Source organism: Chryseobacterium sp. CBSDS_008, assembly GCF_049959325.1.
Lineage (GTDB): Bacteria > Bacteroidota > Bacteroidia > Flavobacteriales > Weeksellaceae > Chryseobacterium.
This window is the reverse complement of record NZ_CP188202.1, coordinates 1,153,430-1,211,100: the sequence shown is the minus strand read 5'-3', so window position 1 is coordinate 1,211,100 and position 57,671 is coordinate 1,153,430. Positions and strand designations below refer to the sequence as shown.

The window sequence follows — 57,671 nt, the reverse complement described above, 5'->3', positions numbered from 1 at the left end:
AACAACCTTCACTCCATTGGAATTTCGCTCCTGATTTGAATTTCGCAAATTTTAGATTGATTCGAGCAAATACTTCAGCCTGAAAATGTCCCAACTTTGTCTCATCAAAATAATCAAAATACAATGAACACAAAAACAAATATCGCGCTGGTAACCGGAGGAAGCCGTGGGTTGGGGAAAAACTCAGCCCTTAAAATTGCTCAAAAAGGATTAGATGTTATTATTACGTACAGGAGTAACAAAGAAGAAGCAGATGCCGTTGTAAGGGAGATACAATCTATGGGAAGGAATGCAATAGCGTTTCAGCTGGATACAAAAAACATAAAAAGTTTTGACACCTTTGTAAAAGATGTTACAGATCATCTGCAGGAAAATACAGGAAGTACTCATATTGATTACCTTGTCAATAATGCGGGAACAGCTTTATATTCGCCAATTATGGAAGTTACGGAAGAACAGCTGGATGATGTGGTAGATATTCACTTTAAAGGGGTGTTTTTCCTGACGCAAAAATTATTGCCGTTTATAAATGATGGGGGAGGAATTATCAATGTGTCATCAGGATTGGCAAGATTTGCAACGCCGGGTTCCTCTATTTACGGATCAATAAAAGCTGGAGTAGAGATGCTGACGAAATACATGGCTAAAGAATTAGGACCAAGAAAAATTAAAGCCAATGTTGTGGCTCCGGGAGCTATTGAAACAGATTTCGGAGGAGGAAGAGTGCGGGATAATGAAGAGATCAATGCAATGGTAGCGGGTGCTACAGCTCTGGGAAGAGTAGGACTTCCCGATGATATTGGTGGAGTGGTGGCATTTCTGTGTACAGAAGATGCAAGATGGATCAACGGACAAAGAATTGAAGTTTCGGGAGGCGTATTTTTATAATATGAATTGCCTGAACAAACCGTCATCATTACATAAATCGGCTGTCTCAAAAAATGGGACAGCCGATTGTCATTAGATCTTTGATAAATTTTCAAGAGCCTTTTCCAGCGTTTCCTGTTTTTTGGCAAAACATAATCTGATCACATTTTCATCCAGCTTATTTTTATAAAAAGAAGAAAAAGGAACACTGGCTACCTTATGATTGATGGTAAGCTCAGAGGCGAAGTCAAAATCATTTTTATCCGAGATCTTATCATATTTTACAGCCTGAAAATAGGTTCCCTCACAATCCAGCAGATCAAAAGAAGTTCCTGCCAACCCTTTTCTCAGAAAATCTCTTTTTTCCTGGAAAAATTGGTTCAGGTGAGTATAATGGTCGTCATTTTTCATGTATTCCGCCAGTGCAAGCTGAATTGGAGTATTTACACAGAATACATTGAATTGGTGAACCTTTCTGAATTCGTCTGTTAAACTTTTAGGTGCGGCACAATAGCCTACTTTCCAGCCGGTAACGTGGAAAAGCTTCCCAAATGAGGCAATAAGAAGACTTCTTTCTTTCAGTTCCGGATACCTGCAGATACTTAAATGCTCCTTACCGTCAAAAACAATATTTTCGTACACCTCATCACTCAAAATAAGAATTGAAGTTCCTTTTACGAGCTCAATAAGTTCTTGTATATCATTTTCTTTCAGGATTTTTCCTGAAGGATTGTTGGGATTATTAAGAATGATCATTCTGGTTTTTTCGCTAACGAGGGCTTTTACAGCTGTCCAGTTGATTTCATAGTCAGGAGCTTTCATTTTAAAACGTTTTACAACGCCTCCGAAAAGCTCTACAGTTGGCTCATAACAATCGTAGGCAGGTTCAAAAATAATCACTTCATCATCCTTTTTAATAAAAGATGCAATAGCGGTGAAAATGGCTTGGGTACCACCAGCAGTAACTGTTATTTCAGAATCCGGATGGTAGACCGCCTGGTGGCTGTTTTCAATTTTCCGTGCAATTTCTTCCTTTAAGCCAATCATTCCGCCAAGAGGAGCATATTGGTTAAAGCCCTTTTTAATAAAGTGATCTACATGGTTTAATAATTCCTGATCAGGCATAAAATCAGGGAAACCCTGAGACAGATTGATGGCTTCGTTCTCATTGGCCAGCTGAGTCATTTGACTGAAAATGGTGGTGCCTACATTGGAAAGTTTTGACAAAGGAAGTTGTATCATAAAAGCAGTTTTATTGACCGAATTTAATGAAATATTTAAAACAGTTTGATCTTATGGAAATAAAAATTAGAAAACGAAGAGTTTAAAGTAAATTCCCTCACCATATCCACTACTGTGAAGTTTCATAACTGGCTGGGCGTATTGTATTTTCTGCCCGTTCGTCCTTTCCATAAGTTGATTGTACCTGCTATGTTGAAAAATATGTTGAGCCAGCTGGAAAGCAAAACATAAAATGTTTCTCCAAAAATGCAAAAGTAAGAGTTCCGTGGTTTTAAATATATTAATGAAAATTTTCAGCGTTACATAAATTTTGCTTGCTTTTGTATGCCAACAAATTTAAAGGGCTTAAAACTGTGTGACTACTCTTCTGACTGAACAATAAAAGTTAGGAAAAAATGATTTTTAAAATTCGGATAATTTTGGACAATTTCGTACTTTTGTATGTTTGCTGAAATCATATATGTCACAAGAAATACATCCTACCTACTCCGAAGATAATATCAGAACCCTTGACTGGCAGGAACACATCCGTCTGCGCCCCGGTATGTACATCGGGAAACTCGGTGATGGTTCTTCTGCTGATGATGGTATTTATATCCTGTTAAAAGAAATCCTTGACAACTCTATTGATGAGTTCAGGATGAGAGCGGGAAAAAGAATTGAAATAAAGCTGGACGACGGCAAAGTTACGATCCGTGACTTTGGGCGTGGAATCCCATTGGGGAAGGTCGTAGATGCTGTTTCAAAAATGAATACCGGTGGTAAGTACGACAGTAAGGCGTTTAAAAAATCTGTAGGGTTAAACGGGGTTGGTACCAAAGCGGTAAATGCCCTTTCAGATTACTTCAGGGTTCGCTCTTTCCGTGATGGAAAAATGAAGGCTGCTGAGTTCTCCCGGGGTATGATCAAAGAAAATTTTGATGAGAAAGATACTTCGGACAGAAACGGTACCGAAATTTCCTTTATTCCTGATGGAGAAATCTTCCTGCACTTCAAATACAGAAAAGAGTATATCGAAAGAATGCTCCGCAATTATGCTTACCTGAACCCGGGGCTTAAAATTTTTTTCAACGGAGAAACCTATTATTCTGAAAATGGCCTTAAAGATCTGCTGGAAGAAGAACTGGAAAGCGAGATCCTTTACCCGATTGTGCATTTGAAGGATGAGGATATTGAGCTGGCCATTACCCATTCTGACAAATCACAGACAGAAACCTATTTCTCATTCGTTAACGGGCAGAATACCACGCAGGGTGGAACCCACCTTAACGCGTTCCGTGAAGCATATGTGAAAACAATTCGTGAATTTTTCAATAAAAGTTTTGATGCTTCTGATATCAGGAAATCTATTATTGCAGCGATCTCCATCAATGTAGAAGAGCCGGTTTTCGAATCCCAGACCAAAACAAAATTAGGATCTAATGATATGGGACCAAACGGCCCTACTGTAAGAACATTTATCATAGATTTCCTTAAGAGCAAACTGGACAACTTCTTACATAAGAATCCGGAAATAGCAGAAGCCATCCAGAGAAAAATATTAATTTCTGAAAGAGAAAGAAAAGAGCTTTCCGGAATCCAGAAACTGGCAAGAGAAAGAGCTAAGAAAGTTTCTCTCCACAATAAAAAACTTCGTGACTGCAGACAGCATTATAACGATCAGAAGGCCGAAAGAAAAGGTGATACCCAGATCTTCATTACCGAAGGGGATTCTGCATCAGGATCTATCACAAAATCCAGAGATGTAGAAACACAGGCGGTATTTTCACTGAAGGGTAAACCGCTGAACTGTTATGGACTAACCAAGAAAGTAGTGTACGAAAATGAGGAATTTAACCTTCTTCAGGCAGCGTTAAATATTGAGGAAAGCCTGGAAGACCTGAGATACAATCAGGTTATTATTGCTACCGATGCCGATGTTGATGGAATGCACATCCGTTTGCTGATGATTACCTTCTTCCTGCAATTCTTCCCGGATCTGATTAAAAACGGGCACCTTTATATCCTTCAGACCCCGTTATTTAGAGTAAGAAATAAAAAAGAAACAAGATATTGTTATACAGAAGCCGAAAGAGTAAAAGCATTAAACGAACTGGGGAAAAATCCAGAGATCACACGATTTAAAGGATTGGGAGAAATTTCTCCGGACGAATTCAAACACTTCATTGGTAAAGATATCCGTTTAGAGCCTGTAGTTATAGGAAAAGACCAGACGATTGATCAACTTCTGGAATTCTATATGGGGAAAAATACTCCGGACAGACAGACTTTCATCCTTGAAAACCTTGTGGTAGAAGATGATACGGATATTGATAAAAAAGAACTGCTGGATGAAGCAGAAAATTAAAAAAAACTTATAATTTAAAAAACTGGTTGTACAAGCCATTGCAGACTGAAAAAAGCACAAACTTTGGATGAAGTAGGAAATTATAAAACTTACACAGCCAATAAAATCAAATGAGACTAAGTAACCGTAATAAAGCATCAATCTATAACTCTTTGAGCTCACTGCTCTTGATGGTAACAGTGTTTGGTGTAATTGTATTCGCCGCTAATGAATACAGATTTAATGCAATAGGTAATGAAAGTTATTTATTGATAATTGTTCCTGTTTTACTGCTGATTATCTTTTATTTCAGCGGAAGACAGATTTTTGAGTATGACAGTGATGGGGAAGCTTTGAACTTTAAAAACAGGAATGTAATTCCTTTTTTAGACAAGCCTCTTCATGACGAATTTCCAAAATACAAGCTCATAAAATATGATGTGGTCAGTATTCTCTTTTTCAAAAGATTATACATTACCGTTTCCAGTAAGAATAATGGTTCTACCATACTTAAGTATCAGATTTCTTATTTGACTAGAAAAGAAGTAAACGATTTAAAACTCTCTCTGAACAAAGTAGTGAAAGCTAATAAAGAGAAAAAAGATAAAACAGATGACGACAGAAGAATATTCGCATGAGGGTGACAGCTTGAAGAAAGTTTCCGGTCTTTACAAAGACTGGTTTCTTGATTATGCTTCCTATGTAATTCTGGATAGAGCTATCCCTTCGATATATGACGGTTTAAAACCCGTTCAGCGAAGAATCATGCACTCTATGCGGGAACTGGAGGATGGCCGCTACAATAAAGTGGCGAATATCGTGGGAAATACCATGAAATATCACCCGCACGGTGATGCTTCCATTACAGATGCCATGGTTCAGATCGGGCAAAAAGAGCTGTTAATAGATACGCAGGGAAACTGGGGAAATATTTATACAGGAGATTCTGCAGCGGCAGCAAGATATATTGAAGCAAGATTAACTCCTTTTGCCCTGGAAGTAGTCTTTAATCCTAAAACTACGGAATGGACAAAGTCTTATGACGGAAGAAATAATGAACCCATTGATTTACCGGTAAAATTTCCTTTGCTTCTTGCACAGGGAGTAGAAGGTATTGGGGTAGGACTTTCCACAAAAATACTTCCTCATAACTTCAATGAGCTTATCAATGCTTCCGTAGCCTACTTAAAAGGTAAGAAATTTGAACTGTATCCGGACTTTTTAACAGCCGGTTACCTGGATGTCTCCGAATATAACGACGGCCACAGGGGAGGAAAAGTAAGGGCAAGAGCAAGAATTACCCAAACGGATAAGCATACACTGGTTATTTCCGAACTTCCTTACTCCAAAACAACAACCGATCTTATTGACTCTATCTTAAAAGCCAATGAGAAAGGAAAGATCAAAATCAAAAAAATTGAGGACAATACTTCAGATAAAGTAGAAATCCTGATTCATATCCATAATGATGTTTCGCCGGATAAGACCATTGATGCCCTGTATGCATTTACAGACTGCCAGGTCACAATTTCGCCGAATGCCTGTGTGATTGTAGGAGATAAGCCTATGTTCATGAATGTATCCGATATTCTTAAAATGAATACAGATCATACCGTGTCATTGCTGAAGAAGGAACTGGAAATTGAACTTCATGAGCTTCAGGAAAGCTGGCATTTCTCTTCATTGGAAAGGATTTTCATTGAAAACAGGATCTACCACGATATCGAAGAGGTGAAAACCTGGGAAGATGTATTAAAGACTATTGATGCCGGATTAAAGCCTCATACCAAACATCTGTTAAGAGCTGTTACAGAAGAGGATATCTTAAAATTAACAGAGATCAGAATCAAGAGAATCTCAAGATTCGATTTAGATAAGTTTAAAGAAAATATTGCGTCGCTGGAAGGTAAAATAGAACAGGTGAAACACCACCTGGCTAACCTGATTGCGTATGCTATTGATTATTATTTAAATATTCAGAAAAAATACGGTAAAGACAAACAAAGAAAGACTGAACTTAGGATATTTGATACCATTGATGCTACAAAAGTAGCAGTAGCCAATGAAAAATTCTACGCGAATTTCGAGGAAGGCTTCATCGGAACATCGCTGAAGAAAGACCAGTATTTGTTTGACTGCTCTGATATTGATGACATCATCACATTCAGAAAAGACGGCAGCATGAAGGTCGTAAAAGTGGAAGCAAAAACCTTCATTGGAAAAGATATTCTTCACGTTGCCATATGGAAGAAAAACGATAAAAGAACAGTCTATAATATGATCTACCGTGAAGGAAGGGAAGGTCCATATTATATGAAACGTTTCTCGGTAACAGGAGTAACCAGAAATACAGATTATCCGCTAGCTTCAGATAAAAAAGGTTCGGAAACACTCTATTTCTCTGCCAATCCTAATGGAGAAGCAGAAACGGTAACCGTGCTTTTAAAGCCCAATCCCAGAATCAGAAAGAACAAAATGGAGATCAGTTTCTCCGATCTTGCCATTAAAGGGCGTGATTCCAAAGGAAATCTGGTGACCAAATATGCGGTAAAGAAAGTAGATATGAAAGAAGAAGGAGTCTCTACCCTGGCTCCCAGAAAGATCTGGTTTGACGATACAGTAAGAAGACTGAATGCTGATGCAAGAGGAACATTACTAGGAAGTTTCAAAGGTGATGACAAGATTCTGACAATCAATACAAACGGTGAAGTAAAGCTTGTTTCCTTTGATCTGGGCAACCGTTTTGATGATGAATATCTGGTGCTGGAAAAATGGAGACCTGCACAGCCGATTACCTGCATCTATTATGATGGTGAAAAAGATATTTACTTCATTAAGAGATTCCTGCTCGAAAATACAATGAATGTACAGACTTTTATGCCGTCTGAACATCCGAAATCATTCATCGAAAATGTAATTGTAGCCAACGACGTAACCGCAGAAATCATTTTTGCAAAAGATAAAGGAAAAGAACGTGATCCGGAAACAATAAATATTGATGAATTCATAGCCATAAAAGGAATAAAAGCAATTGGAAACCAGTTTACGAAGTTCAAAGTAAAGGCAATCAATATTACCATTCCCGAACCTGTAGAAGAGGAACCCGAAGTATATGAAGATCCGGAACCCTCCGGAGATATGGATGAAGAAGGAGGAATGATTGGTGATCTTTTCCAGGAAGATGGGAATAATGAGAATGAATAGCCTGTCCAGGCCTGTTCAGCTATAATATAAAAAGAATAAGATGGATATAGTTGTCATAATTATCATTGCAGCCACCTGTATTTTTAGTTACATGGGGTTCAATAATACAGTATTATTTGAAAAATATAAATTCAATGTCGGAGCAATTGCGAATCGTAAAGAATATGTAAGGCTTATCAGCTCTGCGTTTTTGCATGCAGACTTTATGCACTTATTTTTTAATATGCTTTCCCTGTATTTTTTCCAGGGAGTAGTCATTAGTTTCTTTGGTGAAACAGGGTTTTTGATTCTTTATTTCGGATCAATGATTCTTGGAAATTTATTCAGTTTACAGATCTATAAAAATCAGCCGTGGTATTCTGCGATCGGAGCATCAGGTGCCGTTTCAGGAATTATTTTTGCTTCCATAGCCATGGCCCCGAATGAAATCAGCGTTAACTTCTTACCGGGCTGGTTATTTGGAACCCTGTATTTCGGATACTCAGTGTATATGATGCTGAACCCTAAGCAATGGGACAATCTGGGACATGCGGCTCACCTTGGAGGAGCTTTCTTCGGGCTTGTTTATTCTATTGTAATGCATCCGCAGCTGGCTATGAGCAACATTCTCTTTTTAGGAATCATGTCACTTCCGCTGATTTATTTAGGATATGAAATTTTTATAAGGAAGCGAATAGGATAAAAGACTATTTTAATCAAAATATCAAAACCAATGAACACATCAGAGTTACAGTTTCATCGTGAAACTTATCTATGGTTCATTGGTTTTGCTTTTTCTGCTGAAGCTTTACTTCCTGTAGCCTGTTAATAACCGGCTTTTATCAAATTATCTTGTAATATGCTGGTTTACATTTTTATTGGAAATAACGCAGGCTTTGCTGCAATTATTTGAACTTGAAATATTGATCTGTATCAGTGCGGGCATTGATCTGTATTCTTCGGTATTGTAAGGAGCCTCAGTTCCATTGCTTCCACCACTTTTAAATCATATTGTATTTGGGCAACTCCGGTAAACCCGTTTGCAGGTTTAAAGAAAGCCGCATTGGTTAACGGATAACATAAAGTTGGGAAAATAGTATATATTTTTCAGTTTATTAAAGAAGAAGCTGAAAAAAATTATTGAGAAAGCTTTTCTAATGCATCTTCCAGTAAAGTTACAAAATTGACCTGTTTTGACCTGTTACTTTCAAAAATAAAATCTTTCATGCTTTTGCTTTCATATTTGCTGAAATCGCCTACAATAGCCAATCCTATACGGTAATTTGAAAATTTCTGAAGGATTTCTCCTGCCATTTTGGTCTTTAAATCAAAGAATTCAGGGGCAATGTTTTTTTCATGAAGAATGACTTTATCAAAACCCTGATAATAGATATTTCCCAAAAGGTCAAGTCCATCCTGCGCAGATTGAATAATTAAGGTATCGGAAACAGCTTCTGCTATTTTTATATTGTTGATTTCGTGTGATTTGATTAGCATGGTGTTCAGTAATTTTTTATTTTATTCCGTACACAAACCTGTCATTTTCGGATAAATCTTTTACTAATTGTACGTTGGAAAAATAGGGATATAATTCCAGGGTTTCCGGACCCAATTTCTGGTTGATTTCTAAAAACAGCAATCCGCCATCTCGCAGGTACTTTCTGGCATCTTCCGCGATCTTCCTGTAAAAGATCAGGGCATCAGCAGCAGGAGAGAAAAGGGCCATTTTAGGTTCAAATTCTTTTACTGAGTCAGCAATTTCAATCTCCTCTTCAATTCCAATATAGGGTGGATTGGAAATCATAATATCATAGCTTTCAGCCAGCTCAAGATTGAGATAATCGGCGTAAATGAAATTAATATCCAATTGGTGATATTCTGCGTTCCTTTTTGCTGTTTCCAGTGCTTTTTCAGAAAAATCGATGGATGAAACCTGAGCTTCCGGAAAATATTTCCTTAAAACCAAAGGAATAATTCCGCTTCCGGTTCCTATATCTAAAATCTTTACATCCTGAACTTTCAATTTTGAGCCCTTAATCTCTCTGATTGCCATCTCCAGCAGTTCTTCCGTTTCAGGCCGGGGAATCAGGACGTGCTCATCTACAAAGAACCTCATTCCGTAAAACTCTGTTTCACCCAATATCTGCTGATAGGGTCTTCCTGTTTTAAGCTCTGAAACGAGATGGTGAAGCTTTTCCTCATCATCAGTCAAGAGTTCCTGTTCAGAGAGTCTTCTTTGCTGGAATTGATCAAAACCTGTAATCTGATGAATGAATAATGATGATAAAAACATACTTTCCGATTCAGTATAAAGATCGGAAAGCTCTATTTTGAAATATTTTTTAAATGCTGAAATTGTCATTTATCTTGTAAAAACCAGTTTTGTATCTGTAGACTTCTCCTCATCAATTCTGTAGCCTTCATAGTTGAATGCTTTGACATCTTCCAAAGTTTTGGCATTGGTTTCTGCACAAAATCTAACTACAAGACCTCTTGCATGCTTGGTATACACTACAATGGTTTTCAGTTTTCCGTCTCTTAATTCATAAAAATCAAAATCAATTACTTTGTGGTTCAGCTTTTTTCGGTCAATTACTTTTCCATATTCATTACTGGCGAGATGAAGCAGTAGTTCCCCTTTTTTCATTTCAGAATTCAGCTGTTCCGTGATTTTTTCTCTCCAGAATTCATACAGGTTTTTGTAGTGTTCAAATTCGAAAGGACGGCCCATTTCAAGCCTGTAAAGCATCACTTTATCAGATGGCTTCAGTAAACCGTAAAGTCCGGAAAGCATTCTGTAGTTTTTCTGCAGGTAATCTACGGCATTTTTATCCAGTGTTTTGGCATCCAAACCTCTATAAACCTCTCCTGTAAAGGCAAACATGGCAGGAGCAGAGTCTTTTGCTGTAGGTTTGGATTTCCATTTTTGGTTTCTTTCCCAGTTTTCATCAGCAAGCTTAGGCGATATTTCCATAAGCTCGGAAAGATATTTTGGTGATTTTTCTTTTAAATAAGACTGTATCAATGCTGCTTCTTCAATAAATTTCGGAGTAGTGGTTTTCAACAGATCCGTTGAATTTTCTACGTTCATTAATTTTGCAGGAGATGTTATAATTTTCATAATGTTAAAATACAGATAAGTGTTATATCCATAAAATTCATCATCATCATTGTTATAAAATCAATCATAAAATGACAGATGACCAGAATTTTAATATTTGAATTGTGTTATACCAGGGCAAAAACAATTCCAATAAAGAAAGGTCAGAGAACCTGCCTATGGTATCGTAAGTGCTGAGATAGGGTATTCAGGATTTTCCGTTGATTATCCATAGCGGGAAGAATAGAGCACTGCTAAATTCCTACAGAATATTTCCCGGTAAGTCTCATCATTCGGTATCCTAAACCTTGAACTTTAAATTTGAATTAAATAATCCCTTTTCCCTGACGGATAATTTCCGGTTCTCCCGACGTAAGGTCTACAATAGTGGAAGCTATGTTATCTCCATATCCTGAATCAATAACAATATCTACCAAATGATCGTATTTTTCCGCAATAAGTTCAGGATCGGTAGAATATTCAATGATTTCATCATCATCTCTGATGGAAGTAGAGGCAATGGGATGGCCCAGTTTTTCAACAATAAGCTGCGGGATCGGATGATCGGGAACACGGATACCTATTGTTTTATGACCTTTATAGGCTAAAGGTAAACTTTTATTTGCTTCAAGAATAAACGTAAACGGTCCCGGAAGGTGGCTTTTCAGAAATCTGAAAACAGAAGTGTCAATAGGTCTTGTAAAATCGGAAAGATGGCTGAGGTCATTACATATAATTGAGAATTTAGACTTCTCAAGTTTTATTTTTTTGAGCTGCGCAAGCTTTTCCATAGCTTTTATATCAAAAATATTACAGCCTAAAGCATAAATGGTATCAGAAGGATAGATAATCAGCCCGCCATTATTTAATGTTTTAATAACCTCATTCACAAGATTTTCCTGTGGGTTGTCCGGATAAATTCTTAATATCTTTGCCATAAGACAAAGATACAAATAATACGATAGTTTTCATAAAAGTCCTTTATTTAAAAGAAAAATTAGGATTTATAAAAAATATTCGTACCTTTGCAATCCAATATCGCGGGATGGAGCAGTAGGTAGCTCGTCGGGCTCATAACCCGAAGGTCATCGGTTCGAGTCCGGTTCCCGCTACTAAGCAAGTGCTTTCGGTAAGCACTCTAAAGATACACCGCGGGATGGAGCAGTAGGTAGCTCGTCGGGCTCATAACCCGAAGGTCATCGGTTCGAGTCCGGTTCCCGCTACTAAACAAGTGCTTTCGGTAAGCACTCTAAAGATACACCGCGGGATGGAGCAGTAGGTAGCTCGTCGGGCTCATAACCCGAAGGTCATCGGTTCGAGTCCGGTTCCCGCTACTAAGCAAGTGCTTTCGGTAAGCACTCTAAAAATACACCGCGGGATGGAGCAGTAGGTAGCTCGTCGGGCTCATAACCCGAAGGTCATCGGTTCGAGTCCGGTTCCCGCTACTAAGCAAGTGCTTTCGGTAAGCACTCTAAAAATACACCGCGGGATGGAGCAGTAGGTAGCTCGTCGGGCTCATAACCCGAAGGTCATCGGTTCGAGTCCGGTTCCCGCTACTAAACTACAAGTCGGTATAACTATTGTTGTACCGACTTTTTTTATATTATTTACAGGGGTGCGAAAATTAATTTTTTCATAGTTGAATTTCCTAATCTAGAAAAGTATTTATACTTTTTAAACGGTCTGTCATAATTTTAGTTTTATCATTACCATAAGCATCTACAATTTTCAAATTACCATTATATATTGATGGATTTTCATGAAAGTTTTTCCTTGCCTCTAAAAACTGTTGCTTATTTTTTGCTTTAACTTCATTATAATATTTTAAAGGCTCTATAATATCTTCTGACTTTTTTATATCAGTTGCATACATTTCTATTGTTTTATTTTTATTATAAACTTCTAATATCATCCCTGAAAGCCCTTTGAATCTGAAGGGACCGTCTTGAATTGGAATATCTTTTGCAAACCAGGCGAAAACTGTATCTCCTGTATCAGTGATAGCTTTGGCTAACTGACAGTTAAATCCTTTTATTTTTTTTGTATCACCAAGAATTTCCCATTTTAATTGGGGCTCCTCAAAAGTGAAAATGTATTTTCCTACTGGAAGTGAAGCTGTAATAACATCATTGTTTTTGTAAATACTTTCTACTGCTTTAGGATATTTTGGAATATTACCATAATCTGTACTTATAGTTTGTGTTGAATTTCCTTTATAATATGCCTTGGCTTCTGCGCTACAATAAACTGATTCGGTATTATTACACAATAAAACTGATGAGTAAACTTTTACTTTTTCCCTATTTAAACTATCGGAGATCAACCTGGTTTCATAGTTAATTTCCATAACAGCCTTATTCTGTGCTGAAATATACAGAACGCTGGAAACAAACAATCCAACAAATAATATCTTCATCATACTTAATAATGATTAATATTTCACAATAATATAAATTTGATTTTAACCATATTATAAAAACCTATAATTTCTCCACTTTTTATAAGCTTCCCTCATGCAATGTCCGCAGGGACGATAATTATTTTGTAGCGCTTCTTTTTCGTTGATGAAGAAAATCCTGTTTTCTTTCCTCATTCTTTTTCCTGACCGGCAGCTGAGTAATCCATAGATTTTCAGTTTTTTATTTCCTCCAAAGCGAATTTCTCTCCTGTGGATTTTACTTCTTAAACTTTCGGGTGATAGTTGAGAATGTTGAATCATGGTTTATATATTTACGGACAGTTAATAATTAGTTGGTTGCATCATGAAAAATAATTCCTAAAGCATAGCGGTTTCCTTCCCCCACTTCACTTATTCCATGCTTCATATTAACCCTGTAATATCCCTTGATTCCTTTTTCCGGTTTAAACTGAGTGGTGAAAATAAGTACATCTCCTTTTTTAGGTTTTAAAACAATAGCTTTTGACTGTGCCCTCGGAATCTGTTGGGTAAGTACAAATTCACCGCCTGTAAAATCCTTATCAGGCTCACTGAGCATTATTACGATTTGAATGGGAAAATACATTTCTCCATACAGATCCTGATGCAGCGTATTAAATCCGCCTTTTCCATATTTCAGAATTAAAACAGTAGCTTTCTGCTGTCCGTTAGCATGACACTGGTGTAAAAATTCCTGATGATCTACAGGAAATTGAGGATCAATATGTAAGGCTTTAAACCATGAATTGGCAATAGGGGCAAGATATGAATACATGGTTGTTCTTATGGTTTGAATAATTTCTGGTAAAGGATAGTTAAAATACTTATATTCACCGAGACCGAAGCGATGTCTGGCCATTACAACCGTTTTTCTATAAAGAGAAGATTGATCATAGCTGGATTTCAATATTTCACATTCATCTTCGGATAGCAGATCAGGAATGATGGCGTATCCGTTTTGATGCATTTTTTCTGTAAGGTTCTGCCAGTCTGCACTTTTGATTTTTTGAACGAGATCTTTCATTGGTTTGATTTTATTCTGCAAAATTCCGAAGTTGTTCAGGATAAGAAAATCCGAAACATGCGGTATTATCTTTAGTCTGAATTTTCTGGACTATCGGTATAATATTTTTCTGGATGATATTACCGGTCGTGCTTAAGATTACTTTTGCCATGTAATAAAAATATTTATAACGATGAATTACATTATTAAAAAGGCAAGTCTTGAGGATCTTGATGAAACGGCTGAATTGTTCAATCTTTACCGTGTTTTTTACAGACAGGTGACAGATGTTGAAAAAGGGAAGGCTTTTCTCAAAGAACGTTTCTTAAACAGTGAATCTGACATATTTCTGGTTATAGCAGACGGAAAGGCAGTAGGCTTTGTACAGCTTTACAAATTATTTCATTATACCAGATTACAGAAGCAATGGCTTTTAAGCGATTTGTTTGTTCACCCGGATTACAGGGGAAAAGGACTTTCGGTAGCGCTCATTGACCGTAGTAAACAGTGGTGTGAAGAAACAGGTGCTTGTGGACTGATGCTGGAAACAGAAAAAACAAATGACATAGGAAATACCTTGTACCCGCGATGTGGATTTGAGTATGATGGGTTGCACAATTACTACCATTGGTGGAAATAGATAACAACATATTTTAACAGTAAATAATAAGACACCTGAAAACAGGTGTCTTATTATTTACAAAAAAAGTAGTATTATTTCTACAATTCTGAACATTTAATTCTACAGGTATTCTTCCGCCGGTAGAGGCCTTAGTCCTATTTTTGTATTACTCTTTCAGATCATGGGTAGGACGGTTGATCTGTAGAGTATATGCAAAAAAATCTCTGCCTGATTTTCTACTTTTTCCCCAAGGGTTTTATGATTAGTACCACAAAACTGCTTTTTCCGGCGGAGATTTTTTGCTTTTGACTAAAAAAAGAACCACACAATTGCAGTTCTCTCTGTATTTTTCAATATGATTGGCTATTATTGAGCCAGTTGCGCGTAAGGCGTAAGCTTGTTGTCATCAGACATGGTCTGTCCCAAAAATTCTCTTTTCTGATCCGCTTTCATTCTTCCTGCAGCATCATTGGCATTGAAGTAAGCTTCACTCAATTTTGTAGCGATATCGGCAGGCTTGAAATCAAATTTTGTATCACCTTCCACTCCCAGATATCCGTTCTTTCTTGTAAGGTTGGTAATATAATTGTTGTAATTGATCATGGTGCCTCTCAACATATTATTGTGATATTCCATACACTTTTTAGCCTTCTTGGAAGAATTATTCAAAATACAGTTTTTCATATTGTTTCTGTATAAAAACCATTCTGATTCCAGAATACCATATTCTTTACCTAAAGCAATCTTCCCGTTATTTACAATATTATTGTCTCCTTCTTTTGTAGAAATCGTCTGAAGATGCTGAATAACCAATGGAACGGTAGCTTCGATTTTTGATTTTGTATCTTTTAGTACGCTAAGATCAGCAGCAGGAGAACCCTTCTTTTGTGCTGCAGTAACATTAAAAATAAGCAGTAATAGTACAATCAGTAAATTATATCTTTTCATGAGAAATTTTTAAAGCACTAAAATAAATATAATTTCCCGGTTAAAACAAATTCATTTTAATTTTATTTAATAAAATTTAACAAGTTTTAAGAATTTATACATGAAATGCTTCTTTTTCTGTGGATTAAGCAGGTCATATTTTCACTCCGTTAAAAAATTAATATATTTTAATGGTTTTTATTTCATTGATTTTCAATAAATTATAATTTTATTTAGCTTTATCACTAAAAAAATAGTTGTTTGATTCATTTTTATTTCTACATTTGTATAACTAATTTCTTAGTGATATAGAATCAGGTGATTTTAAATCATTATAATTGATAAATGAACAGGATATGAAAATTCAGACTTTAACAAAAGCAGAAGAACAGGTAATGCAGTATGTATGGAAAATAGAAAAAGGATTTCTAAAGGATGTTCTTGATCTTTTTCCGGAACCGAAGCCGCATACCAATACAGTTTCTACCATTTTAAAAGTATTGAAGGACAAAGAATTTGTAGACTATCGTGTACATGGAAGACAGCATGAATATTTTCCGCTTGTTTCAAAAGAACAGTACTCCGGGAAGACCATGAAAAGCCTCGTGAAAAATTATTTTAAAGGCTCCTACAAAAGTGCCGTTTCGTTTCTGGTAGAAAAAAACGAAATGACGGTGGAAGACCTTGAGATGTTATTGGATGAACTCAAAAAGAAAGACTAATACCTATGGAAGCAATACTTTTATACTTTGGGAAAATTATTTTATGTTCGGGTGTAACGTTTTTGTATTATCAATTGTCTTTAAAAGACAAGACATTCCATCATTATAACAGATTTTATCTGTTGGCAGCTATCCTCATATCGTTGCTGCTGCCGCTCATCAAAGTAGATGATTTTACAATAGAGGTGAATAATGATATGTATATGCTTCTTGACAGGATTCAGAATTTTAACACAGAAAAAAATATAGACCATGGTAACCTTTATTTTAACATTATTTTTTCAGCTCTGGGATTGGTTTCTCTCTATTTTCTAGGGAAACTCATCTATGGGATTTTTAAAATCCAGCAGTTTAAGAAACAGTTTCAGAAAGAAAGTTTTGACGGGATCAACTTTTACCGTACAGACCTTAACGAAGCCCCCTTTTCCTACTTTAAAAACCTTTTCTGGAAGAATGCTATTACCTTACATTCTGATATCGGAAAACAGATTTTAAAGCATGAGATGGTACATATTGAACAGAAACATTCCTTTGATAAAATTTTTATTGAGATTATAACCTCTGTTTTCTGGTTCAATCCGTTTTTTCATATCATCAAAAAAGAAATTAATCTAATCCATGAATATCTGGCTGATAAAAAAGCCGTAAAACAATCGGACACCAAAGCATTTGCGCAGATGCTTTTAGCAAGCCACTTTTCCGGAACACAGTTGCCTGCTGCCAGTCCGTTTCTAAGTTCAAACCTTAAAAAAAGACTTAACATGTTACAAAAACCAAAAACCAAGTTCGGATATGCGCGAAGAATTCTTGCATTACCGGTTTTATTTACTGTAGCTTTTGCTTATCTGGTAAATGCAAAGAATAAAGAAATTGAAGAAACGAACCTTTCCATTAAAAAAGTAGTTTCAGAAATCAAGAAGGATACTGTAAGACCTGAAAAATCTGGACAGGAAAAAACTGCAGAATTGAAGCCAGTATCACCGGAAGATGATAAAAAAATGGCTGAGCTTGAGAAAAAACTAAAAGAAAAGGAGAAAGAGCTGAAAGGATTGGATCCGGAAAGTGATGCCTTCAGTGATAAAATAGAAGAAATAAGTAACCTTGCATCAGAAATAGGAGAGGTGGCTTCACATATTGAAGTTGATGAATATTTCAATTCTGCTGAATGGAAAAATCAGATGAAGGAACTTGAAAATATGGATCCTCTTGATAAAAAAGAACTTCGTAAAATAGAAAGAGAAGCCAAAAAAGCGGGAAGAGAAGCTGCAAGGATAGGAAAGCTTCCAGCTCCTCCCACGCCACCCAATGCACCAGATGAGCCCAAAGCCCCAAAATCTCCAAAAGTAGTTTATTTTAAAAATAATAACTCAGTCTACTATAAGGATCTAAGGCCTAAAGAAAAGGAAGAAATCCGTAAGGCGATGAAAGAAGCCAGAAAAGCAATGAAAGAAGGAGCGAAAGCCAGAATTGAAGGTGAGAAAGCCAGAATTGAAAGTGAGAAAGCCAGGATAGAAGGTGAAAAAGCCCGGTTAGAGGGAGACAGGGCGAGAGCGGAAGGAGAAAGAGCCCGGATAGAAGGTGACCGAATAAGAAAAGAAAACGAAAAAATACGTATTGAAGCCAGAAAAATAGCCCAGAACTTCAGAGAAAGTAGCTTTGCCATGGCCACTTCTTCTCCTAACATTATCGTAATGAACGCTGATTTTATTAAAAAAGACGGTAACGGAAACATTGCAATGAATGGAGTAAAAAATTTCAGAATAAACGGTAATGATGACGTGAAATACAAGTATTATATTGACGGGCGGGAGGTTTCTAAAGATGATGTGAATTCATTAGACACCGGGCATATATCGAAAGTTAATGTCAACACTCAGAAAAAAGGAGATTTTAAGCAGGGGGAAGTGAGAATTGAGACAAAGAAATAAAGTTCCATCAGGCTTTGTCGGTTGTAGATTGACAAAGCCTTTTTAATCATACATTATGAAAAGTAAAGTTCTGTTTTTTATGTTTCTGGGAGTGCTGGCCAGTGCTCAGGTCAACAGATTTTTTTATGAATATAAGTTTATCCCGGATTCCAGTAATAAGCAAGATGTGAAGACAGAGATGATGATGCTTGATATTGATAAAAATGGATCCAGCTATTACAGCCGTGATAAATTTGTAGCAGATTCCATCGGAAAAGCAGAGCTGGAAAAACAGCTTAAAGCCGGTGGCGGAAATATCAGTGTCAACAGAAGAGATCGTCCGGGACAGGTTTCGTATAAGGTAACCAAACAATACCCGGATTTTAAAACCTATCTTTTCAGATCAATCTCTACGGATAAATATAAAATAAAAGAAGACCGGAAACCGGAATGGAAAATAGTACCGGAAAAAGAAAAAATTGGGGCCTATCAGGCTCAGAAAGCCACTGCCAGTTTTGGAGGAAGAGAATGGACCGCCTGGTTTACAACAGATCTTCCTTTTCAGGATGGCCCTTATGTATTTTACGGACTTCCCGGACTTATTGTGAAAATTGAAGATGCCACAGGATCGCATAGTATGGCCATGATAGGTAATAAAACCATTAATACCCCGGCTGCAGAAACCGAAATGCAGGTTCCGGATCATATAAAAGTATTGGGAATGGGCGGAAAAGAACTGGAAGTTACCAAAGACCAGTTCAAAAAAGTTTGGAAAGCCTATGTCAATGATCCTACCAAAAATATGAGAGAAATGCTGATGAAAAACAGTGATGGCAATACCAAAGTAAGCTTCAGGGTGAGAACAGGAGATGGAAAAGAAATCTCAGACCCTAATCAGGTACTCAGGGAAATGGAAAAAAATACTAAAGAGGCCCTTAAAAAAGATAACAATCCGATTGAACCAGATCTGGTGAATTAAAATTATATTATTTTCAATACCAAAGGATGGCAGAAGTGTCATCCTTCTTTTGTTTTAGTAGCAAAACTAAAGAAAGAAATGGCCAGTAACAATTTTTATGTTATGACATATTATTATCTTTAATGAACAATAAGTAATAATCAACGCTATATCTCATGACAGAAAAGGAAAAATGTGCAGCAGGGCTTTTATACAATGCCAACTATGATAATGAACTGATTCAGGAACGTATTGCCTGTAAAGATTTGTGCCAGGAATATAATGGATTAAAAAATTCTGATGCAGAAAACAGATACAGACTGCTCAAGCAGATTATTGGGAATGTAAAAGAAAATATTTGTATAGAACCTGATTTTTGGTGTGATTACGGATATAATATAAAAGTGGGAGAGAACTTCTATGCTAATCATAATCTTATTATTTTAGACTGTGCCGGCGTTGAATTTGGTGATAATGTATTTATCGGTCCCAATTGCAGTTTTTATACTGCCGGCCATCCGCTTGATGTAAAACGGAGAAATGAAGGTCTTGAATATGCGCATCCGATTACAGTAGGCGATAATGTATGGTTTGGGGGAAATGTTGTGGTGCTGCCGGGAGTTTCTATTGGGAATAATTCCGTGATTGGTGCAGGCAGTGTGGTAACGAAGGATATTCCGGAGAATGTATTGGCAGTAGGAAACCCTTGTAAGGTGGTGAAAAATATCCCGGAAGAACAATAAACGGATCGCTATAAAATACAATCCCGGAACGCTGTTCCGGGATTTTTATATTTGAATAAGGATCAGTGATTATGCTAATTTCTGAGAATCTGCAATAAACTGGGCCAATCCGCTGTCTGTTAATGGGTGCTTCAATAAGCTTAAGATCGGAGGAAGTGGAGAAGTGATAACATCTGCTCCGATTTTAGCACAATCGATAATGTGCATTGAGTGGCGGATAGAAGCTGCTAAGATTTCAGTTTCGAACATATAATTATCGAAAATTAATCTGATTTCCTGGATAAGGTTCAGACCGTCTGTAGAAATATCATCTAATCTTCCCAAGAATGGAGAAACATACGTTGCTCCGGCTTTTGCTGCCAGAAGAGCCTGTCCGGGAGAGAAGATCAATGTGCAGTTCGTTTTGATTCCTTTATCAGAAAAATATTTTAAAGCTTTGATTCCGTCTTTGATCATTGGAATTTTCACAACGATATTTGGATGGATCGCAGCCAGTTCGTCTCCTTCTTTGATCATTTCTTCATACGTTGTAGAAAGAACTTCTGCAGAAATATCTCCATCTACAAGTTCACAGATTGTTTTATAATGGTTTTTGATGGCTTCAGCTCCCTGAATTCCTTCTTTTGCCATTAATGAAGGGTTGGTTGTTACACCATCTAAAATTCCAAGATCTCTTGCTTCTTTGATTTGCTCTAAATTAGCCGTGTCAATAAAAAATTTCATTTTGATAAATAGATTTATTAATACAAAGATAGGGAATTAATTGAGTTCTGAGGTATGAATTTTAAGTTACGGGATTCGGGAATCCGGGTTTGGGGTTTAGGGTTTGCGGGTGGGAGAGTGAGAGGGTTTGAGGGTAAACGGGTTTGGATGTGGGAGTGTATGAGAGTAATTTTTTTTGAAATAATAAAAAAAGAAATTCCATACATGTTTGTCAAACTGTTATTTTTGCTTCTAGCTTCTAGCTTCTAGCTTCTAGCTTCTAGCTTCTAGCTTCTAGCTTCTAGCTTCTAGCTTCTAGCTTCTAGCTTCTAGCTTCTAGCTTCTAGCTTCTAGCTTCTAGCTTCTAGCTTCTAGCTTCTAGCTTCTAGCTTCCAGCTTCCAGCTTAACTAAAACTGCCATCCATGAAAAACAACAGTTTCACAGCCCCATTGGAAATTATAGGAATTAATCCTTTTGTATTCGTTCCGGAAGAAATACTGGGCATGATTTTTGAAAAATCGGGGCGAAATAAAAGTCCTATTCCGGTAAAAGGAACTGTGAACGGAAAGGAATTCAAACAAAACCTGATGAAATATCTGGGTGAGTGGAGATTATATATTAACCTGATCATGTTGAAAAATTCTCCAAAAAGAATAGGGGAAATCATTGAAGTGGTATTGGAATATGATGATTCTGACAGAAGCATTTCTATTCATCCCCAATTGGAAAAAGCAATTAAAGAAAGTCATCTTGCTATGGAAAATTTCGAAAAACTGATTCCTTCAAGAAGAAATGAACTGATCCGGTATATCAATAATTTAAAAACCGAGGTCAGTATCCAAAGGAATATTGAGAAAATCATCCGGCACCTGCATGGGGAAACAGATTTTTTCGGAAAGATGATTGAGTAGGATAAGCACCCTTCTCAATAATTTAATCTGATCTTTGTGTTAAATTGAAATTAAAAAAGAAAATGCCGGAAAAATTTTCCGGCATTTTTTACTAAGAATTTAAAGCTTTGCTAAGTTTTAAAGCATCCTCATTGGTTGGGTCATACTGTATTGATTTAGCAATATGCTCCTTGGCCTTATTAGGATCTGTTTTCTGTTCTGCAAAGGCAATATAGAAATAGGCGTATGCCAGGTTTTTTTTATTTTGTTCTACTTCTTCCGGTTTTATTGTTGCAATATACTTTTCGTAAGCAAGTTTTGCATTGGCATCATCTTTAGCAGACTGATAGGCATAAGCCTGGCTATAATAAGACGGAGCCCAGTCCGGTAGTAAAGCAGAGATTTTTTTCCAGGTTTCAATGGCATTAGGCCAGTCTGAGGCATCCTGGTATGCTGCTGCTAATTTAGCTAATGATTCTGTATCCTTTGGATTGGCCTCAATCTGTTTTTTAAGACCTTCAATAGTCGGGTTGGTTGTTTGACTCGTTGCTGCCGAAGTTTCCGGCTGAGTTGTTTGTGCATTTACAAGACTTACACTTCCTGCCAGTAATAATCCTAAAAAAAGACTTTTACTATTAATTTTACTCATTTTCATAATCTTATATTTTATTTTAAGTTCAAAGTCTAAAATTCAATAATAATTCCACAAAATTTTAAATTTTAGAGGATTTAAGTTTTTTTAGAAAATATTAACGGGATTGAGGTTTTTTTTAGTTTAATTTTTGATTCGTTAATGTTTGAGGCTATCTTTGCTATTCATTTTTATTAATATAATTTTGTGGTATGAATATCATATTAGCCTCAACATCCACACTTTTTGGTGGAGAATATCTGGAATACTTAAGAGAAGAATTAATCCAACTCTACAAAGGGATTGATGAAATTGTGTTTATCCCTTTTGCAAGACCGGGAGGTATTTCCCATGATGACTACACTGCAAAAGCGCGTATTTTCTTTGAAACCATTCATATAAAAGTAAAAGGACTTCATGAGTTTGAAAATAAAACAGAAGCCCTTAATCAGGCAAAAGGGTACTTTACCGGAGGCGGAAATACTTTTTTATTGGTTAAAACATTACACGAAGAAGGCCTGATGGCTGTTCTGAAAGACCATGTATCAGAAGGTAAAGCTTACCTGGGATGCAGCGCAGGAAGCAATATCGGCGGTCAGAATATGAAAACTACGAATGATATGCCAATTGTATATCCACCAAGTTTTGATTGTATGGGACTTGTTCCTTTTAATATAAACCCGCATTATCTGGATCCCAACCCGGACCTGAAACATAACGGAGAAACCAGAGAAACCCGTATCAGAGAGTTCCTTACCCAAAATGATACTAAGGTAGTAGGCCTGAGAGAAGGAAACTGGATCAGAAGAACCGGAGACTTAATAACCGTGGAGGGAAGTGAACTGACAAGGATTTTTGAGAAAGATAAAGAACCTTACGAAATTGAAGCAGGAAGCAGACTTTAATGAACGAACAAGAAATTAATCTTTTTATAGAACGCAATGTGTCCAACTTTTCAGTGAACAGCACCGGATGGGATGAGCTGATCCGTAAATTACTGCATGAATTTGCCATTGCCGGCTGGAATAGGGAGCACCGGGTCTTTGGAAAGGAAAAATTTGGTGAATTGAGATGTTATACCTATTCTGAAGATGAAACACTCAATAATGAATTAAAAAAGATTAAAGACAAATATTCAGAATTATCCGTTAAAACATGTGAGATCTGTGGCAGTGAAGGGAAATTAAGAACAATTGGTTCATGGCAGACAACATTGTGTCTGAATCACTTTCTGGAACAGCAGCCGGTTATTGAAATTGATAGCAGCCAGAACATTAGAAAAAATAGTAAAACCATTCTGAATATTAAGAATATCATTAAAGCAGAGATAGAAGATGATCTTCAGAAATTATGGCTTTACACCCATCAGGAAGAAGAAATTTATTTTTCATGGCAGGAACCGAATTATTATTTGCTTTTAAAAACGATTCCTATTTCGATTTTTCCGAAAGACAGACAAAGTGAAATTTCGATGTTATTTCAAAGCCTGAATGATTGTGAAATATGTGGTCACAAAGCTGTGTATCAAAGAAACTGTTTGCGCTGTCATCAGGAGCCATGGAATGATTTGGGCTATTTTACTGAGGATTATGGAGACAAATCAAATTATATAAAAGAATGCCAGATGGATATTTTTATAGATGAAGATGATTATGAGAAATATTTTAAATATGACCAGTCGTTCGAAACATCTCCTGACCATCAGATTCTTTTCAGTTCCAATGATCTCAGGGAGTATGAAAAGCTTTTATTTTAACTATATTTGATATTAGAATTAAATAAATAAAAATGGTTCAGCTACATCCCGAATCAATTATTGTAAACTGTATCTGAAACCTGTACATTTAAATTCAAACAACAATAATGAAAAAAACACTCGCTGTTCTTATGCTTTCTGTACAGATGCTTTCTGCACAGAATATAGCCCAGAAATTAGATAAAGCAACAAAGGATCTTATGGATTCTTCAGGAGCAGTTTCTTCCAGCCTGTCATTTTATGTTTCAGATGAAAACGGCAACTTTATATATGAATACCAGGGCAGCAAAGGACTTTCAACGGCTTCTACACAGAAAGTTTTTACTGCCGGTGCTGCACTGGAAACGTTAGGGAAAAATTATACGTTTACAACCACTTCCAGCTATTCCGGAAATATCTCCGGAGGAACGCTGAACGGAAATCTTTTCATCAGTTCCAATGGTGATCCTACTTTGGGAAGCTGGAGATATGATGCCTATACTCCTGAAAATTTTAAAAAGAAGCTGATGGGCGCAATTAAAAATTCAGGAATCACAAAAATATCAGGTGATCTGGTAATTGATGATGCTTATTTTGACCATCAGACGATTCCCGGAGGATGGCCCTGGGATGATCTTGGCAATTATTATGGAGCCGGTGTCTGGGGAATCAACTGGAAAGAAAATCAGTTTGATATCAATATAAATGGTACCGATTTTAAAAGCTTTTCCTATCCGCTGGAAGGCGTGAAATGGCTGAATGATCTTAAAGCCGGCGGCAGTTCAGATCAAAGTCTGATTTTTACAGCGCCCCATTCTGATGTAGCATTGATTAACGGGATGCTTCCATCAGGAAAAACCGTTACCGTTTCCGGATCTACACCCAATCCGCCTTTACAGCTGGCTGCAGAAGTGAAACAGTGGCTGAAAGAATCAGGAATTGAACTTGCTGGAAAGGCAGTGACAAATTCACAACTGGAAATAGAAGGAAAACAGGGGCTGGCTGCTCCGAAAAATAATATTCTCCTTACCTATCAATCACCAACTCTGGATAAAATTATCTATTGGTTTCTTAGAAAAAGCATTAATCTGTATGGAGAAACACTGATTAAAACTTTAGGAAAAGAGAAAAAAGGAAATCCAAGCTTTAAAAGCGGGGTGTCTTATCTGAAAGAATTCTGGAAATCAAAAGGGATCAATCCTAATATGATCAATTTTGCTGATGGAAGCGGACTTTCTCCACAAAATTATGTGGCCGCAAAAGCAGAAGTGCAGGCGCTGTTATATGCTAAAAAACAATCCTGGTTTGATGCGTATTACGATGGATTTCCTGTTCAGGATAACGGAATGAAAATGAAAAGCGGAACCATGAGAGATACCAAGTCTTTCGCAGGATATCATACCGCAAAAGATGGAAAAAAATATGTATTTTCGATTATTATCAACAACTATCAGGGCAGTGGAAATACAGAGCTGCAGAAAATCCTGAATGTTTTAAAATAAATACCTTTGAGAAAATCCATACTCACCAGGCTGAATAACTGGATCATTTTTGTTGTCATGACTACTTTGGTTATCGCTATTGTAGTGGCTTCTACATCACTTATTAATTTTCTCAGAAAAGAGGAGATCAAAAGGATCAGTCTTCTTTCCAAAGCGATAAGGATACAGCAGGAAGTAAAAACTCCGGATACGGATGTGCTGGATCTTTTACCGGATATCCTGAATATCAACAATACCATTCCGTTCATTGTGACGGATAAATACAAAAACCCGATTCTTGATCTCGGATACTACAGAAATATTCCTGAAAGTACCATCAAGGACCCTGAAAAACTGCAGGATCTCATCCGGAATATGGAGAAAAACTATGATCCTATCGAGATCAAAGTACCGGATGGGAATAATCAGTTTGTTTATTATGACAACTCGCGTCTGCTTAATAACCTCCGGTATTCACCTTATATTTTAGGACTGTTTATTTTACTGTATTTCGGGTTTTCATTCTGGTTTTTCAGAACGATCAAAAAGACTGATGAAGGATATCTGTGGGCAGGTTTGGCTAAAGAAACGGCTCATCAGATCGGAACTCCTTTATCTTCCATGATTGGCTGGATGGAAATTATGAAGCTTGATAATCCTGAATCAGAAGGTGTACATGAGATAGAAAAAGATATTGAAAGACTCAGAACAATCTCGGAGCGCTTCTCAAAAATAGGTTCTGTTCCGGAGCTGAATGACAGGAATTTTAATGAAACCATCCAGGAGAATTATGATTACTTAAAAACACGGATCTCCAGAAAAATTAATTTCACCCTGAATCTTCCTACTTATACCGTGCTGGTTCCCCACAATAAAATTCTGATGAGCTGGGTCATTGAAAACCTGGTGAAAAATGCCGTGGATGCAATGAAAGGAGAGGGTGCAATCACCATGTCTGTTTTTGAAAGAAATAAGAATATTTTAATTGAAGTAAAAGACAACGGAAGCGGAATGACAAAACAGCAGGCACGGAATGCTTTTAATCCAGGGTATTCTACCAAAAAAAGAGGCTGGGGATTAGGGCTCTCATTGGCCAGAAGAGTCATTCATGAATACCACAATGGCGATATCAAGATTTCCCAGACTGAAGTAGGAAAGGGAAGCACCTTTAGAATAACGATAAGAAAGGAAGAGTGATTCTCACTGAAATTCACGTAAATGGGAAACCTAACAGGTTTTCAAAACCTGTTAGGTTTGAATGTTAAAGAATAAGATCAACTTGATAAAATAAAAAGCGGGGAAAATTTCCCCGCTTTTCTCTTTATTTTTTACCCGTAAGCCACTGGGTCTGCAGTTTCAGTTCTTCCGGAGTTGGATTCGCCTTGAATGAAGGGATTTCCATGGTCATTTTATCCAGAATAGCTTTTCCTTTCAGCGTCATTTTCTCTTTCTTACCGGCATTATCTCTTAAAATGGTTACCGTAACGTCCTGTCCGTCCTTGATGGTTCGGGTATACCCGATAAAATCCTGTATTTTTTTAATGTCTACTGTTTTCCCATCCAGAGCAAGAACCTGGTCAGTGATTTTGAATCCTATACTTTTTGCAAACGGAGACAGAGCAGAATGCTCGTCAAAAGCAAAAGCATTGGTTTTTTCATCAAAACCTGTCTGGTTCGGGTCTTTGATAAACCAGAACAGAGGCTGGCTTTCCTGTTTTTTAATATCCACACCTACCATGCTGAGGTATTGTGCATAAGGTGTTGGCTGGTTTCCTGCAATATATTTGTTATAGAAGTCTTTCACCTGAGGATATCCGGTTACCGTTACCAGTTCATCAATCAGTTTATCATCTTTGAAAGGTTTGTTTTCACCAAATCTCTGAGACAGTTTTCTGATCATATCACGATATCCCATTTCTCCGTTGGAAAGTTTTCTAAGCTCAATATCAAGGCACATTGCCAAAAGGGCTCCTTTCTCATAAACGTTTCTGTACTGATCCTTATAAGGCTCCACTAATACGTTTTTACTCATTACTGTAAATGGCATTGTATCGTCATAGCTTTTGGAGTTGGCAATTTTCTCACCAATTCTTTGAATGAACTGTTCTTTATTGATCAGGCCTTCCTGAATCTGAAACAGGTTGGCAAAATATTCCGTTCCTCCTTCATACATCCATAAGTGCTGAGACATTTTCGGATCTGCATAATCGAAATAGTGAATCTCCTCAGAGTGTGTCTTCAGAGGGTTTACTGTATGGAAAAACTCGTGGGAAACCACATCGGTAATGGTGTTGTCAATAGCATCTTTCGGCATTGCTTCAGGAAGAACCACACTTGTGGATTCGTGGTGTTCCAGTGCTCCGAACCCTTTTACTCTAGGCCCGTCACCACCGGAAAGATAAAGCATGATTGCATACTTCTTATTGGTATTCATATCCCCAAGGAATTTCTTCTGGGCAACCACCATTTTTTCAAGATTATCTTTGAAATCTGCAGCTTTATATTTTCCTGTTGGAGAATATACACCCAGTACAAGATCCATTCCCCCGGCGTTGAAAGTGATATAATCCGGTTTTGTATACATTAATGGTGAATCTGTCACTTTGGCATAATTGGCCAGCGTGTAGGTATCTGTAGCATCGGATTTATCCTGGTCTACCAAAGCTGTTGTTCCGTAAAAATCTGTTGGCTTCTGAACAATCAGCTGATAAGGAACATCCTGCATATTCTCAATATACCCGACAAATCCGTGGGTATTGATCATATATACTTTTCCTTCCTCAATATCAGTTCCTGAAGGAGAAAATACGGCTTTATGCTTTGATGTATCTGATTCATCATCAAAACTGTCATTCACAAGGTATGAAATTTTGGAAAGACCCTGCGCATTTTTCAATGCATACGTATTGTCATTTACTTTAGTATAGGTAAGTTCTTTCCCTTTATTATCGTAAAATTTGATTCCTTCGATGAATCTTCCATAGTCATCTACAGAATAAGTACCCGGAACCGTCTTTGGGAAATGAAATTTAATATCTCCGGATTTCATTTTCGGAAACTCCATGGTAACGGCTACTTTATCATCTTTCACATTGACAAGGTCGATGGTTGTTTTTATAGACTGGGCATTTGCTAAAAAAGCAGCAAAAATACCAAGACTAAGTACTGTTTTTCTCATTGGGTTTATATTAATAGTTAAATAGTTGATTTTTTTATCATTTTGTTACTGAGAAAGTATTAAACTTTTCTTAAAATTTTAAGATATAAAAGCGAAAGGCAAATCTGCTGGTATGCAAATCTGCCTTTTTCTTTATTTAATATTCTTATAATTAATATAATAGTTGGGATCAAGCTCAACCGGAGAGTTCTTTTTAAGCTTTACGGTCTGCCATTCTTCTGTTGGATTTATGGTCTGATCACCATTGATGATTATCGGCAGTTTAAGGTTTTTTACCACATCGGTATAACGGAATTTTAACGTATCCCCATCCTGAGCATACTCAAGGGTTGGAATTTTTATTGTTCTCAGGTACTGATCAAACACTGTTGAAAAATCGATTCCTGATTTTGAGGAGATATAATTTTCTACCTGTTGTGTGGTAACCGTCTGATGATAGAAGTCTTTGTTCAGCCCTCTTAAAATCTGCCTGAATTTTTCGTCGTTATTGATTACCTGTCTTATCGTATGAAGCATATTGGCACCTTTGGGATACATATCTCCGCTGCCTTCATTCCTTACTCCGTATTTTCCGATAATAGGGACGTCATTATCAATAATTTTTCTGATTCCCTGGACATAGGTTTCAGCAGACTTTTTATCCATATATCTCTCCGTGAAAAGAGTTTCGGAATAGTTGGTGAAACTTTCATGGATCCACATATCAGCCTGATCTTTTGCTGTGATATTATTAGCGAACCACTCATGGCCGCTTTCATGAATAATAATGAAATCCCAGTGTAATCCTACGCCGGTTCCTGAAAGGTCTCTGCCAAGATAACCGTTCTGATATTTATTTCCATAGGCTACATTGCTCTGATGTTCCATTCCAAGGTGGGGAGACTCTACAAGTTTGTATGAATCTTCATAAAACGGGTATGGCCCAAACCAGTATTCAAAGGCGGAAAGCATAGGTTTTACCTGTTGAAATTGTTTTTTCGCCTTGTCTAAATTATAGTCAAGTACCCAATAGTCCAGGTCCAGTTTTCCTTTTTCCCCATCAAAGGTATCTTTGAAATTTACATATTTTCCTATACTCGGTATAATGGAGTAGGCGTTAATAGGGTTTTTAACCTCCCAGGTATAAGTGGTTTTACTGCCGGTTGTTTTTTTATCTGTCAGTCTGCCGTTACCCACACCTACCAGTTCATTCGGAGTTACAATTTTCATAATGATTCCGTTATCAGGTTCATCACTCCAGATATCTTTGGTGGGAAGCCATATAGAGGCTCCTATCCCCTCGTCAGCAGCAGTCATCCATGGATTTCCTTTTTCATCTTTCGTGAAAACCCATCCTCCGTCCCAGGGTGCCTTTTTAGCAATGGTAGGCTTTCCGGAATACGTGACATTAATCGTATATTTTTCGCCTTTTTTGAATTTTTTATTGGTAGTAATAAAAATAAAATCTCCATCCTGCTTATAGCCTGTAATAGGGAGATCTCCTTCAACTTTATCCGCTTTCATAGGCTGCTGAAGATCAATCTGGAAAACAGGGCTGCTGACATCCTTTATGATCTCAAAGCTGATTTTATTATTTCCCTTAATGCTTTTCTGCTCAAAATCAGGCTCTACAGAAAGGTCATATTTTTTAACATCCCAAAAATTTCTGAATTCAGTATTGGAACCTTTTAAAGTATCCTGTTTGGTGAAAACCTTATTCTTCTCAAAGAACTGTCCGAAAGCCAGTCCTGATGCAAATAAGAGTGTGTATGATAACTTTTTCATTTAAACTTTTATTAATAATCTATTCAAAAGTATAAAATTAAAATTAATAGCCCCATGCCGGAGCTCAAATTAAATAAAGATTAAAAAAAGACATAAAAAAAGCCCGGTCATGACCGGGCTGTGAAACACTGATAGTTTTTATTTTTTGATGAATTTCAGATTTGAAGTGGTTCCTTTATCTTCAATTGAAATAATATAAGCTCCCGTACTTAATTTTGAAACAGAGATTTTATTATCATTGATCTGGCCATTCATAACTTTTTGACCAGCCATATTGGTTATGATATACTGAGCTTTAGATGAAATCTGAGTTACATTTAATACATCACTTACCGGGTTAGGATAGATCTGAATTGAGCTCTTGTCTTTCACCGTCTCATGGGTAGCAAGCTGCTGCTGGATAAGTACCGGATAATCCTCCACTTCACCATACTGCTGGTTGCTGCATCCGCTGCTTGGCTGGCTTTCATAGCCTAATACAACTCTCATAATTACGTTTCCTCCTGTATAAGCATCTGCTGGTACTGAGAATGTTCCGGAAACAGGTGTTATAATGCTAGGTGCACTGGTGTAGATGACTTCAGATGAAGAGAATACTCCGTCTCTGTTGAAATCTATCCAAGCCGTTACTCCGTCATTATATTGTGAACTTGTCCATGCTTTGGTAATACTTACATTGTTACCTGAAGATCCGGCCATAAGCGTGATCAGTTTTGAAGGATCTGCGGTATAATCTGTATAAGGTGCATTGTTGCTGCTATTCGAAACAGGGGTCATTCCTGCAGGGGTTACCGTAACATTTGAAATATACTCGTCGGCAGCATTTGATCCCGTTATTGAACATTTAGCAAATGGGGAAGTGGTAAAATTTGTTGATGCTGAATAAGAACCAACAGAGGCTCCGCAAACATTGGCAACCTGTACTTCGTATTGAGTGGATTCGGTAAGTCCTGAAATGTTGTAAGAGTTCGTTGAAACAGGAACAGTAGTCCATGTTGCTGTACCTACTTTTCTATACATTACAGAATAAGTTGCCCCTACTAAAGCAGTCCAGTTTACAGACGCTGATGTTCTTGTAATACCGGTCACCGTAATACCTGCCGGAGCAGATGTTGTACAGGCACTTGCAGATGCAGAGACGGTAGCATTTCCAATGGCGTAGAATACATTGTCAATTGCGCTTACTCTTATTTTTACGCTGGCACCTGTTGCCAGAGAAGAGAACGAAAACGGTTCAGAACCATCATTAGCTGTAGATGGTGTAATTACCGTCCATGTAGTTCCATTGTCTGTAGTATAATCTATTTTAACGTTCTGCACATTATACGGAGCATTATTAGTATTTACTACATCCCAGGTAACTGCTCCCGGTGTATTATTATAAACAGTAGTTGATGTTACTTTAAAAGGACCTTCATTTCCTATATCCACTTTCATCAGGCTGCTCTGTGTCTGCTGTTGTGCAAAATCCGGATTATTGTCTCTTACCGTTACCTTGAAATTCATAGTTCTCGGGATATTGGATACTGTTTCCCAATCTGCAGCACTGGTAAGAGTGCCATTAATAACATTTGAAAATTTAGGAAAATAACGGGTAGGAGAAGTGGTAGGCATTAACGATCTGAAGTTAGCTCCATTATTTCTGGTGGCACTCACCGGTCCAAAAGCAGAAGTAGCCAGATCATATTGTTCCCAGGTATAGGTCATCGGATCATTTTGGGGGTCTGTTGCAGAAGCTGTTAACACAAAAGCTGTTCCTTTAGGGATCATTTTGTTGACATTTGGCTGAATGGCAGGAGGGGTATTGGCTACGGTTGTAATCGTACCACAATCCTGAGAATTGACATATACGCCTACTTCTTCAATATTTTTGGTATGAAAATAAGCATCAGAATGCATCTGAACATTATAATTGGTAATACCGGCATATCCCATAATGGTAGATCCTGACCCGGGCTCCATGTGGGCACCATGCAAAGCAATAGACATGGTATGTGCTGCCCCAAACTGGTGGCCAATTTCGTGAGCTACAAAATCGATATCATAATTATCTCCAAAAGGCTGATCCGGAGTAGAAGGAGAAGTAATTCCTGCTCCTTTAGAAGTTGCATCATTGCTGCTTGCAGGATTTCTGCAGACATTTCCTACATCTCCGGCACTTCCGCCACCACCTCTGTGACCGAAGAAGTGTCCTATATCATATGCATTATTTCCTACACCAGCGGTATTGGTAAGGGTTTGCTGAAGCTGGAGATTCCATGCTGAGGGAGCACTATAGGTACCATTTGAATTGGTAATTACAGTCGAATAAGGGTCTGTTGCGGGATCTGCAAATATAAGCTGTGGAAGATCCTGCACAATCATATGGATTCCAAAATCTTTCTCAAAAACACCATTTACACGGTTCATTGTAGCATTAATACGGGCTGCAGCCAATGGAACGCTTCCGGCAAGTTGTGTATATTCACCGTTTACGGAGATTGCAATTCTGTAGGTTCTGTATTTCTGTTCATTGCTTTTATTAAAACCACCCAGTCCATTCAAAACATTTTTGGTTTTAAGCAGCTTATTCATCTCTTTTTTTGCCTTTTCAGGTTCAGAAGTTTTACACTCGAAAGGATCTTCATGAGATTTGTTGGATTTGAAAAAGACTCCGTATACATCCTTTTCTTTGTTGATGGGTTCTATGAATTCGTATCTTCCTGTATCAGCATCAAAAACCATAGATTGGAAATCAGTCGGTGCAGTACTGAACCGGATTTGTTTGTGTGGATTATCCATCCCGATGCCTGCATATGCTCCCAGTTCATACCGGTCTGCCATAGACTTTTCTACAACTGGCGAACTGTATACTGAAAACCTTTCAACTCTTCCGTCTGCTGTAGGGACAGAGACAATTACCGGACTTCCTTTTCCTGCTTCAGGAACATTCTTTAGTTGGCTTCTCAATGCAGAAAGATCAAACTTGTAAGCATATTCTACCTTTACTTCTTTTCTTACCGGTGTGATTTTTTCCGAGACCGGTTCCCAGCGTTGTGCCTGTAAACCGCCCAAACTTAAAGCCAATGCACAGACTAAAATAATTTTCTTTTTCATATTTTTTATTGTTGTTATTGAAGTTTTAAATATAGTGTATTTTTTTTAATCTTTAGTTAGAGATAGATTGTTAATTACTCCCAACTTTATAATTTTACTTGAATTTTATTGTTGTTTTTAATTATATTAAGAATAATCTAATTAATATTGAAATTTTTATATAAAATAAGCGCTACTATTCATCCGAATAGTAGCGCTTAAGCTTTTATAAGTAAAAAATACTGTTTATTGTTGTTGTGCCGGAAGATTTCCGTTGCTTTTCTGTACTTTTTTATAAGTAAAAGTACACATCATAATACTGAATTCATATAAGATGAGCAATGGGAAGGCAGCCATCAGCATACTTAAAACATCTGCCGGAGTAATGATGGCGGCAACCACCATAATCAAAATAATAGCATGACGGCGGTAAGTCTTCATAAATGTAGGATTAAGAATTCCGATACTGGTAAGGAAATAGATCAGGATAGGGAAAAGAAAAATAACGCCCATACCCAAAACCACCTGCAAAAATAAAGTCGTATAATCACTTAAATCATAAAGTGGAACAATAATATCTGAAATTTTAAAAATAACTCCGAAATTAACGGCAAACGGAAGGATCAGAAAATAACCGCATAATACTCCGGTCATAAAAAGAATCCATACGGCATTAATAATATAAATGGAATTTTTTCTTTCTCTCGGATGTAAAGCAGGACCGATAAAACGCCATAATTCCCATACAATATAAGGAAATGCAGCTACCATCCCTCCAAAAACAGAAACCGCCATCATCACATTGAACTGCTGGTATAATCTCTGCACACGGACAGGGAAATCTTTCGGAAGATGGATACTGTCTTCTCCTAAAATCATTCTTGAAAAATGATTAACAACTTTAAAGGTCGGAAAATCATTTCTGGTAGGACCAAAAAAGATATGGTCCATAATCCAGTTGATATTAAAACCAACCACAAAAGCCGCAATTATGATAGCAATAATCGATCGGATCAGATGCCCTCTTAATTCTCCTATATGCCCAAGAAAGGACATGTCTTTACCATCACTCACAGAATAAAATTTTAAATCGCAAATTTATAAAAAAAATGACAGAAGTAAGCGTCTGCAGATGATTAGTTAAATTTTACTTTTAATCTGCAAATTATCGTGTATTATTAATTCCTAACTCCTGGATTTCTATTTTCTAGTTAATTCCTTCGTCCAGCAGTTTATGCAGGTCTATAATCCCGAAATATTTTCCGTTTTCCGTTACCACCAGCTGGCCGATATTATTTTCTTTTAGAACTTTCATGGCTTCTTTAGCCAGAGCATCTTTTTCAATTGTTCTCGGACGGGCAGACATGATATCTTTAGCCATTACCTTACTCATATCTTCTCCCTTCATCAGCATTCTTCTCAAATCTCCGTCTGTAATAACCCCAATAATCTGATCTTGATGGGTTACCACTGTAATTCCATGGCTTGATGCACTGATTGAAATAATTACGTCTCTTATCGGAGAATCTTCCGAAACCTGAGGCTTCTGAGAAGATAGAAACTGCTCAACTTTAGAAGTCAGGTTTTTCCCTAAGCTTCCTCCGGGATGGAATTTTGCAAAATCATTAGCTTTAAAATCGTTCAGTTCCATAAGAGCAACTGCCAACGCATCGCCTAATGCCATTTGTATAGTAGTAGAGCTTGTAGGCGCCAGCTTATTCGGGCATGCTTCAATATCCACGTGGGTATCCAGGATAACTTCTGAAAATTCACCCAGTTTACTGGCTTTATTTCCGGTCATTCCGATTAATGCAGAAGAATAATCTTTTAAATAAGGAACCAGGTTAGTGATTTCCGGAGAATTTCCGGAGTTTGAGATACATAAAACCACATCCTGCTTCTGAATTACCCCGAGATCTCCGTGAATCGCTTCTGAAGCATGTAAAAATTGTGAAGGAGTACCCGTAGAATTTAATGTCGCTACGATTTTGTTCCCAACATGGGCAGATTTTCCTATTCCTACTACGATGAGCTTCCCTTTTGCTGAGTGAATAATCTCTACAGCCCGCGCAAATTGGTCATCAATTCTGTTTTTTAATTTTTCTAATTCAGAAATTTCTATCTCCAGTGTACTTTTTGCAATTGATATAATGTTGGTTCTATCCATGTTATGATGATGAGGTATACAAAAAAGTTATTAAATAACGTTATATTTTAAAAAGAATATTTAATATAAATTTTATTTTTTATAAATTCGTTCGCTTTTATTTTAAGCAGAATTTTTATAACTTTGGGTGAGATGCAAATTTAGCAATTGAAAATTAGATGAGCGCAAAAAAAGCCAATTTATCAGGCGAATTGAAAAAGTATTTTGGGTTTTCTACATTTAAGGGCCAGCAGGAACAAATTATAGACAACCTATTGAACGGGAAAGACATATTTGTTTTAATGCCCACGGGTGGCGGAAAATCATTATGTTATCAGCTTCCGGCTCTTATTTCGGAAGGTACCGCAATAGTGGTTTCGCCCTTAATAGCGTTGATGAAAAATCAGGTAGATGCAGTGAATGGCCTTTCATCTGATGATGGAGTAGCACACGTCCTGAACTCATCACTAAACAAAACGCAAACCAAGCAGGTTTTTGACGATATCAAAAGCGGCAAAACCAAACTTCTGTATGTAGCCCCTGAATCATTGATTAAAGATGATTACCTGGATTTTTTGAAAGAAGTAAAAATTTCTTTCTTTGCTATCGACGAAGCCCACTGTATTTCAGAGTGGGGCCATGATTTCAGACCGGAATACAGGAATCTGAAACAGATTATAGATAAAATCGCCAATGTACCGGTGATCGCTTTGACAGCTACTGCTACTCCTAAGGTTCAGGATGATATCCAGAAGACTTTAGGGATGATTAATGCACTGGTGTTTAAAGAAAGTTTCAACCGTCCCAATCTATACTATGAAGTACGTCCGAAAGTCAATGTAGATAAGGAAATTGTTAAATTTATCAATCAGCATAAAGGAAAATCAGGAATTGTATACTGCCTGAGCAGAAGAAAAGTTGAAGAATTTGCCCAGCTTCTGCAGGTAAACGGAATTAATGCACTTCCCTACCATGCGGGTCTTGACCAGAAAGTAAGGGTAGCCAATCAGGATAAATTCCTGATGGAAGAAGTGGATGTGATTGTTGCAACCATTGCCTTCGGGATGGGAATTGACAAGCCGGATGTTCGTTTCGTGATCCATTACGATTTCCCGAAATCACTGGAAAGTTATTACCAGGAAACCGGAAGAGCAGGAAGAGACGGAGGTGAAGGCCATTGTCTGGCATTCTATGATCCCAAAGACATTGAAAAACTGGAAAAATTCCTGGCACAAAAGCCCGTTTCTGAAAGAGAAATCGGACTGCAGTTGCTCAATGAAGTGGTAGGCTATGCTGAAACATCCATGAGCAGAAGACAATACATTCTATACTATTTTGGAGAAACTTTCGATCCGGTAAACGGAGACGGTGCCAAGATGTGTGACAACTCATCCAATCCGCCAAAATTAAAGGATGCAACTGCTGATTTAAAAAAATCTTTGGAGCTGATTAATGATACAGGAGAAAAATTCAAGTCCAAAGATCTGATATCAGTCATTGTAGGAAAAGAAAATGCAGTGACAAAATCTTACAAGCTTGAGCAGAGCTCTTATTTTGGTTTTGGAAAAGAAGAAAAAGATAATTACTGGAAAACGATTTTAAGACAGGCAACTGTCCAGAATTTTTTACAGAAAGATATTGAAACCTATGGGGTTTTAAAAATTACAGAGAAAGGAAAAAGTGTCCTGAATGGTAAATCTAAAGGCCTCTTTTCAATTGCTGAAGACAGAGAATTTGATCTTACCCAGACGAAAGCCGAGAGTGATCAGGTACAGCAGCAGGCTGGAGGAGGTCTGGATCAGAATCTTTTTAACCTGTTGAAAGAACTCAGAAAAAAAGTAGCCAAGAAACATGGAATTCCACCCTATACAGTGTTTATGGATCCGAGTTTGGAAGATATGACGGTTCAGTATCCGATTACGGTGGATGAAATTACCAAAATCTATGGAGTAGGCGAAGGTAAAGCTAAAAAGTATGGTAAAGAATTCGCAGACTATATCAAAACCTATGTAGAAGATAACAATATCGAACGTACTCAGGATATGGTGCTGAAACAGGTCGCCAATAAATCAAGCCACAAAGTTTTCATCATCCAGAGTACTGATAAAAAGATTGATCTTGAAGATATAGCAAGAGCTAAAAACCTTTCTATAGACGAGCTTCTGAAAGAAATGGAAAGGATTGTGTATCAGGGAACAAAACTGAATATCGACTATTATATTGAAGATAATTTTGATGAAGACATCGTAGACGGCTTCATGGAATTCATGAATGAATCTGAAAGCGACAGTATGAAAGTATTGCTGGATGAATTTGGAGATGAATTGTCTGATGAAGAAGTGAGAATGTTGAGAATCAAGTTTATCAGCGATGTAGCAAATTAAAAATAAATTTTTTACAATGTAAATTAAAATAAAGTAAGCTTTTCATTGAAAAGCTTACTTTATTTTTTTAGGATACCAGGCTTATTATCGAGAAAATAGATCCGTTTTTAAAGCTTAGTTAATTTCTGTTAATAAGCATCAAAACAGCAATTTTCACCTTTGTAAGATTTGACATATAACTAAACTTTTTACTAACTTTGATGTGATGAAAAAAATATCTGTCATATTTATTCTGCCGGATTTAGAAACCGGGGGTGCAGAAAGGATTGTTACTACCATAGCGAATCATCTTTCCAGAGATAGGTTTGAGCCTAAGATTTTGCTGTTACGTAAACAAGGCGGATATTTGGATTTTCTGAAAAAAGATGTCGAAATCATTGATATCAATACCGAAAGAATAAGACATTCATTAAAGCCAATCTTAGGCGAAATCTACAGAAGGAAACCCGATATTGTTTTCTCAGGATTTGGTGAGGTAAACGCTTATTTATCCCTGTTTATAAAACTCTTTCCGAGAACGAAATTTATTGCCAGGGAAACCAATGTTGTTACCCAGCATGTAACCCGTAAAGAGATTAAATTTTTCTACAATTTTTACAATAACTACCAGAGAATCATTGCTCAAAGCGATGATATGATGAAAGATCTTGTTGATAACTTCAATATTAAAAAGAAGAAAATCGTAAAGATCAATAATCCTGTAGACTTTGATTTTATTGAAAATAAACTGGCAGTATCTTTAAAACCCGAATGCTTCAAGTACAATTACAAAAATGTTGTGGCCATTGGTAACTTATCTTCCAGAAAGGGATTTGATAACCTTTTGAAGGTTTTTTCAAGACTTAAAAATGAAAATATTATTCTTCATATTTTAGGCGATGGAAAAGATAAAGATCTGTTACTTCAGACAAAAGAACTTTTAGGGTTAAAAAAAGTCATTTTTCACGGCAGACAGGAAAATCCTTACCAATATCTGAAATATGCAGATTTATTTATCCTTTCTTCAAGATACGAAGGTTTTCCCAATGTACTTCTGGAAGCAGGAGCCTGTGGAACGTATTCCCTGGCCAACAACTGCCCTGGGGGAATCAATGAGATCATCCAGCATAATGTAAACGGAGAAATTGCAGATATTGAGAACCATGACAGATTTGCCCAGGAGATTGTAAGAATACTTCAGAGCAATTATAATAGGGATGCTATTAAGAACTCTATTAAATCAAGATTCTCAAAAAATATTATTTTAGATCAATATGAAAAGGTTTTATTGGATTTAATAAAGCCTTAATGACTTCATTTGCTTTGTGAATTATTAATTTCTTACTTTTGGAATTATAAATTTTTTCTGAAAACCCATTTTTCATTCATGAATAAAATCCAAAAATTAGATTGCGCCTGCGAAAAGCCTGATTTCAATTATACTGAATACAGAAGTTCAGAATTAGGTATAGATCACACCAACGGAAGATATGGAGAAGTAACGATTCAACAGTGCAAGTTGTGTCAGAGAATATGGATTCATTATTTTGTGGAGTATGAGAGTTTCCCCAAATCAGGAAGATGGTACAAAGGAATTGTTTCAAAAAAAGACCGTCCTCAAATCACTCCGGAAAATGCAGTGGAATATCTGGAAAGCCTTGACTGGTATGTGTATGGTGGTTCATTTTTTGAAAGTACGGGCACATTTGGGCAGGGAAAGCTCAATGTGTAATATATTGATTTAATAAAGCATACATCGTAAAATTGAATATCAAATGAAACCGTTTATAATGGCTGTTTTCATGCTGAGTTCTGTTGTAATGGTGGCTCAGCAGAAAACAATCACCAGAAAAGAATTGCTAAAAACTGCTCTTGATCAGAAAGTTAAATCCACAGAAATTCAGGAAATAAGAATGTCTGCAGGCCAGGGAGCACCCGAACATCTGCATCCGTGCCCTGTCTTGGGAATCATCAATTCAGGGGAAGCCGTTTTTCAGATAGAAGGAAAAGAAAAAGTGTTGCTTCATGAAGGGGATGCTTTCTATGAACCTAAAAATGTGAAAATTCTTCATTTTGATAATGCATCGCAGAAAAACCACTTGTCTTTACAGCCGTTTATCTGAAGGAGGGGACTGAGGAAAATATAAAGTTCATAAAATAACACTTTTCATAAAACTAAAACATATAATTATCATTTTTAAAATTGATAAAACTCACTTTGGTGCTTGGTAATTTATATGTAAATTTGTGAGAATTAAGATAGATAATAATAAACAAATTCATACAATAACATGAGTCAATTCGATGTTACCGTAATAGGTTCTGGTCCCGGTGGTTATGTGGCTGCAATCCGTGCAGCACAATTAGGTTTCAAAACAGCAATTATTGAAAAATATTCAACTTTAGGCGGAACTTGTCTTAACGTTGGATGTATTCCGTCAAAAGCACTTCTTGACAGCTCTGAACATTTCGAAAATGCAAAACACAATTTTGCAGGCCACGGAATTATCATCAACGAGCCGAAGGCAGATATCGCTAGAATGATCGAACGTAAAAACGAAGTGATCAAGCAAAATACAGACGGAATCAGCTATCTGATGAACAAAAATCAGATTACTGTTTTTGAAGGAATAGGAAGCTTCGAATCAGCTACTCAGATTAAAGTGACAAAAAACGACGGTTCTTCTGAAACCATCGAGTCTAAATATACCATCATTGCAACCGGTTCTAAACCATCTGCATTGCCTTTCATCTCTTTAGATAAAGAAAGAGTGATTACTTCTACGGAAGCTTTAAACCTTAAAGAAATTCCTAAGCATTTGGTAGTAATCGGAGGAGGGGTTATCGGTCTTGAACTAGGCTCAGTATACCTTAGATTAGGAGCACAGGTAACTGTTGTTGAATTTATGGATAAAATCATCCCTGGAATGGATGGAGCTTTAAGCAAAGAGCTGACCAAAGTTCTTAAAAAACAAGGAATGAAGTTTATGCTTTCGACTGCGGTTTCTGCGGTTGAAAGAAACGGAGATACTGTAAAGATCACGGCTAAAGATAAAAAAGGAGAAGAAGTAGTGGTAGAAGGAGATTACTGCTTGGTTTCTGTAGGAAGAAAGCCTTATACAGACGGTCTTGGTCTTGAAAAAGCAGGGGTAGAGCTTGACGAAAGAGGAAGAGTAAAAGTAAACGACCATCTACAGACTAACGTAGCTAATATCTATGCAATCGGTGACGTTATCAAAGGGGCTATGCTTGCTCACAAAGCCGAAGAAGAGGGAGTTTTTGTTGCTGAAACATTAGCCGGACAAAAACCTCACATCAACTATAACCTGATTCCTGGTGTTGTTTATACATGGCCGGAAGTTGCGGGAGTGGGTAAAACTGAAGAGCAGTTAAAAGAAGAAGGCGTGGCTTACAAAGTAGGATCTTTCCCAATGAGAGCATTAGGTAGAAGCCGTGCAAGTGGTGATATCGACGGTCTTGTTAAGATTATTGCAGACGAAAAAACGGATGAAGTTTTAGGAATGCATATCATAGGAGCAAGAGCTGCTGACCTTATTGCTGAAGGAGTAATTGCTATGGAATTCCGTGCAAGTGCTGAAGATATTGCAAGAAGTTCTCACGCTCACCCAACCTATGCAGAAGCGATTAAAGAAGCTGCATTGGATGCTACAGCAAAAAGACCTATTCATATGTAATAATTGATTTAAAAGATTTAATCATTTAAATATTTAAATTAAAGGCTGTTTCTTTTTGAAGCAGCCTTTTTATGTGGCTTTTGCTATAAAAATGAAGATTGGTTTTGAAAATTTCATGTGTGAAGAAGATTTTATCAGCTGGATGCTGTTAAGAAGCTGAACTTTGTTACATCTATACTATAATTTGTGCAGATAAAACCGGGACTTTAGGATGTACGATGCTTTCAATTTTGAGATAGCCAAGGAGAACTGGCGGATTATATCCTAACTTATAATATCATATAATTTTTGTTATTTTAAACTTCGAGAAATCATATATTCAATAGAAACGGGCTTTAGCCCGTTTTTTCATAAAACAAATTCATTTAGGCTTCAGCCAAAACCTATTTTTTGAAATGAAGATTATTTTTAATATTTTGTAATTGTTAGGCTGCTTGTATGGAACCTTTAAAGAATTAAAATAGCATTAACTAGGTTAGCATCTTCAAATTTCCGTACCTTTGTAAGCTAATTTTATCATCAATGCAACTCGGAAAAACTCAGACTTTAACAATTTCAGAAAAAATTAATTCAGGATGGATTCTTGTAGACGAATCAGGAGAGAAAGCTTTTCTGCCTAAAATCTTTATTCAGGATGAAAAAGAAACAGGTGAGGAGGTTGAAGTTTTTGTGTATCAGGATGACGATAAATTAAAAGCAACTACTGAAATTCCATTGGCTGAAGTAGGTGAATTTGCAGTAATGAGCTGTGTACAAAGTCTTCCAAGCGGAGCTTTTATGGACTGGGGAATTATTAAAGACTTATTTATCCCTTACAAGCAGCAGAAAACCAAAATTGTGGAAGGGAAAAGATATCTGGTCTATATTTACGTAGATGAAGACATGGAACTGATTACCGGAACTACAAAATTCAAGAGAAACCCTCAGTATGATGACCTTCCGTTCCAAAAAGGTGACAGGGTAGACCTGATCATGATGAACGAAAGTGAGCTGGGCTGGAATGTTGTTATCAACAAACAATATATTGGACTGATCTATGCTTCCGATGTTTTCAAAAAGCTATATCCACTATCAGAGGAAACAGGATATATCAAAACTATTCGTGAAGATGGAAAAATAGATATTTCCTTACAGCCGGAAGGTTTTGAAAATATTGATGAGTTCAAGCAGAAGATTCTGAACAAGCTGGAAGAAAATTATGGACTTCTTTATGTATCCGATAAATCTTCTCCTGAAGAGATTAAAGATGAACTTCAGATGAGTAAGAAAAACTTTAAAAAAGCGATCGGAGGACTTTATAAAGATAAGATTATTGATATTTCGGAAGATAAAATCAAATTATTATAAAATAAGAAAACGGGCAGAAATTTCTGCCCGTTTTTATTTTTTACCTTTCAAAAATGAGATTTGTTCTTTTAACATGACTATCTGGTCGTCTTTTGACTGGATTAGCTTGTCATATATTTCTTTAATATCCTTAATGATATCTTTATAATTATTATTAATAGTCTCCACATAGCCATTTCCATTACCTTCGTTAGACAAGCTATGAATAGTATTTTTATTTTTAATATCCAAAAGATTAGATAAATCCTCTCCGAGAATTTCAGAAATTTTCATAAGCCTTTCCACACTTAGTTTGGTTTCTCCAGTTTCTATTTTACGGTAAGCCGCTGGAGTTATATCCAATTCATGAGCCATGTTTTCAAAAGTATAGCCTTTTTTACTTCTTTGTTGGGTAATTTTCTCAATAATTTTTTCAATTTCAATCATTTGTATTTATTTTCCTCAAAAGTATATATTTTTTACTAAAAGTATTTCTCTGCATTGAACGATATGTTTAGTTTAGATAATGAAAAACACAAGTGCACAAATGTTTTTTTTAGTGTATTAAAAATTATTAAAAATTAAAAATTTCATTTTATGAAAAAAAATCTATTCACAGTGCTTTTGGTTGCTGGAACAACTTTAGGATTTGCTAAAGACAACGTACAAAAAAATGAAGTAGAAACTGCTACAGCAAAAGAAGTAAAGCAAGTTGCAAAAGCTTATCAAATCAATTCTATTGAAGAAGATTTATTAAAAGCAACTTGTACGGATATTCATGCTTTTTTTGATGAAGTTGATGGAGAATTAGAGTATCAAGGGTCAATGGAGATAAGTTATGAATGTGACAATGCTGAAGTTAGCCTCTATATTTGGTATTAATTAGTACTAAACTTAATTTGATAAGAGACTTATTTAAGTCTCTTATCTTCTAAATTTATTTTGAAATGTATAAATCTATTATATTCTTTTTGTTCTTTTTTTCAATATTTATCCATTCACAGGAAAAATTAAAAGTAAACTACGAAGTTATTCATCAAACTAATGTTTCCTGGGGAGACGCAAAGTTATCTGATGAAATGAAAGATCAAATGCTGAAAAAAATAGAACAGCTAAAAAAGCACCCCGAGTCTTGTATTCTCTACTATTATGGGGGAAATTCTTATTTTACAGAATTAGTCTCGGATGAAAAAAACATAAATAAAAAACAAAAAAAGGAATACTTTAAATTTAAAAACCAAAACAGTTATTATCAGTTAAACGATTACAGAGTTGAGGAATTCTACGGATATTATCCAGACAGCAGCTCTGAGATTGAATATAAGGATGAAAATCTGATTATTGAAAACTATCTCTGTAAACTAGCAATTGTCAAAACAGGTAATATTATCAGTAGAGTATGGTATACTGAGGAAATTCCGGTGTCCGCCGGACCCTATAATTTTAACAGCCTGCCAGGTTTGGTTTTGAAAGTTGAAAATTCTAAATATTTGTGTTATGCCACTCATATTTCCAAAGATTGTAAAGAACACGAAATAAAAAAAATGGACTCCATACTTTCGGTCTATAAAGGACTAGAATTGGAGACAAAAATAAAAGAAGGCAAGGATAAAATGAGAAAAAATGGAAGAGAAAATTTAGAAGCATTTAAACAAAAAATGCAAAACTCTAAGTAGAATTAAATTGAATATTAAAAGTATGAAAGGTGTTGTTACATTATTATTTCTTTTTTTATTCGGTGTGTACTTTTCACAAAATATTTTGATAAAGGTTGTTGACCAGCAAGGAAAACAACTTGATAACATCAATGTCCAGCTCCAACAAAATGGACGAACATTGCAATTCAAAAAAACTGATTTACAAGGAATTTGTAATATTAATATCTCAACAAAAAGAGTTTATACATTAAAATTTACTTCATTACTCTACAAAACAAAATTTGTAGAAATCAATACATCGGAAAAGTCAGACTTTGAAATTACTTTGGAGCAACAGATCACAGAAATAAAAGAAGTAGAAATAAAATCACGGCCCAAAATTGCTTTTGCAAAAGGAGATACCATTTCTTACAACTTAAAAGTGATTAAAGACGGAACTGAAAGAACCGTAGAAGATCTGATCAAAAAATTACCAGGATTAGATATCAATGAAAATGGAAAAGTAACCAATAATGGAAATGTTGTAGGGCAGGTTTTGGTTGATGGTAATGAACTATTTGGAAAGAATCATAAAATGGCAACTCAGAATATTTCTGCTGATATGATTCAAGGAATTGATTTTTGGAAGAACTATACAACAATTAGCGGAAATCAATCTACTGCACTTAATTTAAAACTTAAAGATGAGTATAAAGGAAGGATCACAGGAAATGTAGAAGCTAATTATGGAAATAAAAATAGTTATCTTGCACACGCCAATCTATTCAAATTCAGCAAATCTGGAAATTTAGCATTAATCACTGATGTCAATTCAATTGCTAAAGATCCTATAAGCATGATGGATTTTTATGAAATGAATAAGCAGGAAGAAGTGGGTAATACAAACAATGTGACGAATGTTGATATCCCCGCTTTTTTAAATAACGATGGAAAAGTAAAATTAAAAGATAATCTATTTGGAGCGTTGCAATATTCAAAATCAGGGAAAAATTTGTCTGTAACTGCATTTTCAATTTTTGATCGCTCAAAATTAGAGAAACTCTCAACAATTAATAGAATAGCATTTCCAGAGCAACCTGCAACCTATAATTTTTTTGAAAATCGTGTAGAAAAAAACAAAGGATATTTTGGAACAACTCAAATTAAAGTAAAAAAAACGTTCTCAGACAATAGTTTTTTATATTATAGTTTTGGATACAATCCCTCAGAAGACAATTTTAATCAAAGCATAAACAGAAATACATTTCTTAAAAACAGTGTTTTTGATGTTGAAAATACTGTTAAAAGTACAACATTTGGTAATTTTCTTTCTTGGAACAAAAAAATTAATAGTTCTAAAATAATCCTTGCTTTTTCTCAACAGCAAAATAATTATATGTCTTTGTTAAATATAAATTCTACTGAGAATATTTTTCAAAATTCCCTTAATAGTTTATCACAAAAATTAGATACTGATTCTAAAAAATACACTGTGGATTTTTCTCTTAAAAATAGCTTCAAATTTATTACGGCTAACTTTAGATCAGGATTTTCTATCAAAGATGAAAATGCTGTATTATCAGAAGTCTTTAGTAATAGATCTGAAACAAGAAATCTGAAAACACACCACTACCTTAATGAAATTTTCACTCAGAAAAGCATAGGGAGTTTTGACTTTTCAGGAACATTAAGTTCCCATTTTATCAATTTTAATCAGATAGAAAAGCATTATTTCGAAAAGAACTTGCAGATACAATACAAACTACGCTCAAAAGCAAGTATGGTTTTCAGTTTAGAATATATAAATCAATATAAATCTCCGGAATTTACTCAACTATTATATGATGAAAATTACAATCGTAATTTATCATATATGCGGAATAATTCCTTATTTCCAGAAACTTTGATTAATACGGAGACATTCAAATTCAATTTTATTCGTTTCAATTTGAAAAAAGGAAACTATTTTTTTGCTGTGTTGATGTATGAAAAAGCAAGTTCTAATTTTACATCAGATGTATCTAACTATGGGATGATTTCGGAAACTTTGAATGTTCTGGGTAGTTTAAATGATCGTTGGTTCTTACTTGTTTCTGATGATAGAAGGTTAGAGGATTTTCTCTCACTCAAATCTAAATTTACTGGATCATATAGTCGTACTAATAATTTTATTAACCATCAAACGAATCAGACTAATTTGAAAAACTTTCAAATAGAACAAAAGCTCTTAACAAATTTTAAGGAAATACCTATACAATTTGATTTTGGATATACATTTACCAAATCATTTTTTAATCAAAGTCTTTTTAATACTGCTTCAAGTCAACAGAATTTAAAATTATCTTTAGGAATTCGAACAAATATTAAAAAAGAATGGATTGGAAATTTTCTAGGAGAATACCTCATCCAAAAAACGCAACAAAATACAATAAAGAATTTTTTATTAGGAGGCCAAATTTCATATAGGAAAGAAAATTCGGTCTTGGAATATAATATGGCTATGAATAATATATTAAATCTAAACTCATTTAATTATATAAATAGCTCTGTTTCACTTTTAGGAACGGATGAAACTTCAACAATAGCATTACATGGATATATTATGGGTGGATTGAAATATAATTTCTGATTTTGTTTACTCTGAATAATCAGAAATTTTAATTTTATTCAAATAATGGGAGTGTCCTAATAGTCAGATACACCTTCTGAGAATCAAATATTCATATACTTAAGGGTACGAATAAAATCAGCAAAAATTGAGGCTGTCCAAACTTGTCGGACAGCCTTATGCTAAGAAACAAAAAGCATCAAAAGAAAGATAAAACATTTATCAATTGATTTTTTTATGACAATAAAAGTATAAAAAAGACGCTTTTAATATCAATGGGGATACTCAAAGATTCAAATTGTCAATTTTTTAAAAAAACTAATCCTTGTAGGAGTTGTATTATTTCCTTTTTAAAACCATTTATCATTCAAATCAAAAACCCGCTGTTCTGCAAGATTTGCTAAAGGATTTAATTCTGTAACTAAAGATTCATCTGTCAAGGTCGAGCAAATTCAGGATTTATTTGCTGCCATTATCATTGTTGTAGTAAATATCTCCCATTTTGAAAAGTGATTTCTCTCATCTGAAGTAAGAGCCTATAGACATGGAGTTAAAGCTTTACATTCTAACATTAATTTCCTTAAAAAAACATGACGGATGTCATAACATTTTCGTTTAATTTTTTTGTTTAACAATTTTGTCAAAAATAAATTTTACTATAAATTTGCACAAATTTGTTTAACAAAAATGTCAAATCAAGCAAAAAAAGACCAAACACAGGAATTGATCAAGGAGACAGCGAAGAATTTATTCTTTGTGAAAGGAAAATTTGATGCTACTACGCAGGAGATCGCAGATGAAGCAGGAGTGAATAGAACCCTTATTAATTACTATTTCCGTTCCAGGGATAAGCTTATCCAGATCATCTTTGATGAAGCGCAAAGAGTAGAGCAGGAAAAATCAAAGATTATTCAGAATTCTGATCTTCCTTTTAAAGAAAAGATCAGCAAATTCATAGAAAGCAGCCTTTCCACAAGCCTTCAGTATCCGTATCTGGAAACGTATATTGTGTCACAGATCAATAAAGGAACCTGCCATCACAGAGAAATTGAGGAAGATATCCTGAACGAAATGTATAGTGATATCGAAAAAGAAATGGAATTGGGAAATATTGAGAAAATGGCACCGGTTCAGTTTATTCTGAATATGGTTTCGCTATTGGTGTTCCCAAGTGCCATAAGACCATTATTTATGGAAAATTTATTGATTAATGATAAAGAATATGATCAGATTATTTCAGAACGAAAAGAAATTATTATCAATATGTTGTTCAAAAACTAAAGTATTTCTTACAGTAATTCGTCAATTAGAAATAAATAAATGACTGAAAATTAAATAAAAAATAAACGAAGTATAAAATTATGAATAGAAAACGTATAACTGCTACAAAGCTAAAAATTGGGATAGCTTCAGCATTTATGATTTTCGGCTCTACCTTGATGTCTGCCCAGCAGCAGGTTTCCCTGCAGGAAGCAATCAAACAGGCACTTCAAAATAAGGCAGAAGCTAAAAAAGCTGCTTTACAGATCAAAAAAGCCGAATATAAGATTGATGAAGCCAGAGCTGGTGCTCTTCCGCAGGTCAGTGCGACGGCGGGTTTAACCTATAACCCGATTATCCAGGAATCTTTGCTGGAATTTGGAGGGGAAAAAATCAGGGCTCAGTTTGGACAGCCTTGGGGTTCAACAGCTTCTGTACAACTTCAGCAGGCGATTTTTGACCAAAGAGTGTTTACAGGACTTAAAGCTGCAAAATCAACAAGAGAATTTTATGTACTGAATGCTCAGTTAACCAATGAACAGATTATTGAAAATGTAGCAACAGCTTATTATCAGGTATTCGTACAAGAGGAAAATCTTAAAACGGTAACTGCCAGCTATGCCAACACTGAAAAAGTAAGAAATGTTATTAAAAGTCTGGTGGATAACGGTTTGGCAAAATCAATCGATTTAGACAGAACAAATGTTCAGCTTACGAATATTGGTTCCAATAAGCAGACTTTAATCAACTCTGTTGAACTTTCAAAAAATGCGCTGAAGTTTTATATGGGAATCCCGATTTCTACAGACATCGAGCTTGAAGAAAAAGAGATTGAACCAAAGCCTGAGCTGATTGCGAGCAGCGTAAATCTTAATAATCGTACAGAGATTAAAGTTTTAAATAAAAACAGAGAACTTTTGGTTTTCAATAAAAAAGCGACGGAAGCTTATCTTTATCCATCAGTAAATCTTACTGCGAACTACGGATGGGGAGCAAACGGAGCAAAATTCCCGCTGACAAATGGTCTTAGTAAAGGTGTTCTTTGGAGTGATTATTCAGCAATTGGTTTGAATGTAAATATTCCTATTTTCACGGGAGGAGCTACAAAAGCGAAGATCAATCAGGCAGAAATTGATATTCAGAGTCTTGATGTTGACATTGAAAACACTCAGCTGAACTTAAGTTTAGATTATAAAAATGCAGTCACCAATATGGAAAATGCATTGATTAATATCGAAAGCATGAAAGATAATGTAGAATTGGCAGAAAGAGTTCAGAAAAATACCCAGTCAAATTATCAATACGGGTTAGCAACACTTACAGAAGTGCTGGATTCTGAAAATGCTCTGACACAGGCAAAACAGAACTATTCTAATGCATTGCTGGATTACAAACAGGCAGAGATCAAACTGATAAAAGCTAAGGGTGAACTAAACACACTACAAAACTTATAATAAACTAAAATGAAAAAAACTTTAATATATATCATCGTAGCAGCTGTACTGGTAGGTCTAGCCGCTTACAAGATTGCCGGAAACAAAGAAAAACAGACTCAGGAAGTAAAAGAAGTTGCTAAGCAGGTAGATAAAATCAACGTTAATATTGTAACCGTTACAAGAGAAAATATTGATACAGACTATTCCGCAAACGGTACTTTCATTCCTAAGCAGGAGATGAACCAGTCTTCTGAAATTGCCGGACGTATTGTAAACGTTTTGGTAAAAGAAGGTTCAAGAGTAAGTGCAGGTCAGGTTTTAGCAACCATCAAGAGAGATGCTATCGAAGTAGATGTTACACAAGCTCAGAATAATTTGCAGAATGCTATTATTGATAACCAGCGTTACGAAAATGCCTTTAAAACAGGAGGCGTTACAAAACAGCAGCTTGATAACTCAAGGCTACAGCTTAAAAATGCTCAGGCAGCTGTGAAAGCTCAGGGAGTAAGAGTGAATGACACCAGCATCCGTGCAGGTATCAGCGGAACAATCAATAAAAAGCTGGTAGAACCTGGAACCGTTGTTTCGGTAGGAACTTCTATGTTTGAAATTGTTAATATTAACAGCTTAAAACTGTCTGTCTTAGTAGATGAAAGCCAGATCGGAAAAATCCAGTTGGGTCAGGAAGTTCCGATTAAAGTAAATGTTTTACCTGAAGATTCTTTCGCAGGTAGAATTACATTTATTGCTCCTAAAAGTGATGCTTCATTGAATTTCCCAGTTGAAATTGAAGTTCAGAACAGAGGAAACCTGAAAGCGGGTATGTATGCAACTGCTAAATTCAGCACAAATAACGGGGCAGAAACGCAGAATATGCTGACAGTTCCTGCGGAAGCATTTGTAAACGGAGTAAGCTCAGGACAATTATTCGTAGTTCAGAATGGTGTTGCCAAATTGATTAAAGTAACCGTCGGAAAAGTTTACGGCGATAAAGTTCAGGTTTTAAGCGGATTGAATGGAGGAGAGCAGGTAGTAACCAGCGGACAGATCAACCTGGACAACGGATCTAAAGTAAACATTATAAAGTAGCAGATCAATGAAGTTAGCAGAAATATCCATTAAAAGACCCTCGCTGGTAATTGTATTATTTACAATTCTGACGCTGGGAGGTATCCTGAGTTATACGCTCATGGGATACGAATTGATTCCGAAGTTTGAAACCAATATGGTAACCATTTCTACAGTGTATCCGGGAGCTTCACCTGCCGAGGTGGAAACCTCCGTGACCCGAAAGATTGAAGATGCTGTAGGTTCGCTGGAAAACGTTAAGAAGGTAGAATCTTCTTCATACGAGAGCTTATCTGTCATCATGGTTCAGCTGAACGATGGGGCCGATGTTGACTATGCTTTGAATGATGCCCAAAGGAAGGTAAATGCTATTCTTGCAGACCTCCCGGAAGATGTGAAAGCACCCTCTCTGAATAAATTCTCCTTAGATGACTTACCGATTATCACGATGAGTATTTCATCTGATAAACTGAACAGTAAAGACCTTTACGACTTATTGGATAAAAAGATTGAACCTATCTTTTCCCGTGTAAACGGTGTAGCTCAGGTTGACCTTGTCGGTGGGCAGGAGAGAGAAATTCAGGTGAATCTTGATGAGAAAAAATTACAGGGATACGGACTTTCAATTGGAGATGTACAACAGGCAATCCTTTCATCAAACCTTGATTTCCCTACAGGAAGTTTGAAAACGAGAACCACAAAATCTACCATCAGGCTTTCAGGAAAATATAAGTCTACTGAAGAAATGAACAACCTTGTCGTTTCCAATAAAAACGGAGCTCAGGTGCGCTTATCTGATATCGCAACCGTTTTCGACTCTCAGAAAGATGTGGAAAAAGTAGCGAGATTCAACCAGTTTCCGACCATTTTGATGCAGGTTAAAAAACAATCTGATGCGAATGCGGTATCCGTATCGGAAAGTGTTCAGAAAACAATTAAAACAGTAGAAGAGGCCTATAAAGTTCAGGGAGTAAAAGTAAAAATCGTAAACGATACTACAGAATTTACCCTTGAATCAGCCAACCACGTTATTTTCGACTTATTCTTAGCGATTATCCTCGTGGCAATTGTAATGTTATTATTCCTTCACAGTATCAGAAACGCATTTATCGTAATGGTTTCTATCCCGGCTTCATTGGTGGCAGCGTTCATCGGAATGAACTTAATGGGATATACTTTGAACCTGATGAGCTTACTGGGGCTGTCCCTTGTGGTAGGGATTCTGGTGGATGACGCGATTGTTGTACTTGAAAACATTTACCGTCACATGGAAATGGGTAAAAGTAAGATCAGAGCAGCTTATGACGGAGCTTCAGAGATCGGATTTACCGTGGCTGCAATTACATTGGTAATTGTGGTGGTATTCTTACCGATTGCGATGAGTTCTGGTCTTGTAGCCAACATTCTGGCACAGTTCTGCGTCACGGTAGTTATTGCAACCCTATTATCATTATTGGCTTCATTTACCATCATCCCTTGGTTATCATCAAGATTCGGCAAGCTGGAACATTTGACAGGTAAAAACTGGTTTGAGAAATTCATTCTTTGGTTTGAAGGGTTAATTGACAAGTTTACCCACTGGATCACAGGGATCCTTGAATGGTGTCTGAAAACGACATTAAGAAGAATTTCAACAGTAGTGATCACATTCATTGTCTTAATCAGTTCATTCATGCTAGTAGCATTCGGATTCATTGGAGGTGAGTTCTTCCCGCCAATTGACCGTGGTCAGTTCTTAGTACAAATGGAATTGTCAAAAGATGCAACCGTTGAAAAAACAAACCAGTTAACATTAGATGTTGAGAAGTTTTTAAGAAATGATAAAGATGTTGTAGACCTTATTACAACTGTTGGACAGCAGTCTACAGGTTTTGGGGGTGCTCAGGCAACCACTTACCAGTCTGAGGTTCAGGTGAACTTAACAGACAAATCTGAACGTTCTGAAAGTACCAACATCAAAGCGGCGAAAATAAAAAGACAGCTGGAAGAGAAATTCACAGGAGTTGAATTTAAAACGGCTCCGATCGGTATCATGGGTGCTGAAAATGCTCCGATTGAAATGGTCGTAACAGGACCGGATAACGAAACAGCAGTAAAAGAAGCTACAAGAATCTTAGAGCTATTGAAAAAAGTACCTGGAGCTGTAGATGCTGAATTATCAACAGATACAGGAAGCCCGGAAGTTCAGGTAAGTATTGACAGAGATAAAATGGCTTCTCTAGGGTTAAATCTTTCAAGTGTAGGACAGACAATGCAGACTGCATTCAACGGAAATACAGACGGAAAATTCAGAGCCGGAGAATATGAATATGATATCAATATCCGTTTCGGAGATGTCAACAGACAATCCATTGATGATGTTAAAAACCTTATGTTTACAAACCCGCAGGGGCAGCAGGTTCGTCTGAGCCAGTTTGCTGATGTAAAAATGGGTTCCGGACCAAGCTTACTTGAACGCAGAGATAAATCTCCTTCCGTAAAAGTAAGAGCAAAAGCAGTAGGTAGACCAGTAGGGGATGTAGCTAATGAGTGGGCAAACCAGTTCATGAACAGCAACAAAAAACCTATTGGAGTAGATTATATCTGGAGTGGAGATATGGAAAACCAGCAGGAAGGTTTCGGTACGTTGGGAATCGCTTTATTAGCAGCTATCGTATTGGTATACCTGGTAATGGTTTCACTATATGACAGTTTTGTATATCCTTTCGTGGTATTGTTCTCAATTCCGTTAGCGATGATCGGGGTAATGGTAATCCTTGCCTTAACTGCCAATTCACTGAACATCTTCACCATGCTTGGGATGATCATGTTGATTGGTCTGGTAGCGAAGAACGCGATCCTTATCGTTGATTTTACAAATGCAAGAAAAGCAGCAGGAGCTAATACTCACGATGCTTTGGTACAGGCTAACCACGCCCGTCTTCGTCCGATCCTGATGACAACCATTGCGATGATCTTCGGTATGTTACCGATCGCATTGGCAACAGGTGCCGGAGCTGAGATGAACAAAGGTCTTGCATGGGTAGTAATCGGTGGTTTGACATCGTCACTATTCCTTACCTTGATCATTGTACCGGTAGTATACTCTCTATTTGACTCTGTTCTAAGAAGAATGGGTAAAGATACTAAAGTAGACTACGAAGCTGAAATGAAAGCAGAATATGTACACAGAGAACTGAATGAAGATGGATTTACTCCAAAGCATTTAGATAAATAAATTAAACCTTTAATTAACCGAAAAGCCGTATCACTTTTGATGCGGCTTTTTTGTTGCTGGTAGATTAGATGATATAGGTTTTGGTTTAAGCCGTTAGAAGATTTTGATTAAGGTAAATGGGCTAGCCCGTTCCTATTGAATGAGCAGCAATTAAAACACAAATGACACAAATGTTTTCCATAAATGACATCAACAAAACAATTTAAAAATCTTTCATCAAAAAATATTCTCAATCATCTGTGAAAATCAGTGAGATCCGTGGTTTAAAAGCAATTTAAAATCTTATAAGTTTCGGCTAAAGTCGTTGGATGGTGTTTATTATTGTAAATGGGTTGCCCATTTTATTGACGGTTAATTATTATAGAAATAAAAGTCGGATAATATCTATTAAGAAAAAATAAGTTGTTTTTAAGTCAAATTATTGACTTTTGTCATTCTGACGAAGGAAGAATCTCATTTGTAATCAAACTCATGAGATTCTTACTGCATTTCATTTCGTTCAGAATGGCAGACGTAATTAAGATATTCAATAGGAGAGGGCTTCAGCCAAAACATAATAGCTGTTTTTAAAACAAAAAAAGCTCCCAGTATACACTGAAAGCTCTTATATATTGTAATGGAAAAAATTAGTCTGCCATAGCCTCACCGGACTTTCTGTAAACAAAGTTCCCGTAGATATGTCTTCTTGCAAAACGGCTTGGTGAATCAGCATTGATCATTTTGATATAGGTGTTTTTTGGAACACCCATATATTCGTACATATTCCCGTTCAGATGCTGAACCTTTAAAATCGATTTTTCAAGATAAAAATCCTGGATATTAGATTTTGTAATCGTTTCCGTATATTCTTCCTTATATTTTTCCTGTGTCTCAGGATTGATACTTACCAAAAAATGGTAGGCCTCAATTACAGACTTGCTTTTTTCTTCTGCTTCCTGTTGTCCGGCTTCATCATTAATGAATTTATCAGGATGTGTATCTTTCATCACATTTCTGTAAATCGTCTTCAATTCTTTTAAAGTAACATTTTTATCTACTCCAAGAAGCGTTCTGTGCTCACCAATTTTTTTCATATCTCAATCCTTATTTTCGGGGTGCAAAATTAAGGATTTAAATTTGATAAACCATAACTTATTCATTATTAATTTATTTGGAATTTGTGAAGTGAAGAAAAATGGTCCCTGATAACAGGAGGATAGAATTTGTATCGTTAACTTTTACAGCTAATTAAATTCCGAGTACAAATTTTTATTCAGCTTAAAATAAATATACCCGTTTTTAAAATCAATCACTGTATTGAACCTTTTTAAAAACTGAAACTTCATACGGTCTGTTGTATTGACTTTGCCATACACATACACTGGTTTTTTTCAAGAGAAAATGGAAGAATATCAGGTGCTTTCTGGGCTGATATTGCTATGCACAATAACAATGTGAAGAAGATAACAATATATTTCATGAAGGAGTTTTAGAAGTACGAAAATAGAGGCAATACCTTGTTTAACAAAGAAATAGCGGACCATTAACGCTCCTTTAACCATTCCTTAACCGTTCTGTAAAACTTTGCAAATAAAAAAAACAGTACCCAATCTGAGTACTGCTGTTATATCTTTTTAATGATTAAATCTTTCAATCTTTTAATAAGTTCTAAGGCTCATCACAAGTCCGCTTCAGTTTTGTGAAGATCTTGTCAAAATCCTTGTAAGAAGTCCCTTCATCATCACGTTTTGGTCTGAAACTGCTGTTGGCACAGTTATGAAAACCCAGGCCGATCATATCTATCAGTGCATAATCCTCTTTTTGCGGATCATTCATTTTAGTATCAAATCTTGTCATTACGGCTTTCGGATCAGCATTATTTTTACTTTTCAGTTCAGTATAGGTTCTCCATGCAGCATACATCTTTTCTCTGTCAGGAGACGAAATAGCTTCAATCTGCTCCCTGCAGGTTGTATAATATCTGCTGTTTTTGAGGGTTGAAGGATCAGAATACGCCATGATTTCTTCCTTATTCAGCTGGTATTCATTTTCAAAAGACTGAATCGTTTCTTCCTGAAGTTTTTTCCATTTCGGAAGATCAATAACTTGTATGCTGTATAATTCCTTTTTCTTTTCCTGATATTGTTTTTCCAGGTCCTGCAAATAAGTTTCTCGGTTTTGACGGATCTCTTCAAGCTGGGAAAGTTTAAAAACGGGACGGGTATCAAATACAACTCCGCTGAACTGATATAAAAGTTTATTGACTCCGTCTATTTCTTCTTTTTTGTATTTAGCCGGATCAAAATACCCTTTATTGTCACAATTGAAAGTCTGATAACTGTACGGTGTCAGATTGGTTGTTTTTGCAGGAGTTTTTTGTCCCCATATAGTAATGGATAAGGCCAGCGAAAGCCCGATCATCATTTTTTTCATGTACATAAATTGTTGAAGGAATCCGAATTTTCTGAATTTCAGTGCAAAATTAATGCTTTAAATTCAAAATATAAAGGATTAAATAGATTTTCTCAATTGATTTTGCATTTTTTATACAGGCAATGAAAAGCCTATGGCGAAGAAAATGATATGAACTCCGGCTGTAATTTTAAACCATTAAGATTAAAAATATAAATGATTAAAAATCTTAAGGGTTATTTTCATAATTTACTTTAATGATAATCAAAATTAAGATTATTTAATAAGCATGTTATTGCTGTTACAGATTGTTTTTTTAGATTTAAAATAATAGATTTACATGAATTAATAGGGTAGCCATGATATATTATTTTTTTCTTCTCTTTATTATTGCTGTTTTTGGAGGTATTTCTTACCTGATTATGCTATTTTTCGGTAAATGGACGCAGAAAAGTAAATATAAATTGCTTTTTAATACCCTAGTATTCATTTGCTCATTTTTTCTGATCGTGTTTTTCAGTATTTATATTTTCCTGTCTAACGTTGATTTTTCCCGGTAAGAAAAGGTATTTTTTGAAGGATTAAATAAGCAGCGAAAAGGTTGATGATCAGGGCAGCCCAGACATTCAGCCCATAAAAAAGTTCATAATCATGATGTGCTTCGTTATAAAACAGATTTTTAACAATCCTGAATGTAATTGCCGTTGTAGTCACTGCATAGCTTAAAATCATATAGCTCCTGTGTTTGTTTATATTTCCTTTTTTAACGGAAAATACTGCCACAATGGTCAGATAAGCCCAAAGTATATCCTGAATCAGAAATCCTGTAACTCCGATAAGACCTCCGTTTGAAAACAATCCGAGTATAAAGCAGGCCGGAACATTGATAATAAGAATATTATAAACATATATTTTACCAATGATTTGATGAAGAGCTCTGTTTTCTGTGAGAAAACGGTTTGAAAACTGGGTCAGACCAGCCAGAAGGCAAAGGGTTATAGAAAAAATATGGATGTAGAAAAAAGCCATC

General features: G+C 36.2%; 51 protein-coding genes and 5 tRNA genes (2 of these 56 running past the window's edge). 35 read left to right on the top strand and 21 right to left on the bottom strand.

What is annotated here, in order from left to right:
• A protein-coding gene (locus tag ACP3T3_RS05380) for a helix-turn-helix domain-containing protein (RefSeq protein WP_426478887.1) crosses the window boundary here: on the top strand, positions 1 to 34 show its end. 905 nt of this gene lie to the left of the window's left edge; the window shows 34 of its 939 coding nt (coding positions 906-939); the start codon falls outside the window, past its left edge; it ends in the stop codon at positions 32 to 34.
• An 89-nt stretch (positions 35 to 123) separates the two neighbouring features.
• Complete coding sequence (locus ACP3T3_RS05375) at positions 124 to 888, top strand: SDR family NAD(P)-dependent oxidoreductase (RefSeq protein ID WP_426478886.1); 765 nt, start codon at positions 124 to 126, stop codon at positions 886 to 888.
• Between the two features lie 72 nt (positions 889 to 960).
• On the opposite strand, the gene ACP3T3_RS05370 is transcribed toward ACP3T3_RS05375, so the two are convergent.
• A complete protein-coding gene (locus ACP3T3_RS05370; RefSeq protein WP_426478885.1) occupies positions 961 to 2,109 on the bottom strand; it encodes a methionine aminotransferase in 1,149 nt (382 codons plus the stop codon).
• Positions 2,110 to 2,223: 114 nt separating this feature from the next.
• On the opposite strand from ACP3T3_RS05370, the gene ACP3T3_RS05365 reads away from it, so the two are divergent.
• The 5 genes from ACP3T3_RS05365 to ACP3T3_RS05345 all read left to right on the top strand — a co-directional run bounded on the left by ACP3T3_RS05365 (position 2,224) and on the right by ACP3T3_RS05345 (position 8,321).
• Positions 2,224 to 2,340, top strand: coding sequence for a DUF2867 domain-containing protein (locus ACP3T3_RS05365; protein ID WP_426478884.1), 117 nt, complete (start codon positions 2,224 to 2,226; stop codon positions 2,338 to 2,340).
• A 229-nt stretch (positions 2,341 to 2,569) separates the two neighbouring features.
• A complete protein-coding gene (locus tag ACP3T3_RS05360) occupies positions 2,570 to 4,456 on the top strand; it encodes a DNA topoisomerase IV subunit B (RefSeq protein WP_426478883.1) in 1,887 nt (628 codons plus the stop codon).
• Positions 4,457 to 4,566: 110 nt separating this feature from the next.
• Positions 4,567 to 5,073, top strand: a complete 507-nt coding sequence (locus ACP3T3_RS05355; RefSeq protein ID WP_426478882.1) for a hypothetical protein — start codon at positions 4,567 to 4,569, stop codon at positions 5,071 to 5,073.
• Positions 5,048 to 7,639 carry a DNA gyrase/topoisomerase IV subunit A gene (locus ACP3T3_RS05350; protein ID WP_426478881.1) on the top strand — a complete coding sequence of 864 codons (2,592 nt, stop codon included), beginning with the start codon at positions 5,048 to 5,050 and terminating at the stop codon, positions 7,637 to 7,639. Before ACP3T3_RS05355 ends, ACP3T3_RS05350 begins: the two co-directional genes overlap by 26 nt.
• A gap of 40 nt (positions 7,640 to 7,679) precedes the next feature.
• Positions 7,680 to 8,321 (top strand): rhomboid family intramembrane serine protease, encoded by a 642-nt coding sequence (locus tag ACP3T3_RS05345; protein ID WP_426478880.1) that lies wholly within the window; start codon positions 7,680 to 7,682, stop codon positions 8,319 to 8,321.
• Positions 8,322 to 8,755: 434 nt separating this feature from the next.
• Here ACP3T3_RS05345 and ACP3T3_RS05340 read toward each other — a convergent pair whose 3' ends face one another.
• The 4 genes from ACP3T3_RS05340 to ACP3T3_RS05325 all read right to left on the bottom strand — a co-directional run bounded on the left by ACP3T3_RS05340 (position 8,756) and on the right by ACP3T3_RS05325 (position 11,656).
• The gene (locus tag ACP3T3_RS05340) at positions 8,756 to 9,115 is read right to left on the bottom strand and encodes a DUF4180 domain-containing protein (RefSeq protein ID WP_426478879.1); all 360 of its coding nucleotides are present in this window, start codon (positions 9,113 to 9,115) and stop codon (positions 8,756 to 8,758) included.
• Positions 9,116 to 9,131: 16 nt separating this feature from the next.
• On the bottom strand, positions 9,132 to 9,980 hold the full coding sequence (prmC, locus tag ACP3T3_RS05335) for a peptide chain release factor N(5)-glutamine methyltransferase (RefSeq protein WP_426478878.1): 849 nt from the start codon (positions 9,978 to 9,980) through the stop codon (positions 9,132 to 9,134).
• Entirely contained in the window at positions 9,981 to 10,739 is a 759-nt protein-coding gene (yaaA, locus tag ACP3T3_RS05330; RefSeq protein WP_426478877.1) for a peroxide stress protein YaaA, read from the bottom strand. It lies immediately after the preceding gene.
• Between the two features lie 305 nt (positions 10,740 to 11,044).
• Complete coding sequence (locus ACP3T3_RS05325) at positions 11,045 to 11,656, bottom strand: L-threonylcarbamoyladenylate synthase (RefSeq protein ID WP_426478876.1); 612 nt, start codon at positions 11,654 to 11,656, stop codon at positions 11,045 to 11,047.
• Between the two features lie 101 nt (positions 11,657 to 11,757).
• Here ACP3T3_RS05325 and ACP3T3_RS05320 point away from each other — a divergent pair.
• The 5 genes from ACP3T3_RS05320 (at position 11,758) to ACP3T3_RS05300 (ending at position 12,274) form a co-directional block, all read left to right on the top strand.
• A tRNA-Met gene (locus ACP3T3_RS05320) sits at positions 11,758 to 11,830 on the top strand.
• Between the two features lie 38 nt (positions 11,831 to 11,868).
• Positions 11,869 to 11,941: transfer RNA gene (locus ACP3T3_RS05315), tRNA-Met, on the top strand.
• 38 nt (positions 11,942 to 11,979) lie between these two features.
• A tRNA-Met gene (locus tag ACP3T3_RS05310) sits at positions 11,980 to 12,052 on the top strand.
• Between the two features lie 38 nt (positions 12,053 to 12,090).
• A tRNA-Met gene (locus ACP3T3_RS05305) sits at positions 12,091 to 12,163 on the top strand.
• Positions 12,164 to 12,201: 38 nt separating this feature from the next.
• Positions 12,202 to 12,274 (top strand) — tRNA-Met (locus ACP3T3_RS05300).
• A gap of 92 nt (positions 12,275 to 12,366) precedes the next feature.
• On the opposite strand, the gene ACP3T3_RS05295 is transcribed toward ACP3T3_RS05300, so the two are convergent.
• The 4 genes from ACP3T3_RS05295 to ACP3T3_RS05280 are packed head-to-tail and all read right to left on the bottom strand — an operon-like array spanning position 12,367 to position 14,330.
• Positions 12,367 to 13,137, bottom strand: a complete 771-nt coding sequence (locus tag ACP3T3_RS05295; protein ID WP_426478875.1) for a GLPGLI family protein — start codon at positions 13,135 to 13,137, stop codon at positions 12,367 to 12,369.
• Positions 13,138 to 13,188: 51 nt separating this feature from the next.
• On the bottom strand, positions 13,189 to 13,437 hold the full coding sequence (locus ACP3T3_RS05290) for an Ada metal-binding domain-containing protein (protein ID WP_426478874.1): 249 nt from the start codon (positions 13,435 to 13,437) through the stop codon (positions 13,189 to 13,191).
• 28 nt (positions 13,438 to 13,465) lie between these two features.
• Positions 13,466 to 14,179 (bottom strand): 2OG-Fe(II) oxygenase, encoded by a 714-nt coding sequence (locus tag ACP3T3_RS05285; RefSeq protein ID WP_426478873.1) that lies wholly within the window; start codon positions 14,177 to 14,179, stop codon positions 13,466 to 13,468.
• 10 nt (positions 14,180 to 14,189) lie between these two features.
• On the bottom strand, positions 14,190 to 14,330 hold the full coding sequence (locus tag ACP3T3_RS05280) for a hypothetical protein (RefSeq protein ID WP_426478872.1): 141 nt from the start codon (positions 14,328 to 14,330) through the stop codon (positions 14,190 to 14,192).
• Between the two features lie 21 nt (positions 14,331 to 14,351).
• Here ACP3T3_RS05280 and ACP3T3_RS05275 point away from each other — a divergent pair, with 21 nt between their 5' ends.
• Positions 14,352 to 14,798, top strand: a complete 447-nt coding sequence (locus ACP3T3_RS05275) for a GNAT family N-acetyltransferase (protein ID WP_426478871.1) — start codon at positions 14,352 to 14,354, stop codon at positions 14,796 to 14,798.
• Positions 14,799 to 15,146: 348 nt separating this feature from the next.
• On the opposite strand, the gene ACP3T3_RS05270 is transcribed toward ACP3T3_RS05275, so the two are convergent.
• The gene (locus tag ACP3T3_RS05270; protein WP_426478870.1) at positions 15,147 to 15,728 is read right to left on the bottom strand and encodes a hypothetical protein; all 582 of its coding nucleotides are present in this window, start codon (positions 15,726 to 15,728) and stop codon (positions 15,147 to 15,149) included.
• A gap of 335 nt (positions 15,729 to 16,063) precedes the next feature.
• On the opposite strand from ACP3T3_RS05270, the gene ACP3T3_RS05265 reads away from it, so the two are divergent.
• The 4 genes from ACP3T3_RS05265 to ACP3T3_RS05250 all read left to right on the top strand — a co-directional run bounded on the left by ACP3T3_RS05265 (position 16,064) and on the right by ACP3T3_RS05250 (position 20,037).
• On the top strand, positions 16,064 to 16,429 hold the full coding sequence (locus tag ACP3T3_RS05265; protein ID WP_426478869.1) for a BlaI/MecI/CopY family transcriptional regulator: 366 nt from the start codon (positions 16,064 to 16,066) through the stop codon (positions 16,427 to 16,429).
• Positions 16,430 to 16,434: 5 nt separating this feature from the next.
• Positions 16,435 to 18,357 carry a M56 family metallopeptidase gene (locus tag ACP3T3_RS05260; RefSeq protein ID WP_426478868.1) on the top strand — a complete coding sequence of 641 codons (1,923 nt, stop codon included), beginning with the start codon at positions 16,435 to 16,437 and terminating at the stop codon, positions 18,355 to 18,357.
• A gap of 55 nt (positions 18,358 to 18,412) precedes the next feature.
• Positions 18,413 to 19,315, top strand: a complete 903-nt coding sequence (locus ACP3T3_RS05255; protein WP_426478867.1) for a GLPGLI family protein — start codon at positions 18,413 to 18,415, stop codon at positions 19,313 to 19,315.
• A gap of 155 nt (positions 19,316 to 19,470) precedes the next feature.
• Positions 19,471 to 20,037, top strand: a complete 567-nt coding sequence (locus ACP3T3_RS05250; RefSeq protein WP_426478866.1) for a sugar O-acetyltransferase — start codon at positions 19,471 to 19,473, stop codon at positions 20,035 to 20,037.
• Positions 20,038 to 20,106: 69 nt separating this feature from the next.
• On the opposite strand, the gene fsa is transcribed toward ACP3T3_RS05250, so the two are convergent.
• On the bottom strand, positions 20,107 to 20,760 hold the full coding sequence (gene fsa / locus ACP3T3_RS05245) for a fructose-6-phosphate aldolase (RefSeq protein ID WP_047094862.1): 654 nt from the start codon (positions 20,758 to 20,760) through the stop codon (positions 20,107 to 20,109).
• A gap of 402 nt (positions 20,761 to 21,162) precedes the next feature.
• On the opposite strand from fsa, the gene ACP3T3_RS05240 reads away from it, so the two are divergent.
• Entirely contained in the window at positions 21,163 to 21,651 is a 489-nt protein-coding gene (locus ACP3T3_RS05240) for a YdeI/OmpD-associated family protein (RefSeq protein ID WP_426478865.1), read from the top strand.
• A gap of 91 nt (positions 21,652 to 21,742) precedes the next feature.
• On the opposite strand, the gene ACP3T3_RS05235 is transcribed toward ACP3T3_RS05240, so the two are convergent.
• Positions 21,743 to 22,279, bottom strand: a complete 537-nt coding sequence (locus ACP3T3_RS05235) for a tetratricopeptide repeat protein (RefSeq protein ID WP_426478864.1) — start codon at positions 22,277 to 22,279, stop codon at positions 21,743 to 21,745.
• Positions 22,280 to 22,473: 194 nt separating this feature from the next.
• Here ACP3T3_RS05235 and pepE point away from each other — a divergent pair, with 194 nt between their 5' ends.
• From pepE to ACP3T3_RS05215, 4 genes are all read left to right on the top strand, one after another.
• Positions 22,474 to 23,166: a dipeptidase PepE gene (gene pepE / locus ACP3T3_RS05230; protein ID WP_426478863.1), complete on the top strand. Its 693-nt coding sequence runs from the start codon at positions 22,474 to 22,476 to the stop codon at positions 23,164 to 23,166.
• Positions 23,166 to 24,017, top strand: coding sequence for a hypothetical protein (locus ACP3T3_RS05225; protein ID WP_426478862.1), 852 nt, complete (start codon positions 23,166 to 23,168; stop codon positions 24,015 to 24,017). The genes pepE and ACP3T3_RS05225 overlap by 1 nt, the downstream gene beginning before the upstream one ends.
• Positions 24,018 to 24,124: 107 nt before the next feature.
• Positions 24,125 to 25,498, top strand: coding sequence for a D-alanyl-D-alanine carboxypeptidase/D-alanyl-D-alanine endopeptidase (gene dacB / locus ACP3T3_RS05220; protein WP_426478861.1), 1,374 nt, complete (start codon positions 24,125 to 24,127; stop codon positions 25,496 to 25,498).
• A 6-nt stretch (positions 25,499 to 25,504) separates the two neighbouring features.
• Positions 25,505 to 26,674 carry a sensor histidine kinase gene (locus tag ACP3T3_RS05215; RefSeq protein ID WP_426478860.1) on the top strand — a complete coding sequence of 390 codons (1,170 nt, stop codon included), beginning with the start codon at positions 25,505 to 25,507 and terminating at the stop codon, positions 26,672 to 26,674.
• Between the two features lie 124 nt (positions 26,675 to 26,798).
• Here the strand turns inward: ACP3T3_RS05215 and ACP3T3_RS05210 are convergent, their stop codons facing one another.
• From ACP3T3_RS05210 to ACP3T3_RS05190, 5 genes are all read right to left on the bottom strand, one after another.
• Entirely contained in the window at positions 26,799 to 28,655 is a 1,857-nt protein-coding gene (locus tag ACP3T3_RS05210) for a peptidase M61 (RefSeq protein WP_426478859.1), read from the bottom strand.
• Positions 28,656 to 28,787: 132 nt separating this feature from the next.
• The gene (locus ACP3T3_RS05205; RefSeq protein ID WP_426478858.1) at positions 28,788 to 30,419 is read right to left on the bottom strand and encodes a M1 family metallopeptidase; all 1,632 of its coding nucleotides are present in this window, start codon (positions 30,417 to 30,419) and stop codon (positions 28,788 to 28,790) included.
• Between the two features lie 138 nt (positions 30,420 to 30,557).
• Positions 30,558 to 33,515, bottom strand: coding sequence for a reprolysin-like metallopeptidase (locus tag ACP3T3_RS05200; RefSeq protein ID WP_426478857.1), 2,958 nt, complete (start codon positions 33,513 to 33,515; stop codon positions 30,558 to 30,560).
• A gap of 225 nt (positions 33,516 to 33,740) precedes the next feature.
• The gene (gene tatC, locus ACP3T3_RS05195) at positions 33,741 to 34,568 is read right to left on the bottom strand and encodes a twin-arginine translocase subunit TatC (protein WP_426478856.1); all 828 of its coding nucleotides are present in this window, start codon (positions 34,566 to 34,568) and stop codon (positions 33,741 to 33,743) included.
• A gap of 133 nt (positions 34,569 to 34,701) precedes the next feature.
• Positions 34,702 to 35,661 carry a KpsF/GutQ family sugar-phosphate isomerase gene (locus ACP3T3_RS05190; RefSeq protein WP_426478855.1) on the bottom strand — a complete coding sequence of 320 codons (960 nt, stop codon included), beginning with the start codon at positions 35,659 to 35,661 and terminating at the stop codon, positions 34,702 to 34,704.
• A gap of 158 nt (positions 35,662 to 35,819) precedes the next feature.
• Here ACP3T3_RS05190 and recQ point away from each other — a divergent pair, with 158 nt between their 5' ends.
• From recQ to ACP3T3_RS05160, 6 genes are all read left to right on the top strand, one after another.
• Complete coding sequence (gene recQ / locus ACP3T3_RS05185) at positions 35,820 to 38,024, top strand: DNA helicase RecQ (protein ID WP_426478854.1); 2,205 nt, start codon at positions 35,820 to 35,822, stop codon at positions 38,022 to 38,024.
• A 205-nt stretch (positions 38,025 to 38,229) separates the two neighbouring features.
• A complete protein-coding gene (locus ACP3T3_RS05180; RefSeq protein WP_426478853.1) occupies positions 38,230 to 39,312 on the top strand; it encodes a glycosyltransferase in 1,083 nt (360 codons plus the stop codon).
• Between the two features lie 78 nt (positions 39,313 to 39,390).
• Complete coding sequence (locus ACP3T3_RS05175) at positions 39,391 to 39,735, top strand: hypothetical protein (protein WP_426478852.1); 345 nt, start codon at positions 39,391 to 39,393, stop codon at positions 39,733 to 39,735.
• A 43-nt stretch (positions 39,736 to 39,778) separates the two neighbouring features.
• Complete coding sequence (locus ACP3T3_RS05170; protein ID WP_426478851.1) at positions 39,779 to 40,126, top strand: cupin domain-containing protein; 348 nt, start codon at positions 39,779 to 39,781, stop codon at positions 40,124 to 40,126.
• Positions 40,127 to 40,294: 168 nt separating this feature from the next.
• Positions 40,295 to 41,698: a dihydrolipoyl dehydrogenase gene (lpdA, locus tag ACP3T3_RS05165; RefSeq protein ID WP_426478850.1), complete on the top strand. Its 1,404-nt coding sequence runs from the start codon at positions 40,295 to 40,297 to the stop codon at positions 41,696 to 41,698.
• A 522-nt stretch (positions 41,699 to 42,220) separates the two neighbouring features.
• On the top strand, positions 42,221 to 43,045 hold the full coding sequence (locus ACP3T3_RS05160) for a CvfB family protein (RefSeq protein WP_426478849.1): 825 nt from the start codon (positions 42,221 to 42,223) through the stop codon (positions 43,043 to 43,045).
• A 33-nt stretch (positions 43,046 to 43,078) separates the two neighbouring features.
• Here the strand turns inward: ACP3T3_RS05160 and ACP3T3_RS05155 are convergent, their stop codons facing one another.
• Positions 43,079 to 43,471 (bottom strand): helix-turn-helix domain-containing protein, encoded by a 393-nt coding sequence (locus tag ACP3T3_RS05155; RefSeq protein ID WP_426478848.1) that lies wholly within the window; start codon positions 43,469 to 43,471, stop codon positions 43,079 to 43,081.
• Positions 43,472 to 43,621: 150 nt separating this feature from the next.
• Between ACP3T3_RS05155 and ACP3T3_RS05150 the strand changes: the two genes are divergently transcribed.
• The 7 genes from ACP3T3_RS05150 (at position 43,622) to ACP3T3_RS05120 (ending at position 54,250) form a co-directional block, all read left to right on the top strand.
• Complete coding sequence (locus ACP3T3_RS05150) at positions 43,622 to 43,906, top strand: hypothetical protein (protein WP_426478847.1); 285 nt, start codon at positions 43,622 to 43,624, stop codon at positions 43,904 to 43,906.
• A 65-nt stretch (positions 43,907 to 43,971) separates the two neighbouring features.
• A complete protein-coding gene (locus ACP3T3_RS05145) occupies positions 43,972 to 44,700 on the top strand; it encodes a GLPGLI family protein (RefSeq protein WP_426478846.1) in 729 nt (242 codons plus the stop codon).
• A 22-nt stretch (positions 44,701 to 44,722) separates the two neighbouring features.
• A complete protein-coding gene (locus ACP3T3_RS05140) occupies positions 44,723 to 47,290 on the top strand; it encodes a hypothetical protein (RefSeq protein WP_426478845.1) in 2,568 nt (855 codons plus the stop codon).
• Between the two features lie 666 nt (positions 47,291 to 47,956).
• Positions 47,957 to 48,550 carry a TetR/AcrR family transcriptional regulator gene (locus ACP3T3_RS05135; protein ID WP_426478844.1) on the top strand — a complete coding sequence of 198 codons (594 nt, stop codon included), beginning with the start codon at positions 47,957 to 47,959 and terminating at the stop codon, positions 48,548 to 48,550.
• Positions 48,551 to 48,630: 80 nt separating this feature from the next.
• Positions 48,631 to 49,983: a TolC family protein gene (locus ACP3T3_RS05130; protein ID WP_426478843.1), complete on the top strand. Its 1,353-nt coding sequence runs from the start codon at positions 48,631 to 48,633 to the stop codon at positions 49,981 to 49,983.
• Between the two features lie 9 nt (positions 49,984 to 49,992).
• Complete coding sequence (locus tag ACP3T3_RS05125; RefSeq protein WP_426478842.1) at positions 49,993 to 51,054, top strand: efflux RND transporter periplasmic adaptor subunit; 1,062 nt, start codon at positions 49,993 to 49,995, stop codon at positions 51,052 to 51,054.
• A 7-nt stretch (positions 51,055 to 51,061) separates the two neighbouring features.
• The gene (locus tag ACP3T3_RS05120; RefSeq protein WP_426478841.1) at positions 51,062 to 54,250 is read left to right on the top strand and encodes an efflux RND transporter permease subunit; all 3,189 of its coding nucleotides are present in this window, start codon (positions 51,062 to 51,064) and stop codon (positions 54,248 to 54,250) included.
• A gap of 626 nt (positions 54,251 to 54,876) precedes the next feature.
• Here ACP3T3_RS05120 and ACP3T3_RS05115 read toward each other — a convergent pair.
• The 3 genes from ACP3T3_RS05115 to ACP3T3_RS05105 all read right to left on the bottom strand — a co-directional run.
• Positions 54,877 to 55,323, bottom strand: coding sequence for a KTSC domain-containing protein (locus tag ACP3T3_RS05115; protein WP_426478840.1), 447 nt, complete (start codon positions 55,321 to 55,323; stop codon positions 54,877 to 54,879).
• 574 nt (positions 55,324 to 55,897) lie between these two features.
• On the bottom strand, positions 55,898 to 56,662 hold the full coding sequence (locus ACP3T3_RS05110) for a hypothetical protein (RefSeq protein ID WP_426478839.1): 765 nt from the start codon (positions 56,660 to 56,662) through the stop codon (positions 55,898 to 55,900).
• 516 nt (positions 56,663 to 57,178) lie between these two features.
• A protein-coding gene (locus ACP3T3_RS05105) for a DUF2306 domain-containing protein (protein WP_426478838.1) crosses the window boundary here: on the bottom strand, positions 57,179 to 57,671 show its 3' portion. 149 nt of this gene lie beyond the right edge of the window; only the last 493 of its 642 coding nucleotides appear in the window; the start codon falls outside the window, past its right edge; its stop codon occupies positions 57,179 to 57,181.

Bases quoted from the DNA above. Each gene is read 5' to 3' on its own strand.
- ACP3T3_RS05375 (WP_426478886.1), top strand. From the start codon at position 124: ATGAACACAAAAACAAATATCGCGCTGGTAACCGGAGGAAGCCGTGGG.
- ACP3T3_RS05370 (WP_426478885.1), bottom strand. From the start codon at position 2,109: ATGATACAACTTCCTTTGTCAAAACTTTCCAATGTAGGCACCACCATT.
- ACP3T3_RS05360 (WP_426478883.1), top strand. From the start codon at position 2,570: ATGTCACAAGAAATACATCCTACCTACTCCGAAGATAATATCAGAACC.
- ACP3T3_RS05355 (WP_426478882.1), top strand. From the start codon at position 4,567: ATGAGACTAAGTAACCGTAATAAAGCATCAATCTATAACTCTTTGAGC.
- ACP3T3_RS05350 (WP_426478881.1), top strand. From the start codon at position 5,048: ATGACGACAGAAGAATATTCGCATGAGGGTGACAGCTTGAAGAAAGTT.
- ACP3T3_RS05345 (WP_426478880.1), top strand. From the start codon at position 7,680: ATGGATATAGTTGTCATAATTATCATTGCAGCCACCTGTATTTTTAGT.
- ACP3T3_RS05340 (WP_426478879.1), bottom strand. From the start codon at position 9,115: ATGCTAATCAAATCACACGAAATCAACAATATAAAAATAGCAGAAGCT.
- prmC (WP_426478878.1), bottom strand. From the start codon at position 9,980: ATGACAATTTCAGCATTTAAAAAATATTTCAAAATAGAGCTTTCCGAT.
- yaaA (WP_426478877.1), bottom strand. From the start codon at position 10,739: ATGAAAATTATAACATCTCCTGCAAAATTAATGAACGTAGAAAATTCA.
- ACP3T3_RS05325 (WP_426478876.1), bottom strand. From the start codon at position 11,656: ATGGCAAAGATATTAAGAATTTATCCGGACAACCCACAGGAAAATCTT.
- ACP3T3_RS05295 (WP_426478875.1), bottom strand. From the start codon at position 13,137: ATGATGAAGATATTATTTGTTGGATTGTTTGTTTCCAGCGTTCTGTAT.
- ACP3T3_RS05290 (WP_426478874.1), bottom strand. From the start codon at position 13,437: ATGATTCAACATTCTCAACTATCACCCGAAAGTTTAAGAAGTAAAATC.
- ACP3T3_RS05285 (WP_426478873.1), bottom strand. From the start codon at position 14,179: ATGAAAGATCTCGTTCAAAAAATCAAAAGTGCAGACTGGCAGAACCTT.
- ACP3T3_RS05280 (WP_426478872.1), bottom strand. From the start codon at position 14,330: ATGGCAAAAGTAATCTTAAGCACGACCGGTAATATCATCCAGAAAAAT.
- ACP3T3_RS05275 (WP_426478871.1), top strand. From the start codon at position 14,352: ATGAATTACATTATTAAAAAGGCAAGTCTTGAGGATCTTGATGAAACG.
- ACP3T3_RS05270 (WP_426478870.1), bottom strand. From the start codon at position 15,728: ATGAAAAGATATAATTTACTGATTGTACTATTACTGCTTATTTTTAAT.
- ACP3T3_RS05265 (WP_426478869.1), top strand. From the start codon at position 16,064: ATGAAAATTCAGACTTTAACAAAAGCAGAAGAACAGGTAATGCAGTAT.
- ACP3T3_RS05260 (WP_426478868.1), top strand. From the start codon at position 16,435: ATGGAAGCAATACTTTTATACTTTGGGAAAATTATTTTATGTTCGGGT.
- ACP3T3_RS05255 (WP_426478867.1), top strand. From the start codon at position 18,413: ATGAAAAGTAAAGTTCTGTTTTTTATGTTTCTGGGAGTGCTGGCCAGT.
- ACP3T3_RS05250 (WP_426478866.1), top strand. From the start codon at position 19,471: ATGACAGAAAAGGAAAAATGTGCAGCAGGGCTTTTATACAATGCCAAC.
- fsa (WP_047094862.1), bottom strand. From the start codon at position 20,760: ATGAAATTTTTTATTGACACGGCTAATTTAGAGCAAATCAAAGAAGCA.
- ACP3T3_RS05240 (WP_426478865.1), top strand. From the start codon at position 21,163: ATGAAAAACAACAGTTTCACAGCCCCATTGGAAATTATAGGAATTAAT.
- ACP3T3_RS05235 (WP_426478864.1), bottom strand. From the start codon at position 22,279: ATGAGTAAAATTAATAGTAAAAGTCTTTTTTTAGGATTATTACTGGCA.
- pepE (WP_426478863.1), top strand. From the start codon at position 22,474: ATGAATATCATATTAGCCTCAACATCCACACTTTTTGGTGGAGAATAT.
- ACP3T3_RS05225 (WP_426478862.1), top strand. From the start codon at position 23,166: ATGAACGAACAAGAAATTAATCTTTTTATAGAACGCAATGTGTCCAAC.
- dacB (WP_426478861.1), top strand. From the start codon at position 24,125: ATGAAAAAAACACTCGCTGTTCTTATGCTTTCTGTACAGATGCTTTCT.
- ACP3T3_RS05210 (WP_426478859.1), bottom strand. From the start codon at position 28,655: ATGAGAAAAACAGTACTTAGTCTTGGTATTTTTGCTGCTTTTTTAGCA.
- ACP3T3_RS05205 (WP_426478858.1), bottom strand. From the start codon at position 30,419: ATGAAAAAGTTATCATACACACTCTTATTTGCATCAGGACTGGCTTTC.
- ACP3T3_RS05200 (WP_426478857.1), bottom strand. From the start codon at position 33,515: ATGAAAAAGAAAATTATTTTAGTCTGTGCATTGGCTTTAAGTTTGGGC.
- ACP3T3_RS05190 (WP_426478855.1), bottom strand. From the start codon at position 35,661: ATGGATAGAACCAACATTATATCAATTGCAAAAAGTACACTGGAGATA.
- recQ (WP_426478854.1), top strand. From the start codon at position 35,820: ATGAGCGCAAAAAAAGCCAATTTATCAGGCGAATTGAAAAAGTATTTT.
- ACP3T3_RS05180 (WP_426478853.1), top strand. From the start codon at position 38,230: ATGAAAAAAATATCTGTCATATTTATTCTGCCGGATTTAGAAACCGGG.
- ACP3T3_RS05175 (WP_426478852.1), top strand. From the start codon at position 39,391: ATGAATAAAATCCAAAAATTAGATTGCGCCTGCGAAAAGCCTGATTTC.
- ACP3T3_RS05170 (WP_426478851.1), top strand. From the start codon at position 39,779: ATGAAACCGTTTATAATGGCTGTTTTCATGCTGAGTTCTGTTGTAATG.
- lpdA (WP_426478850.1), top strand. From the start codon at position 40,295: ATGAGTCAATTCGATGTTACCGTAATAGGTTCTGGTCCCGGTGGTTAT.
- ACP3T3_RS05160 (WP_426478849.1), top strand. From the start codon at position 42,221: ATGCAACTCGGAAAAACTCAGACTTTAACAATTTCAGAAAAAATTAAT.
- ACP3T3_RS05155 (WP_426478848.1), bottom strand. From the start codon at position 43,471: ATGATTGAAATTGAAAAAATTATTGAGAAAATTACCCAACAAAGAAGT.
- ACP3T3_RS05150 (WP_426478847.1), top strand. From the start codon at position 43,622: ATGAAAAAAAATCTATTCACAGTGCTTTTGGTTGCTGGAACAACTTTA.
- ACP3T3_RS05145 (WP_426478846.1), top strand. From the start codon at position 43,972: ATGTATAAATCTATTATATTCTTTTTGTTCTTTTTTTCAATATTTATC.
- ACP3T3_RS05140 (WP_426478845.1), top strand. From the start codon at position 44,723: ATGAAAGGTGTTGTTACATTATTATTTCTTTTTTTATTCGGTGTGTAC.
- ACP3T3_RS05135 (WP_426478844.1), top strand. From the start codon at position 47,957: ATGTCAAATCAAGCAAAAAAAGACCAAACACAGGAATTGATCAAGGAG.
- ACP3T3_RS05130 (WP_426478843.1), top strand. From the start codon at position 48,631: ATGAATAGAAAACGTATAACTGCTACAAAGCTAAAAATTGGGATAGCT.
- ACP3T3_RS05125 (WP_426478842.1), top strand. From the start codon at position 49,993: ATGAAAAAAACTTTAATATATATCATCGTAGCAGCTGTACTGGTAGGT.
- ACP3T3_RS05120 (WP_426478841.1), top strand. From the start codon at position 51,062: ATGAAGTTAGCAGAAATATCCATTAAAAGACCCTCGCTGGTAATTGTA.
- ACP3T3_RS05115 (WP_426478840.1), bottom strand. From the start codon at position 55,323: ATGAAAAAAATTGGTGAGCACAGAACGCTTCTTGGAGTAGATAAAAAT.
- ACP3T3_RS05110 (WP_426478839.1), bottom strand. From the start codon at position 56,662: ATGAAAAAAATGATGATCGGGCTTTCGCTGGCCTTATCCATTACTATA.